The 55,520-nt window shown below is 64.2% G+C and carries 56 protein-coding genes and 2 pseudogenes (1 of these 58 running past the window's edge); 37 read left to right on the top strand and 21 right to left on the bottom strand.

The window, feature by feature from the left end; genetic code table 11:
• The first annotated feature begins 127 nt into the window (after positions 1–127).
• The 12 genes from CO675_RS12490 (at position 128) to surE (ending at position 12,830) form a co-directional block, all read left to right on the top strand.
• Positions 128–1,336 (top strand): deoxyguanosinetriphosphate triphosphohydrolase, encoded by a 1,209-nt coding sequence (locus tag CO675_RS12490; RefSeq protein ID WP_097672195.1) that lies wholly within the window; start codon positions 128–130, stop codon positions 1,334–1,336.
• 9 nt (positions 1,337–1,345) lie between these two features.
• Positions 1,346–3,142: an arginine--tRNA ligase gene (argS, locus tag CO675_RS12485; RefSeq protein ID WP_097672194.1), complete on the top strand. Its 1,797-nt coding sequence runs from the start codon at positions 1,346–1,348 to the stop codon at positions 3,140–3,142.
• 118 nt (positions 3,143–3,260) lie between these two features.
• Positions 3,261–4,727 carry an SPOR domain-containing protein gene (locus tag CO675_RS12480; protein ID WP_097672193.1) on the top strand — a complete coding sequence of 489 codons (1,467 nt, stop codon included), beginning with the start codon at positions 3,261–3,263 and terminating at the stop codon, positions 4,725–4,727.
• A gap of 46 nt (positions 4,728–4,773) precedes the next feature.
• Positions 4,774–5,796, top strand: coding sequence for a beta-N-acetylhexosaminidase (nagZ, locus tag CO675_RS12475; RefSeq protein ID WP_097672192.1), 1,023 nt, complete (start codon positions 4,774–4,776; stop codon positions 5,794–5,796).
• Complete coding sequence (locus CO675_RS12470; RefSeq protein ID WP_097672191.1) at positions 5,793–6,614, top strand: segregation and condensation protein A; 822 nt, start codon at positions 5,793–5,795, stop codon at positions 6,612–6,614. Before nagZ ends, CO675_RS12470 begins: the two co-directional genes overlap by 4 nt.
• A gap of 76 nt (positions 6,615–6,690) precedes the next feature.
• Positions 6,691–7,575: an SMC-Scp complex subunit ScpB gene (scpB, locus tag CO675_RS12465; RefSeq protein ID WP_097672190.1), complete on the top strand. Its 885-nt coding sequence runs from the start codon at positions 6,691–6,693 to the stop codon at positions 7,573–7,575.
• Positions 7,576–7,722: 147 nt separating this feature from the next.
• The gene (locus CO675_RS12460) at positions 7,723–7,956 is read left to right on the top strand and encodes a twin-arginine translocase TatA/TatE family subunit (protein WP_050400528.1); all 234 of its coding nucleotides are present in this window, start codon (positions 7,723–7,725) and stop codon (positions 7,954–7,956) included.
• Positions 7,957–8,116: 160 nt separating this feature from the next.
• A complete protein-coding gene (tatB, locus tag CO675_RS12455) occupies positions 8,117–8,659 on the top strand; it encodes a Sec-independent protein translocase protein TatB (RefSeq protein ID WP_097672189.1) in 543 nt (180 codons plus the stop codon).
• Positions 8,656–9,450, top strand: a complete 795-nt coding sequence (gene tatC, locus CO675_RS12450; RefSeq protein ID WP_097672188.1) for a twin-arginine translocase subunit TatC — start codon at positions 8,656–8,658, stop codon at positions 9,448–9,450. The genes tatB and tatC overlap by 4 nt, the downstream gene beginning before the upstream one ends.
• A 201-nt stretch (positions 9,451–9,651) precedes the next feature.
• Positions 9,652–10,983 (top strand): serine--tRNA ligase, encoded by a 1,332-nt coding sequence (gene serS / locus CO675_RS12445; protein WP_097672187.1) that lies wholly within the window; start codon positions 9,652–9,654, stop codon positions 10,981–10,983.
• A gap of 16 nt (positions 10,984–10,999) precedes the next feature.
• Positions 11,000–11,983, top strand: a complete 984-nt coding sequence (locus CO675_RS12440) for a hypothetical protein (protein WP_097672186.1) — start codon at positions 11,000–11,002, stop codon at positions 11,981–11,983.
• 79 nt (positions 11,984–12,062) lie between these two features.
• On the top strand, positions 12,063–12,830 hold the full coding sequence (gene surE / locus CO675_RS12435; protein WP_097672185.1) for a 5'/3'-nucleotidase SurE: 768 nt from the start codon (positions 12,063–12,065) through the stop codon (positions 12,828–12,830).
• Between the two features lie 102 nt (positions 12,831–12,932).
• Here the strand turns inward: surE and CO675_RS12430 are convergent, their stop codons facing one another.
• Positions 12,933–13,310 carry a response regulator gene (locus CO675_RS12430; RefSeq protein WP_095734447.1) on the bottom strand — a complete coding sequence of 126 codons (378 nt, stop codon included), beginning with the start codon at positions 13,308–13,310 and terminating at the stop codon, positions 12,933–12,935.
• A 374-nt stretch (positions 13,311–13,684) separates the two neighbouring features.
• Between CO675_RS12430 and CO675_RS12425 the strand changes: the two genes are divergently transcribed.
• Entirely contained in the window at positions 13,685–14,341 is a 657-nt protein-coding gene (locus CO675_RS12425) for a protein-L-isoaspartate(D-aspartate) O-methyltransferase (RefSeq protein WP_198964574.1), read from the top strand.
• Between the two features lie 110 nt (positions 14,342–14,451).
• Positions 14,452–15,828, top strand: coding sequence for a LysM peptidoglycan-binding domain-containing M23 family metallopeptidase (locus CO675_RS12420; protein WP_097672184.1), 1,377 nt, complete (start codon positions 14,452–14,454; stop codon positions 15,826–15,828).
• Positions 15,829–16,001: 173 nt separating this feature from the next.
• Here the strand turns inward: CO675_RS12420 and CO675_RS12415 are convergent, their stop codons facing one another.
• The 3 genes from CO675_RS12415 to CO675_RS12405 all read right to left on the bottom strand — a co-directional run bounded on the left by CO675_RS12415 (position 16,002) and on the right by CO675_RS12405 (position 19,513).
• A complete protein-coding gene (locus CO675_RS12415; protein ID WP_097672183.1) occupies positions 16,002–17,627 on the bottom strand; it encodes a porin in 1,626 nt (541 codons plus the stop codon).
• Positions 17,628–17,983: 356 nt separating this feature from the next.
• On the bottom strand, positions 17,984–18,463 hold the full coding sequence (locus CO675_RS12410) for a CxxCxxCC domain-containing protein (protein ID WP_097672182.1): 480 nt from the start codon (positions 18,461–18,463) through the stop codon (positions 17,984–17,986).
• 66 nt (positions 18,464–18,529) lie between these two features.
• Positions 18,530–19,513 carry an ATP-binding protein gene (locus CO675_RS12405; protein ID WP_097672181.1) on the bottom strand — a complete coding sequence of 328 codons (984 nt, stop codon included), beginning with the start codon at positions 19,511–19,513 and terminating at the stop codon, positions 18,530–18,532.
• A gap of 190 nt (positions 19,514–19,703) precedes the next feature.
• Between CO675_RS12405 and yajC the strand changes: the two genes are divergently transcribed.
• The 5 genes from yajC to CO675_RS12380 are packed head-to-tail and all read left to right on the top strand — an operon-like array spanning position 19,704 to position 23,984.
• The gene (yajC, locus tag CO675_RS12400; RefSeq protein WP_050400518.1) at positions 19,704–20,060 is read left to right on the top strand and encodes a preprotein translocase subunit YajC; all 357 of its coding nucleotides are present in this window, start codon (positions 19,704–19,706) and stop codon (positions 20,058–20,060) included.
• 39 nt (positions 20,061–20,099) lie between these two features.
• The gene (gene secD, locus CO675_RS12395) at positions 20,100–21,695 is read left to right on the top strand and encodes a protein translocase subunit SecD (RefSeq protein WP_097672180.1); all 1,596 of its coding nucleotides are present in this window, start codon (positions 20,100–20,102) and stop codon (positions 21,693–21,695) included.
• A 10-nt stretch (positions 21,696–21,705) separates the two neighbouring features.
• On the top strand, positions 21,706–22,734 hold the full coding sequence (secF, locus tag CO675_RS12390) for a protein translocase subunit SecF (protein WP_097672179.1): 1,029 nt from the start codon (positions 21,706–21,708) through the stop codon (positions 22,732–22,734).
• A gap of 6 nt (positions 22,735–22,740) precedes the next feature.
• On the top strand, positions 22,741–23,124 hold the full coding sequence (locus CO675_RS12385; protein ID WP_097672178.1) for an Mth938-like domain-containing protein: 384 nt from the start codon (positions 22,741–22,743) through the stop codon (positions 23,122–23,124).
• On the top strand, positions 23,121–23,984 hold the full coding sequence (locus tag CO675_RS12380) for a phytoene/squalene synthase family protein (protein ID WP_097672177.1): 864 nt from the start codon (positions 23,121–23,123) through the stop codon (positions 23,982–23,984). The genes CO675_RS12385 and CO675_RS12380 overlap by 4 nt, the downstream gene beginning before the upstream one ends.
• Positions 23,985–23,986: 2 nt before the next feature.
• On the opposite strand, the gene CO675_RS12375 is transcribed toward CO675_RS12380, so the two are convergent.
• The 4 genes from CO675_RS12375 to CO675_RS12360 all read right to left on the bottom strand — a co-directional run bounded on the left by CO675_RS12375 (position 23,987) and on the right by CO675_RS12360 (position 27,255).
• Positions 23,987–24,268, bottom strand: coding sequence for a DUF1488 family protein (locus CO675_RS12375; RefSeq protein WP_097672176.1), 282 nt, complete (start codon positions 24,266–24,268; stop codon positions 23,987–23,989).
• 75 nt (positions 24,269–24,343) lie between these two features.
• On the bottom strand, positions 24,344–25,447 hold the full coding sequence (locus CO675_RS12370; protein WP_097672175.1) for a serine/threonine protein kinase: 1,104 nt from the start codon (positions 25,445–25,447) through the stop codon (positions 24,344–24,346).
• A 5-nt stretch (positions 25,448–25,452) separates the two neighbouring features.
• The gene (trmFO, locus tag CO675_RS12365; protein ID WP_097672174.1) at positions 25,453–26,886 is read right to left on the bottom strand and encodes a methylenetetrahydrofolate--tRNA-(uracil(54)-C(5))-methyltransferase (FADH(2)-oxidizing) TrmFO; all 1,434 of its coding nucleotides are present in this window, start codon (positions 26,884–26,886) and stop codon (positions 25,453–25,455) included.
• A 216-nt stretch (positions 26,887–27,102) separates the two neighbouring features.
• The gene (locus CO675_RS12360) at positions 27,103–27,255 is read right to left on the bottom strand and encodes a DUF1127 domain-containing protein (RefSeq protein ID WP_016846063.1); all 153 of its coding nucleotides are present in this window, start codon (positions 27,253–27,255) and stop codon (positions 27,103–27,105) included.
• A gap of 735 nt (positions 27,256–27,990) precedes the next feature.
• Between CO675_RS12360 and CO675_RS12355 the strand changes: the two genes are divergently transcribed.
• Positions 27,991–28,278, top strand: coding sequence for a hypothetical protein (locus CO675_RS12355; protein WP_092114028.1), 288 nt, complete (start codon positions 27,991–27,993; stop codon positions 28,276–28,278).
• 309 nt (positions 28,279–28,587) lie between these two features.
• Here the strand turns inward: CO675_RS12355 and CO675_RS12350 are convergent, their stop codons facing one another.
• A complete protein-coding gene (locus tag CO675_RS12350; protein ID WP_245452736.1) occupies positions 28,588–29,703 on the bottom strand; it encodes an AraC family transcriptional regulator in 1,116 nt (371 codons plus the stop codon).
• 292 nt (positions 29,704–29,995) lie between these two features.
• Here CO675_RS12350 and CO675_RS12345 point away from each other — a divergent pair, with 292 nt between their 5' ends.
• The 3 genes from CO675_RS12345 (at position 29,996) to CO675_RS12335 (ending at position 31,764) form a co-directional block, all read left to right on the top strand.
• Positions 29,996–30,178, top strand: coding sequence for a hypothetical protein (locus CO675_RS12345; protein WP_097672172.1), 183 nt, complete (start codon positions 29,996–29,998; stop codon positions 30,176–30,178).
• On the top strand, positions 30,166–30,591 hold the full coding sequence (locus CO675_RS12340) for a DUF3574 domain-containing protein (protein WP_097672171.1): 426 nt from the start codon (positions 30,166–30,168) through the stop codon (positions 30,589–30,591). The genes CO675_RS12345 and CO675_RS12340 overlap by 13 nt, the downstream gene beginning before the upstream one ends.
• Positions 30,592–30,786: 195 nt before the next feature.
• Positions 30,787–31,764, top strand: a complete 978-nt coding sequence (locus CO675_RS12335; RefSeq protein WP_158231231.1) for an AraC family transcriptional regulator — start codon at positions 30,787–30,789, stop codon at positions 31,762–31,764.
• 178 nt (positions 31,765–31,942) lie between these two features.
• Here the strand turns inward: CO675_RS12335 and CO675_RS12330 are convergent, their stop codons facing one another.
• Positions 31,943–32,758 (bottom strand): lytic murein transglycosylase, encoded by an 816-nt coding sequence (locus CO675_RS12330; RefSeq protein WP_097672169.1) that lies wholly within the window; start codon positions 32,756–32,758, stop codon positions 31,943–31,945.
• Between the two features lie 233 nt (positions 32,759–32,991).
• Entirely contained in the window at positions 32,992–33,903 is a 912-nt protein-coding gene (locus tag CO675_RS12325; protein ID WP_097672168.1) for a DUF2189 domain-containing protein, read from the bottom strand.
• Between the two features lie 288 nt (positions 33,904–34,191).
• Here CO675_RS12325 and CO675_RS12320 point away from each other — a divergent pair, with 288 nt between their 5' ends.
• Together CO675_RS12320 and CO675_RS12315 are read left to right on the top strand one after the other, a co-directional pair.
• Complete coding sequence (locus CO675_RS12320; protein ID WP_097672167.1) at positions 34,192–34,605, top strand: DUF3597 domain-containing protein; 414 nt, start codon at positions 34,192–34,194, stop codon at positions 34,603–34,605.
• Positions 34,606–34,755: 150 nt separating this feature from the next.
• Entirely contained in the window at positions 34,756–35,547 is a 792-nt protein-coding gene (locus CO675_RS12315) for a fumarylacetoacetate hydrolase family protein (RefSeq protein ID WP_198964587.1), read from the top strand.
• 14 nt (positions 35,548–35,561) lie between these two features.
• Here the strand turns inward: CO675_RS12315 and CO675_RS12310 are convergent, their stop codons facing one another.
• Entirely contained in the window at positions 35,562–35,834 is a 273-nt protein-coding gene (locus tag CO675_RS12310) for a GNAT family N-acetyltransferase (protein ID WP_097672165.1), read from the bottom strand.
• A 100-nt stretch (positions 35,835–35,934) separates the two neighbouring features.
• Between CO675_RS12310 and CO675_RS12305 the strand changes: the two genes are divergently transcribed.
• From CO675_RS12305 to CO675_RS12290, 4 genes and pseudogenes are all read left to right on the top strand, one after another.
• Positions 35,935–36,873, top strand: coding sequence for a tetratricopeptide repeat protein (locus CO675_RS12305; RefSeq protein ID WP_097672164.1), 939 nt, complete (start codon positions 35,935–35,937; stop codon positions 36,871–36,873).
• Between the two features lie 184 nt (positions 36,874–37,057).
• A complete protein-coding gene (locus CO675_RS12300) occupies positions 37,058–37,459 on the top strand; it encodes an SPW repeat protein (RefSeq protein ID WP_097672163.1) in 402 nt (133 codons plus the stop codon).
• 245 nt (positions 37,460–37,704) lie between these two features.
• Positions 37,705–39,324: pseudogene (locus CO675_RS12295) on the top strand (acyl-CoA synthetase); the annotation flags it as partial.
• 4 nt (positions 39,325–39,328) lie between these two features.
• A complete protein-coding gene (locus CO675_RS12290; RefSeq protein WP_097672161.1) occupies positions 39,329–40,204 on the top strand; it encodes a PCC domain-containing protein in 876 nt (291 codons plus the stop codon).
• Positions 40,205–40,317: 113 nt separating this feature from the next.
• Here CO675_RS12290 and CO675_RS12285 read toward each other — a convergent pair whose 3' ends face one another.
• Positions 40,318–40,641: a hypothetical protein gene (locus CO675_RS12285; protein ID WP_143278991.1), complete on the bottom strand. Its 324-nt coding sequence runs from the start codon at positions 40,639–40,641 to the stop codon at positions 40,318–40,320.
• Between the two features lie 4 nt (positions 40,642–40,645).
• Entirely contained in the window at positions 40,646–41,053 is a 408-nt protein-coding gene (locus tag CO675_RS12280; protein ID WP_097672159.1) for a PaaI family thioesterase, read from the bottom strand.
• 177 nt (positions 41,054–41,230) lie between these two features.
• Between CO675_RS12280 and CO675_RS12275 the strand changes: the two genes are divergently transcribed.
• The 3 genes from CO675_RS12275 to CO675_RS12265 all read left to right on the top strand — a co-directional run bounded on the left by CO675_RS12275 (position 41,231) and on the right by CO675_RS12265 (position 43,853).
• Positions 41,231–41,998 (top strand): AAA family ATPase, encoded by a 768-nt coding sequence (locus CO675_RS12275; RefSeq protein ID WP_097672158.1) that lies wholly within the window; start codon positions 41,231–41,233, stop codon positions 41,996–41,998.
• A gap of 157 nt (positions 41,999–42,155) precedes the next feature.
• Positions 42,156–42,695, top strand: coding sequence for an SRPBCC family protein (locus CO675_RS12270; protein WP_097672157.1), 540 nt, complete (start codon positions 42,156–42,158; stop codon positions 42,693–42,695).
• A 219-nt stretch (positions 42,696–42,914) separates the two neighbouring features.
• Positions 42,915–43,853: a YVTN family beta-propeller repeat protein gene (locus CO675_RS12265; protein WP_097672288.1), complete on the top strand. Its 939-nt coding sequence runs from the start codon at positions 42,915–42,917 to the stop codon at positions 43,851–43,853.
• Between the two features lie 66 nt (positions 43,854–43,919).
• On the opposite strand, the gene CO675_RS12260 is transcribed toward CO675_RS12265, so the two are convergent.
• The 3 genes and pseudogenes from CO675_RS12260 to CO675_RS41405 form a co-directional block, all read right to left on the bottom strand.
• Positions 43,920–44,324: a c-type cytochrome gene (locus tag CO675_RS12260; RefSeq protein ID WP_245452728.1), complete on the bottom strand. Its 405-nt coding sequence runs from the start codon at positions 44,322–44,324 to the stop codon at positions 43,920–43,922.
• A 77-nt stretch (positions 44,325–44,401) separates the two neighbouring features.
• Entirely contained in the window at positions 44,402–44,590 is a 189-nt protein-coding gene (locus CO675_RS41410; RefSeq protein WP_245452738.1) for a hypothetical protein, read from the bottom strand.
• Positions 44,591–44,617: 27 nt separating this feature from the next.
• Positions 44,618–44,965, bottom strand: a pseudogene (locus CO675_RS41405) (hemerythrin domain-containing protein); the annotation flags it as partial.
• A gap of 277 nt (positions 44,966–45,242) precedes the next feature.
• Between CO675_RS41405 and CO675_RS12250 the strand changes: the two are divergent.
• Positions 45,243–45,575 (top strand): PRC-barrel domain-containing protein, encoded by a 333-nt coding sequence (locus CO675_RS12250; protein WP_097672154.1) that lies wholly within the window; start codon positions 45,243–45,245, stop codon positions 45,573–45,575.
• 158 nt (positions 45,576–45,733) lie between these two features.
• Complete coding sequence (locus CO675_RS12245) at positions 45,734–46,102, top strand: VOC family protein (protein ID WP_097672153.1); 369 nt, start codon at positions 45,734–45,736, stop codon at positions 46,100–46,102.
• A gap of 145 nt (positions 46,103–46,247) precedes the next feature.
• On the opposite strand, the gene uvrA is transcribed toward CO675_RS12245, so the two are convergent.
• The 4 genes from uvrA to CO675_RS12225 all read right to left on the bottom strand — a co-directional run bounded on the left by uvrA (position 46,248) and on the right by CO675_RS12225 (position 52,109).
• Complete coding sequence (gene uvrA / locus CO675_RS12240; protein WP_097672152.1) at positions 46,248–49,226, bottom strand: excinuclease ABC subunit UvrA; 2,979 nt, start codon at positions 49,224–49,226, stop codon at positions 46,248–46,250.
• Positions 49,227–49,471: 245 nt separating this feature from the next.
• Complete coding sequence (locus tag CO675_RS12235) at positions 49,472–50,101, bottom strand: outer membrane protein (RefSeq protein ID WP_502693376.1); 630 nt, start codon at positions 50,099–50,101, stop codon at positions 49,472–49,474.
• Positions 50,102–50,351: 250 nt separating this feature from the next.
• Positions 50,352–51,113, bottom strand: coding sequence for an outer membrane protein (locus CO675_RS12230; protein WP_097672151.1), 762 nt, complete (start codon positions 51,111–51,113; stop codon positions 50,352–50,354).
• 252 nt (positions 51,114–51,365) lie between these two features.
• Positions 51,366–52,109: an outer membrane protein gene (locus CO675_RS12225; RefSeq protein ID WP_097672150.1), complete on the bottom strand. Its 744-nt coding sequence runs from the start codon at positions 52,107–52,109 to the stop codon at positions 51,366–51,368.
• Between the two features lie 447 nt (positions 52,110–52,556).
• Here CO675_RS12225 and CO675_RS12220 point away from each other — a divergent pair, with 447 nt between their 5' ends.
• The 3 genes from CO675_RS12220 to gyrA form a co-directional block, all read left to right on the top strand.
• The gene (locus tag CO675_RS12220; RefSeq protein ID WP_097672149.1) at positions 52,557–53,051 is read left to right on the top strand and encodes a single-stranded DNA-binding protein; all 495 of its coding nucleotides are present in this window, start codon (positions 52,557–52,559) and stop codon (positions 53,049–53,051) included.
• A 256-nt stretch (positions 53,052–53,307) separates the two neighbouring features.
• A complete protein-coding gene (locus tag CO675_RS12215; protein WP_097672148.1) occupies positions 53,308–53,706 on the top strand; it encodes a DUF2306 domain-containing protein in 399 nt (132 codons plus the stop codon).
• Between the two features lie 234 nt (positions 53,707–53,940).
• A protein-coding gene (gene gyrA, locus CO675_RS12210) for a DNA gyrase subunit A (RefSeq protein WP_097672147.1) crosses the window boundary here: on the top strand, positions 53,941–55,520 show its 5' portion. It continues 1,147 nt past the right edge of the window; only the first 1,580 of its 2,727 coding nucleotides appear in the window; the start codon lies at positions 53,941–53,943; the stop codon falls past the right edge of the window.

Raw genomic sequence — 55,520 nt, 5'->3', positions numbered from 1 at the left:
GAAACCCAATCTGGGCGCGATCTGATCGGATCATGCCCGGCGTCATGCCCAATTCATTTGGTCAGCCGCTTCAGTCATAGTTAAGTGCGTCGGACCGTGGAATCAAATGGATAAGGACTAAAATACCGTGTCGGTCGGAATGGCTGCCCCCCGCGCGCCTTATGCCTGCGACCCCGATCGCAGCCGCGGCCGGCTTGTCATGGAGCCGCCGAGCCGGACCCGCAGCCCGTTCCGGCGCGACTGCGACCGGGTGATCCATTCCACCGCGTTTCGCCGCCTCAAGCACAAGACCCAGGTCTTCGTCTTCCACGAGGGCGATCACTACCGCACCCGGCTGACCCATTCGCTGGAGGTCGCGCAGATCGCCCGCGCGCTGGCGCGCCAGCTCGGCGTCGACGAGGATCTGACCGAGACGCTGGCGCTTGCGCACGATCTCGGCCACCCGCCGTTCGGGCATGCCGGGGAGCGGGCGCTCGACGAATGCCTCAAGGATGATGGCGGCTTCGACCACAATGCGCAGGCGCTGCGGGTCGTCACCTCGCTGGAGCATCGCTACCCCGAATTCGGCGGGCTGAACCTGACCTGGGAATCGCTCGAGGGCATCGTCAAGCACAACGGCCCGCTGACCGAACGCAACGGCGCACCTAGCGGCCGCTACCTCGACAGCGGACTTCCGATCGGAATCGCCGACTACAACCAGACTTACGACCTCGAGCTCTGGAGCTATGCCTCGCTCGAGGCGCAGATCGCGGCCTTCGCCGACGACATCGCCTATGATGCGCACGATATCGACGACGGCCTGCGCGCCGGCCTGTTTGCGGTCGACGACCTCAAGGAGATGCCGCTGACATCAGAGATCATCGCCGAGATCGATCGCCACTATCCCGGGCTCGACGAGGTCCGGCGCGGCGCCGAACTGGTGCGTGAACTGATCTCGCATTTCATCAATGCAGTGTTCAACGAGGCCACCCGGCGGCTCGCGGCCGCGCAGCCGCAATCGGCCCAGGACGTGCGCCACCACAACGCGCCGCTGATCGCGTTTCCGCCCGAGGTGGCCGAGCAGGAGGCGGCGATCAAGGCATTCCTGTTCCGGCGGATGTATCGCCACCGGCGGGTGATGCTGGTGATGCGGGAGGCCGAGCAGGTGGTGCGCAATCTGTATGAGCGTTACCGGCAATCGCCGGGCGACCTGCCGGCGGAATGGATCGAGGGCAGCGTGCAGGAGACCGGCAGCGCGCGGAACAGGCGGATCGGCAATTTCATTGCCGGGATGACCGACCGTTTTGCCCTGATCGAACACCAAAGGCTTTTTGACTCGACCCCGGATTTGCGTTAGCGCCCTGCCATGGCCGACACCACTGCACCATCACACCTTTTTGCCGACATGCTGGCGCGCGTGCACGCGATCTGTGCCGCTGTCGCTGCCGAGGACAACTGGCCCGCGGGCATCGATCTCACACGCGTCGTGGTCGAGCCGCCGCGCGATGCCAGCCATGGCGACATGGCGACCAATGCCGCGATGGTGCTCGCCAAGGAGGCCAAGGCAAAGCCGCGCGAACTCGCCGACAAGATCGCCGAGCGGCTGCGGGCCGATGCGCTGGTGGCGTCCGTTGAAGTCGCCGGGCCCGGCTTCATCAACCTGACCTTGAAGCCGCAGGTCTGGGCGGATGCGCTGCGCGCCGTGCTGGCCGCTGGCTCGGCCTACGGGCGCAGCGACATCGGCAAGGCCGAGAAGGTCAATGTCGAATACGTCTCGGCCAATCCGACCGGTCCGATGCATGTCGGGCATTGCCGCGGCGCCGTGTTCGGCGACGCGCTGTGCAGCCTGCTGCAATTCGCGGGCTTCGATGTCTGCCGCGAATATTACATCAACGACGCCGGCGCCCAGGTCGACGTGCTCGCGCGCTCGGCGTTCCTGCGTTACCGCGAGGCGCTCGGTGAGGACATCGGCGCTATCCCGGAGGGGCTCTATCCCGGCGATTACCTCGTACCGGTCGGCGCCGCGCTCGCCAAGGAATACGGCGAGAAGCTGCTCGACATGAGCGAAGCTGCATGGCTGCCGATCGTGCGCGACAAGGCGATCGCCATGATGATGGAGATGATCAAGGGGGATCTCGCCGCGCTCAACATCCATCACGATGTGTTCTTCTCCGAGCGCTCGCTAATTACGTCAGGCAACAACAAGGTCGCCGAGACGATCGATTTCCTGCGCGCCAAGGGCGACATCTACGAAGGCCGCCTGCCGCCGCCGAAGGGCAAACCGGTCGAGGATTATGAGGACCGCGAGCAGTCGCTGTTCCGCGCCACAGACTACGGCGACGACGTCGATCGTCCGCTGATCAAATCGGATGGCTCGTACACCTATTTCGCGTCCGACATCGCCAACCACCGCAACAAGTTCGAGCGCGGCTTCAGCAACCTGATCGACGTGTTCGGCGCCGATCACGGCGGCTACATCAAGCGCATGCAGGCGGCGGTGAAGGCGGTGACTGCCGGCAAGGCCACGCTCGACGTCAAGATCGTGCAGCTCGTCAAGCTGCTGCGCGACGGCGAGCCGGTGAAGATGTCGAAACGCTCCGGCGAATTCGTCACGCTGCGCGAAGTGGTCGACGAGGTCGGCTCGGACGCGGTCCGGTTCATGATGCTGTTCCGCAAGAACGACGCGGTGCTCGATTTCGACCTCGCCAAGGTGATCGAGCAGTCGAAGGACAACGCGGTCTTCTACGTCCAGTACGGCCACGCCCGCGGCCATTCGATCTTCCGCAATGCGCGGGAGGAGGCGGTTCCCGATCTGCCCGAGACCGACGAGGCCCGCCTGGCCTATCTGGGGAACGCTGCGGTCGAACTGCTGACCGATCCGGCCGAGCTCGACCTGCTCAAGCGGCTTGCGCTCTATCCCCGGATGATCGAAGCTGCCGCGGTGGCACACGAGCCGCACCGAATCGCTTTTTATCTATATGATTTGGCCAGTGAATTTCATGCGCTGTGGACCAAGGGGCGCGATTTGCCCTATTTACGCTTCATTATCAATAATGATGCAGAGATCACGAGGGCGCGACTGGCAATGGTTCAGGGCGTCGTCTCGGTTCTGGCATCGGGCTTAGCTGTTCTAGGCGTCCACGCTCCGACCGAGATGCGGTAGGCAGGGGCATTAGGCCCTCACGAGTGGGGATTTGTGAGGGCATCTGGCAGGGGCCAACTCGTTCGGACCGGCTGTGCCGGCGATCTTGGCGCTGTCCCGAAGGGGATGCATCATCACGATGGCTGATCGATATCAGGACCGACTTTTTTCCACCGACGCGGCACCCAAGGCCGAGAGCGATCCGCTCGCCGAACTGGCCCGGCTGATCGGACAGACGGATCCGTTCGGCTCCGCGAACAAGCCGCCGCCGCGTCCGCTGCAGTCACGCGCCAATGCGCGGCCGCAACAATATGATCCGCAGGCCGAGGACGAGGATGTGCCGCCCGCGGGCCCGCCGCCGTGGATGCAGCGCGCGCGGCAGGAGGCAGTCGTTCCGCCGCCCGTGCAGCGCACCGAATACGAAGAGCCCGAGCAGGACTACCAGCCGAAGCCGGTGCATCCGCTGCACCGCTATGCAGCCCAGCACGCGCAGCCGCCGGCGCCCGAACCGGTCGCAACCTATCGGCCGGTCGAGCCGCCGCGACAGCCCGAGGCATTTGACGACGAGCCGCACTATCAGAGCGGCGACCAGGGCCACGATCCGTCGCGCTATGACGATGCGCTCTACGGTCAGTTGGAAGCTGGCGAACAGGACCTGCAACGCGATCCGTCCTATCCGGACGATCCCTATGCGTATGAGGCCGACGAGGAAGAGCCTGAACCGCGCCGGCGGAGCAGTGGCCTGATGACGGTCGCCGCGGTGCTGGCGCTTGGCGTGTTCGGCGTCGGTGGCGCGTACGCCTACCGGACCTATGTCGGCTCGCCCCGCAGCGGTGAGCCGCCGATCATCAAGGCCGACAACACGCCGACCAAGGTGATCCCGGCCCAGGCCGACGCGCCGGCGAAGACGCCGGACCGCATGGCGACGGGCGATGGCACCGAGAAGATCGTGTCGCGTGAAGAGACGCCGGTCGACGTCAATTCGAAGACCGCCGGACCGCGCGTCGTGTTTCCTGCGCTGAACGCCAATGCGAATCCGCCGCCAGTGGCCAGTGTGCAAACGGCGCAGCCCGCGCCGGCGCCGATCACCGCGAACGGGACGCTGCCGAACAATGAGCCGCGCAAGATCCGCACGCTCGCCGTCAAGGGCGATTCGCCGGATGGTGCGCAGGCCGCGGCTGCCGCGCCGGCGGCCAAGCCTGCCGCCGCGAAACCTCCGGTGTCGCGCGGCAATCCGTCAGCGGCCAATGCCAGCGTGAACGCGCCAATGTCGCTGGTCCCCGGGCAGGCGGAAGCAGCCCCGGCCGCGCCCCCGACCCGGGTGGCGTCGACCACGACGGCGTCGGTCGGCAGTGGTGGCTATCTGGTCCAGGTATCGTCGCAGAAGAACGAGGCGGATGCGCAGTCGTCCTACCGGACGCTGCAGGGCAAGTATCGCAGCGTGCTCGGTTCGCAGCCTTTGGTGGTCAAACGCGTCGATCTCGGCGAGAAGGGCGTCTACTACCGCGCCTTTGCCGGCCCGTTCGCGTCGTCGGAAGAGGCGAACCAGCTGTGCCGGAGCCTGATGTCGGCCGGCGGGCCGCAGTGCCTCATCCAAAGAAATTAAAGGCCGTTTCCTTGACCCGTGAGCTGCATACGGCCTAATCGGCCGAATGGCGAACCGCGCATTCATCACGGGCATATCCGGGCTGGTCCTCAGCGACGCTGAACGCGAATTCGTTCGCGCCGAGCGGCCATGGGGCTTCATCCTGTTCAAACGCAACATTGAGAGTCCTGCTCAAGTGGCAGCTCTTGTTGGGGAACTCAGGTCGGCGGTTGGTGTGGCCGACGCGCCGGTCCTGATCGACCAGGAGGGCGGGCGGGTGCAGCGGCTCGGGCCGCCGCATTGGCCGGCCTATCCGCCCGGCGCGAGCTTCAGCGCGCTCTACGACATCGATCCGAAGCTCGGCCTGACAGCGGCCCGGCTCAGCGCACGACTGATTGCGGCCGACCTGATCGATCTTGGGATTACCGTCGATTGCCTGCCATTGGCCGATGTTCCAGTGGTCGGCGCAGATGCTGTGATCGGCAACCGGGCCTATGGAACCGAGCCCGGCAAGGTCGCGGCGATCGCGCGGGCGGTCACGGACGGGCTGGAACAGGGCGGCGTGCTGCCCGTTCTCAAACACATTCCCGGCCATGGCCGGGCCACCGCGGACAGCCACTTCCGGCTTCCGACGGTCGATACCGCCGCAGACGAGCTGGAACGGACCGATTTTGCCGCGTTCCAGCCGCTGGCGGACCTGCCGATGGCGATGACTGCACATGTTGTGTTTAGCGCGCTGGACCCCGTCCATCCGGCGACGACTTCTGCGACAATCATCGAACAGGTGATTCGCGGCCTGATCGGGTTCCAGGGTTTGTTGATGAGTGATGACGTGTCGATGAATGCGCTGGCCGGATCAATTGCCGTGCGGACCCGCGCCATCGTCAACGCCGGTTGCGACATGGTTCTGCACTGCAACGGCAATATCGACGAAATGCGCGAGGTCGCGCGGGAGACGCCGGAACTGGCCGGCAGGGCGCTTGAGCGGGCCAACGCTGTGCTCGCCGCGCGGAAGCAGCCTGAGCCGCTCGACCGGCAGGCGGCACGGGCTGAACTGGATGCGTTGTTGGATCGGGTAGGGACGGCATGACCGCTGAAATTCTATCGTTTGAGACCGGGCGGCCGGCCGACCTCGCCGACGGCGAACCGGCGCTGGTGGTCGACGTCGAGGGCTATGAGGGCCCGCTCGACCTGCTGTTGACGCTGGCGCGGCAGCAGAAGGTCGACCTGTCGAAGATCTCGATCCTTGCGCTCGCCGACCAATATCTGTCGTTCATCGAGGCCGCGCGCAAAATCCGCCTCGAGCTTGCGGCCGACTATCTGGTGATGGCGGCCTGGCTGGCGTTCCTGAAGTCGCGGCTGCTGCTGCCCGAACCGCCGACTGCGGAGGGGCCGAGCGCCGAGGAAATGGCGACCGCGCTAGCCAACCAGCTGCGCCGCCTGGAGGCGATCCGCGAGGCGGCGAACCGGCTGATGAACCGGCCGCAGTTCCAGCGCGATATCTTTCCGCGCGGCAATCCGGAATCGATCGCCGAGATCAAGCATCCGAAGTTCACGGCGACCTTGTACGATCTGCTGTCGGCCTATGCCACGCAGCGCGCCTCACGCGTGCTGACCTCGGTGCATTTGGCCAAGCGGACGGTGTGGTCGCTGGCCGAAGCGCGCGCCTCGCTGGAGCGGTTGGTCGGCCTCGCCGAGGACTGGAGCTGCCTCGACGAGTACCTGATGAACTACGTCGCCGATCCCAAGCAGAAGGCGACGGTGTTCGCATCGAGCTTCGCTGCTGCCCTCGAACTGGTTCGCGAGGGCGAGATGGAAATCAACCAGAAGCAGGCGTTCGCGCCGATCTATTTCCGGAAGCGTCAAGCGCAGGCCGCAATGGCTGCGCCGGACCTGTCGGTTGAGTAAGTGGAAGAAGGAGAGCAAGCCCATGGCAAGCTTGGCGGAAGTGCGCAGAGACGAGCCCGAGGAGGAGGTTTCTCCTATGGATCATCCGGTAGCGCGTCCTGAGGAATTGCGGCTCCTGGAAGCCCTGTTGTTTGCATCGGCCGAGCCGATCGATCAGGCAACGCTGGCCAAGCGGATGCCCGACGGCGTCGATATCAAGGCGGCGCTCGCGCAGTTGCAGGCGGAATATGCGCCGCGCGGCGTCAACCTGGTTCGGGTCGCCAACAAATGGACGTTCCGTACCGCCGGCGATCTGTCGTGGCTGATGACGCGCGAGAGCACCGAGACGCGGAAGCTGTCGCGTGCAGCGATCGAGGTGCTGTCGATCATCGCCTATCACCAGCCGGTGACCCGTGCCGAGATCGAGGAGATTCGCGGCGTGGTGACGTCGAAGGGAACGATCGACGTGCTGCTGGAGACCGGTTGGATTCGCCCGCGCGGCCGCCGCAAGACGCCGGGCCGTCCGTTGACCTTCGGAACCACCGATGCGTTCCTGTCACAGTTCAGCCTGGAAGCGCTCGGCGACCTGCCGGGGCTGGAGGAACTGAAGGGTACCGGCCTGCTCGACTCGCGCCTGCCGACCGGCTTTTCCGTTCCCTCGCCATCGGATGATGCGACGCTGCGGGACGACGAGGAGCCGCTCGAGCCCGGCGACACACTGGAACTGCTGCTCGCGCCGGCCGTCGAGCTGGAAGCCGAGGAACCGAAGGCCGAGAGCGAAGCGGTTGCCGAGGTTGAGGCTGCCGAGATTGGGACTGCCGAGCTCGAAACGACCGCCGAGGCCGAAACCGAACTCGAGGCGGAAGTTGCCGCCGAGGTGGACACGGCCGAACCTGATGCGTCCGAGCCTGACGCCGATGAGCCGGAAGCGGACATCGACCACGCGGGCGATGAGGACGGCGCCGAGGAGAAGGGCGAATAGCCCGAAATATTCCCGGTTAAGCCTAGCAATATTACGTAGCCGCGACAGCGATTTGCCGCGGCCGAGGTCCTTGTTTTTGACACCCCGCGGGCCTAACTTCCGGCAAAGTTCAGGCCGGTCCGCCGGCCATTTCTGGAGGGTTGCAGGATGGGTTCGCTGAGCATTTGGCACTGGATCGTCGTGATCGCAGTGGTCCTGCTGCTGTTCGGACGCGGCAAGATTTCGGACCTGATGGGTGACGTCGCCCAAGGCATCAAGGCCTTCAAGAAGGGCATGCAGGACGACGACAAGGTCGCGGACAAGCCGGAGTCCACCAAGGCGATCGATCACAATGCGGCGCCGTCGGCCGCACGCCAGGATGTCGGCAGCAAGGCCGTCTAACGCGCTTGTACTGACGCATATTTCGACGTTTTTCCTTGCGCGAAACGGTGACGCCGTCGCACAGACGCGCTATGGACGCCGATTGAGAAAAGGCGCCGCCAGCCCCAGATCCTGTCAGGACCGATGGGGCCGATGGCGGCGCGCTTAGGCGGAAGAATTCATGTTCGACATCGGGTGGAGTGAACTGGTCGTCATCGCGGTCGTCGCGCTGATCGCCATCGGCCCGAAAGAGCTACCGGGCGTGCTGCGCATGGTCGGGCAATGGATGGGCAAGGCCCGCAAGATGGCCTCCGAATTCCAGGGCCAGTTCCAGGAAGCCATGCGCGAGGCCGAGATGGCCGACCTCAAGAAGAGTTTTGACGAGGTCAGGGAAGCCGCAACCGGCATCACCAGCGGCAATATCATGACCTCGCTGCACAAGGACGTCAGCGACGCCCTGCAGATCGACAAGCCGGTCGATGCGCAGGTTGCGTCTGCAACCGATGTGCCGGTGACCTCAAGCGACGCACCGGTGACGTCAAGCGCACCGGCGACCCCAACAACACCCGCACCACCGACACCGGAAACCTTCGTCGAGGCCGAGAGGCACGCCGCCGCCGGCGAGCCGCTCGCGATCACCAGCGAGGCGAAGCCCGAGCCGGCGCCCGCGCAGGACGTGACGCCGGCGCAGCCTGACGTGCTCAAGGACGCGAGGGCGTCATGAGCGCCGAAGACATCGAGGCCAGCAAGGCCCCCTTGATGGATCATCTGATCGAGCTGCGCTCGCGGCTGATCAAGGCACTGCTCGGCTTCGGCGTGGCCTTCATCATCTGCTTCTTCTTCGCCAAGCAGATCTTCAACGTCCTGGTCTGGCCCTTCATCTGGGTGGCGGGGCCGGAGAATTCCAAATTCATCTATACCGCGCTGCTCGAATATTTTCTGACGCAGCTCAAGCTCGCGTTGTTCGGCGCCGGCTTCATCTCGTTTCCGATCGTCGCGACGCAGATCTACAAGTTCGTGGCGCCCGGTCTCTACAAGCACGAGCGCAACGCGTTCCTGCCTTATCTGATCGCGACGCCGGTGTTCTTCGTGCTCGGTGCGATGATGGTCTATTTCGTGGTCTTCCCGATGCTGACCCGCTTTTCGCTCGGCATGCAGCAGGCAGCGGGCTCGGAGACGGCGCAAATCCAGTTGCTGCCCAAGGTCGGCGAGTATCTCTCGCTGATGATGTCGCTGATCTTCGCCTTCGGCATCGCATTCCAGCTGCCGGTGATCCTGACGCTGCTCGGCCGCATCGGCATCGTCACCTCGAAGATGCTGAAGGAGAAGCGGCGCTACTTCATCGTGATCGCCTTCATCATCGCCGCCGTGCTGACGCCGCCCGATGTGCTGAGCCAGGCCTCGCTCGCGATCCCGCTGCTCCTGCTCTATGAGGGGGCGATCATCTCGGTCGGGATCGTGGAGAAGAAGGCCGCGCCCTCGTCCGCGCCGTCGGCGACCAATCCGGCCGAGTAGGGTGATTTCGTCACAGATCCGGAGGTCATAGCCCGCGAAGGCAGGATATCCGGTACGCCGGGGCTTCCCGGCAATACACTGACGTCTCTGGAATACTGGATCGCCCGCCTTCGCGGGCGATGACACTTGTGCTAGTTGAGGCACGCCGCAAAACGTTGACATGCAACGTTATCTTGAAGAGCGACGTTAGGACTCCCCGCCATGCACGACATCAGAGCGATCCGCGACAACCCGACAGCCTTCGACGCCGGCCTGAAACGCCGCGGACTTCGGCCGCTGTCGCCGTCGCTGCTGGCGATCGACGAGAAGCGGCGCGCGGCGATCCTGGCTTCGGAGCAGGCCCAGGCGCGGCGCAATGCGGCCTCCAAGGAGATCGGCGACGCCAAGAAGGCAAAGGACGAGGCGCGTGCGGCCAAGCTGATGGCCGAGGTCGCCGAGTTGAAGACCACGATGCCGCAGCTCGAGACTGCGGCGAAGTCTTTTGACGACGAGCTGACGAAAGAGCTGTCGTCAATTCCGAACTTGCCTCTCGACGAGGTGCCCGACGGCACCGACGAGCACGGCAACGTCCAGCACCATGTGTTCGGCATGAAGCGCGACTACGGCTTTGCGCCGAAGCTGCACGACGATCTCGGCACCGCGCTCGGCTATATGGATTTCGAGGCGGCGGCGAAATTGTCCGGCGCGCGCTTCGTCGTGCTGAAGAAGGGCCTGGCGCGGCTCGAGCGAGCGATCGGGCAGTTCATGCTCGATCTGCACACCGGCGAGCACGGCTACACCGAGATCAATCCGCCGCTGCTGGTGCGCGACGCCGTGATGTTCGGCACCGGCCAGTTGCCGAAATTCGAGGACGATCAGTTCTGGGCGTTCAAGGGCGAATTGCTCGCGGCGCCGAATGCCGATCTGCGCAGCGAGCGCCTCGGCTTGATTCCGACTGCCGAAGTCTCGCTGACCAACCTCGCGCGCGAATCCATCCTCGACGAAAAAGAGCTGCCGATGCGGCTCACCGCGCTGACGCCGTGCTTCCGCGCCGAAGCCGGTGCGGCAGGACGCGATACCCGCGGCATGATCCGGCAGCACCAGTTCACGAAGGTCGAATTGGTGTCGATCACGACGCCGGAAGCCAGCAAGGATGAGCTCGAACGCATGCTGTCCTGCGCCGAGCAGGTGCTACAGAAGCTCGATTTGCATTATCGCGTGATGACGCTATGCGCCGGCGACATGGGCTTCTCCGCGCAGAAGACCTACGACATCGAGGTATGGATGCCGGGGCAGGGCGATGGCGGCGCCTATCGCGAGATTTCGAGCTGCTCGGTATGCGGTGATTTTCAGGCACGTCGCATGGACGCGCGCTATCGCGGCCCCGACGGCAAGCCGCGTTTCGTGCATACGCTGAACGGTTCCGGCACGGCGGTCGGGCGCGCGTTGATCGCCGTCATGGAGACCTATCAGCAGCAGGACGGCTCGATCGCGGTGCCCGATGTGCTGCAGCCCTATATGGGCGGGCTCAAGGTCATCGAGCACGGCATGTAAGGCGAGGGCCAGTGTGATGCCGCTCCACCGTGACATCCACTGGCTTGGTCGACAATGGGCCGTCACGGGCCACGGTCTGCAGCTGATCAATCAGAAGCAGATGGGCTATTACGACATCGAGGCCGTGCGCTTGTGGGAGGCGCGCGTGACCGAGGTGCAAACGAAAGCCTGGATCGACAGGCCGGACTTCGACAAGGCGCTGGAGATCGCGCGCGGCAAGTTCACTCATCTGGCGCCGGCCGATCTGCCCGCGCCTGCAGCCGTCGCGCCGGCTCCGGTCCGGGCCACACCGCCGGCCGCGCCGCGTGCTCCGCGCGACGCGGAATCGGTACCCTCGATCGAGGAGCTGCTGGCGAGGCTGAAATCGAAATCGGCTACGGCGCCGCTCAGTACAAGCCCGACCGAGACGCCAGTGCCAGCGCCGCCCAAATCCGAACCGCGCAGTCCTGAGCCGCAGACTTCTGAGCTTCGGAATTCCGAGGCGCCGAAGGTTGAGCCCGCCAAGTCGGCGTCTCGCGGGGGAGAGCGGTTCTTGGCCGGCAAGGTCGAGCCCTCCGTGCCCCCCAAATCGGAGCTTCCGAAGGCTCCCAAGCCCGAACTTCTCCAAACTGCTGCAGTCGCTCCCGAGCCGCCGCGGCCTGGATCTCGAGTGGTTGAACCACCCAGGGCTGAACCGGCGAAGCCGCCGCTTGCCAAGCCTGATCTTGTCAAACGCGAGGCTCCCAACTCTGAGCCCCAAAAGCCTGAACCGCTCAGGCCCGAAGCTCACGAGCCCGAACCTCGCAGGCCTGAAGCTCTCAAGGTCGAAGTGCGCAACGTCGCGCCGGCCAAGAAGCTGGAGGCGCCTATGCCGACGCCTGTTGTCGTGGTCAATCGGCGGCCAGCCCGACCGGCCTGGCCGGTGTTCGACCGCAAGATCGCCGGCAGCGGCAGATTCGTGCAGCCATGGCGCGTCACGTCGGCGCGATGGCACGGGCCGGGTTTGCCTCCGCGGCCCTAGCCGGTTAAGACGGCAATCAGCTCAAGGAACCGCAATTCAAGAAACCCGCGTCGAATCGGAACAAGAGGCACTTTGACGGATGCGAATTCTCTGCACCAATGATGACGGCATCCACGCCCCCGGCCTGCAGGTCGTCGAGCAGATCGCACGCGCATTGTCCGACGACGTCTGGATCGTCGCCCCCGAACTCGACCAGTCCGGCGTCTCGCATTCACTGTCGCTCAACGATCCGCTGCGTCTGCGCGAAGTCAGCCCGCGTCACTTCGCGGTGCGCGGCACGCCGACCGATTGCGTCATCATGGGCGCGCGCCACATTCTCGGAGACAAGCTGCCGGATCTCGTGCTGAGCGGCGTCAACAAGGGCCGCAACGTCGCCGAGGACGTGGTCTATTCCGGCACCATCGCCGGCGCGCTGGAAGGCACCATCCTGGGCTTTCCATCGTTTGCGCTGTCGCAGGAGTTCTCGATCGAGACGCGCAACGCGCCGCTGTGGGACACCGCGCTGAAATTCGGACCCGACATCATCCGCAAAGTGATCGGCGCAGGCGTTCCCCGCAACACCGTCATCAATGTCAACTTTCCGTCCTGCATGCCCGACGACGTCAAGGGCATCCGGATCACGCGGCAGGGCAAGCGCAATCAGGGTTTTCTGAAGATCGATCGTCGTCATGACGGACGCGGCAATCCGTATTTCTGGATCGGCTTCGAGCGCGCGGCGATGATGGATACGCCGGCCGAAGGCACCGATCTCGCCGCGCTTGCCGCGCGCTACGTGTCGGTGACGCCGCTGCGGCTCGACCGCACCGATGAAGCGTTTTCGGAATCGCTGACCGCGACGTTGAAGTGATGTTCGCGTAGCCCGAATGAGCGCAGCGATATCCGGGGTGGGTCTGAGTTTTGAATCCCGGATGTCGCTGCGCTCATCCGGGCTACCGATCGTTGCGCTCGGTTAAACCGGCGCGCTCCGCATCGCGCTGGAGATCACTTGGGCCAACGTTTCCAGCTGGAAGGGCTTTTGCAGCGCCGGACGATCGCGATACTCCGGGGGCAGGCCGGACGAGCCATAGCCGGTCGCGAAGATGAAGGGCCGGTTCCGGGCGTTGATCAGCTCGGCGACCGGGGTGATCACCTTGCCATTGACGTTGACGTCGAGGATCGCGAGGTCGAATTCGGTCGATTGCGCGAGCTTGACCGCTTCGCCGATCTCGCCGGCCTCAGCCGCGACGCTATGGCCGAGCTCTTCCAGCATATCGGCGACCATCATCCGGATCATGACCTCGTCCTCCACGAGGAAAACTGAACAGCCCGCCGGCCGTATCGCTGTCATGATGGAATCCTTGCCCGTCCCTGAAATAGGCTCGCAAATAACACTACAAGGCGCAATGCAAACGTTTGGGAATTAGTCGCTTTCCAGCGCGCGACGCTGCGTCGCCGGATCATCCTGACTGACTTGTTGCACAGGATTCGTCCAGACTCTGACGGGGGTGCAAACCGCACAACCAGAGCTCCGCGTGCCTGGGCGTTAACCGCGCATCGCTGGCAATTATATGGGAAGCTGCCGTGCTGGCGCCAACCCGAAATCGGGCTGCCGGTTCCTGGCCGGGAACAAATGGTGAGGGGAAATTTTTCCTTAACGCGGTATTTCGGATTTCAATGGCATCAAGCTTGCGGAAGATTCCGCGCTGCTGCCCAGAGACGCTGATGAACATGGCCGTGAAGCCCGATCCGACCGAGAAGATGATGTTTCAGCTCACGCTGCGGCGGCGAGGGGTGAGCGACCAGGCGGTGCTGCGCACCATGGAGGAGGTGCCGCGCGAGGTGTTCGTCGATCCGCGCGATCGTAACGAGGCCTATCGCGACAGCGCGCTTGGGATCGCCTGCGGGCAGACCATCAGCCAGCCCTTCGTCGTGGCCTACATGACCGAGCAGCTGCAGTTGCAGAAGGACCACCGCGTGCTCGAGATCGGCACCGGCTCAGGCTATCAGGCCGCCGTGCTGTCCCGGCTGTGCAAGCAGGTTCTGACCATCGAGCGCTACCGGACGCTGGCTGACGGCGCCCGCAAGCGCCTCGAGAAGCTGGGCTATTACAACATCGAGGTGCTGCTCGGCGACGGCTTCGACGTCCCGGCGGGGGCCGGCGATTTCGACCGTATCATCGTTACCGCGGCGATGGAGCGGATCCCGGAGAAGTTGCTGGAGAGGCTCGATCCCGGCGGCATCCTGATCGCCCCGGTCGGGCCGCATCAGGGGACCCAGACCCTGGTCCGCGTGGTGCGCACGGAGAACGGCTTCGACCGCAAGGAATTGGTCGACGTCCGCTTTGTGCCGGCGCTGCCGGGAATCGCGCGCGAATTGTAAATTCGGCGATTTGCTGCTTGGCACCAACGCCTTATTCGCAGGGTTAAGCGGTTATTTACTCGCGACGTGTTTACTCAAAACAGTCTTTTGTTGCGTACGAGTGAGTAACCATGTCTGGGGTTGTTGAGTTGCTTCGCTCGCGTCGCGTACCGCAGGTTGCGGTGCTGACGCTGATGTCCATGGCTTTTGCCGGTTGCAGCGCCGACATGTCGTCGCGCTTCTCGCAAAATTCCTACTCGCAAAATCCGTTTGCGTTCGATCCGCAGCCGACCGGTACCGTGCAGGCACAGCCGCCGCGCGAACTGCCGCAATACGCGCGGCCGCGAACGCAACCGCAATATTCACAGTACCAGTCACAGCCGTTGCCGCCGCCGGTTGCAGCGCCGCAGTCCTACCCGGTCGCCAATGCCGGCGTCTCCGGAGGAGGGCGCGGGCTCTCGTCCTACACGCCGCCGCCTGCGCAGCCGCAGATCGAGGCCACCGGCACCGTTCCGCGGTCGGTCGCTGCCGCGCATGCCGGACATAGCGGCACTACCATCATCGTCGGCACCAGCGATACGCTCGAAGTGCTGGCGCGCCGCTACAACGTCTCGACCGCCGAGATCCTGCGCGCCAACGGCTACAAGGGACCACGCGCGTTGTCGCCCGGTCAACAGCTGGTCATTCCGCGCCCGATGGCCGCCGCAGCTGCACCGGCGATGGCCGCGCCTGCGACACGGCCTGTTGCCGTGGCAGCCGCGCCCTCCGGCGTACATTATGTCAATCGCGGCGACACGCTGCACAGCATCGCGCGCCAGCACCATATTCCCGTGGCGGAGCTTGCCCGCGCCAACAACCTCGATCAGTCGGCCCGGCTCAGCCTCGGCATGAAGCTGGTGGTGCCCGGCGCCAAGACCGCGATGGCGACGCCTGCGCCAGTCGCGCAAGGCGTTGCTGCCGCACCGGTTGCCGTTGCCCCGGCGCCGGCCATGGCGGCTCCGAAGGTCGTCGCCACGGCGCTGCCGCAGCAGAGCGCGCGGCTGGTTCAGCCGACCGCAACCGTCGAACAGCCGGTCGCCACCGCAGAAGCGCCGGTTGCCACCAAGTCCAGCGAAGCCACCGGCGCATTGCCGACGTTCCGCTGGCCGGTGCGCGGTAAGGTCATCACCGCCTACGGCTCGAAGACCAACGGCAAGGTCAATGACGGCATCAACGTCGCGGTGCCCGAAGGCACGCCGGTCAAGGCGGCCGAAGACGGCGTCGTCGCCTATTCGGGCAATGAGCTGAAGGGCTACGGCAATCTCGTGCTGGTTCGCCATTCCAACGGCTATGTCACCGCTTACGCGCACACCAGCGAAATCCTGGTGAAGCGCGGCGACACCATCAAGCGCGGCCAGGTCATCGCCAAGTCGGGCCAGTCGGGTGAGGCCGGCTCGCCGCAGCTCCACTTCGAAATTCGCAAGGGATCGTCTCCGGTCGATCCGCTCCAGTTCCTCAACGGCGCGTAAGTTGCGCGCCGGGACTTCCAAGTCTCACAACAAAGACAACGGGGGAGGCGCAAGCCTCCCCCGTTTTGTTTTGCGCTCGAGCTTCGGTCCTGATTGCAACAGAACCGAAGCTCTACCTTTTATTTTGGCGCGTTTTCTTCGCGCGAACTGGTGCCCATTTCGTTCGAAAGCGCTTAGAAGTCGAACGTCATGCCAGTTGTGACCGCCGAGGCCTTGTTGCCGGCGACCACGTTGTTGTTGGCATCGCGTCCGCATATGCCATAACCATGACCGCTGACACCGAGGCAGTAATGCGCGCCCGGACCGTTGCGCAGATAACTGCCGACGAGGTACCAGGTCGCGAACGGGCTGAAGTGGTACTTGACGCCGGCCGCATATTGATCGGCGCTGCTGTCGACCGAGTTGAGCGCAAAATCGGCTGACCCTGGTGCTGGAGTGACGGTGTAGTTGTTGAAGACGCCGGTGCCGGGCGAGCCGGGCGAGGCGTTGGCGTGAGCCCATGACGCGCTGACGTCCCAGGCGCCGACGCTTTGGGTGGCGCTCAGGAAGTAGCCGTCGCGCGACCGCTCGTTGAAGTCGGCCACGGTGTTCTCGCGCCGCATCACCTCGTAGATGCCGTAGAGCTGCAGCTTGCCGATGCCGTCGTCGAGGCGATATCCGGCGCCGACCTTCGCGGCCCATTCGTTGGCGATGCCGACGGCTCCCGGCGGAACGATCAGCACGCCGCCATTGCTCAAGGGCGTGACGGCTTCGTCGCCGGTACGGTTGGTGCCCTCATGCATCTCGTAGGCGGCGACCGCTGTGAACGGCCCCTGATTGTAGGTCAGCGAGGCGCTGTACAGGTTGCCATACGAACCGTCGGTGCAACCTTCCGGCGCCGACGTCAGCGGGAAGCCGCTGCCGCTGCCGCGCGAGGACGTGGCGGGGCAGTTGAAATCGCCGAGTGCGAAATCGCTGTTGTCCTTTGCCGTGTTCTGTCCGGGCGAGATCATCAGCGTGGTCTGGAAGCCGTTCCAGATCGGCGACTCGTACCAGAGCGCATGGGCCGCGCGCCAATCGAACTCGGCGCGCAGATCGCCGCCGGTGTTGCCCATGATCGAGTTGTAGTCGCCGAGCGTCGCCGAGAACGGATCGAACTTCGCCGTCGACTTCTTGTAGGGTGTGTCGGCCTTGCCGGCCTTGATGGCGCCCCATGGCGTCTCCATCCCGATGAAGCTGTCACGCGTGCCGAATGCGGCGCGCTCGGTCGGCACCGCTGCGACTTCCACCAGGGATTCGAATTGGGCCACTGCCGCCCACCCGGCAAAACCGTAGGGTTCGAGATTGTGACGCGCGCGAACGCCGAAATAAGTGAGGTTGCTCGCGATGCCGAACTTGGTGCCCTGATCGAACACGCCGGCGTTGAAGACGTCGCCGGACAAGTCCACGTGGCCGTAGAGGGTGACGGTGGTGTTGTCGACGAAGGCGTTGCCACCCGGCGCCTTGCTGTAGAGCGGCGCGCCTCCGATGCTGACGACGGTGTGCTCCGGGGCCGGTGCCGGGGAGGGCGCGACGCCGGCATGCTGCACCGGGTTTCCCTTTGGCGTTGAGGCTGCCGCAGGGGGCGCGGCGCTGCGGCTTGAGATGTGATTCACCCGATCCCGGAGCTGTGCATTCTCCTTCGCGAGCTTCGCGTTGTTTCGTTCGAGCGCATCCAGACGCGCCATCACGTCGTCGAGCGTTGCTGCCTGCACCGGCTGTTGCGTGAGCGCCAGGCCGATCGCCGCGAGTGCGGTTCCGGCGAGAAGTCCCTTCTTCATCTAACCCCCCCTTTGTCGGATCAGCTCAGCGGTGTGCTGAGGGTCACAAAGTGGAGGAACGGTAATGTATACCACACACCAGATACATGGATGCGGGCCAGATAGGGGAGATAAACCCGCGATGTGACTTAAATGGTACTATGATACTATTGCACTGCATCAATTTGTCGCATCTGCGTTTTTGGAATAAAATTTGACTTACGTATATGCCGTTGAATTCTTGATTAGAAATTCAACCTCAAAAGTCAGGCAGCAATGTTGACATAAAATATTGCAGCGCAAAAACAGAGGCTGTTTTGGAATAATGGATGCCAATTGCGGCCTCGTTCGAGGCGAGCTCACACCTGGCGCGAGGTCTAGATCGGCTGCCAGGGGTCTTGCGTATCTGCGAGACGCTCGACCATGTCGCTCAGGAATTGCGGCGGTCCAAACGCGTGCCAATCCCCATCCGATTGCAGCAGCAGGGGCCGCCGCGCGTCGCGGCTGAAGGCTTCCAGCCATGCGCGCGCCTTGGCTTTCGGATGAGCGCCGATGGCAACCGCGACGTCGACCGGAATGGTGCGCCAGATAAAGCTTGCCGGAAGAAAGATGACATCGGATTTGTCAGGACGCATCCAGTCGGGCAGCGGGCTTGTCGGCGTAAGCCAGCCGCAGACGAAATTCCGGCACGGATCGACCGGACGCTCCTCATAGATCGTGCATTGGCCCGCGCTGCTGAACGGGCACGGCTGTCCCGGATGGACGTCGTGGCCACGTATCCGGATCTTCAGCCAGCCATCGCAGCACGCGGTGCACTCGCCACATCGTCTCGCAGTCGTGCTGGGTTCGGCCGGCATGCGTCGAGTGTACCCATGCCGCACCGAATCCAGAAGGCCCGCGGCTTGCCGGAGGTGCGGGGCGTGCTAAGCCCCGCTCAACCGCACGCCGAGCCGGCCGGCGAGTTCCTGCGTGTACTGCCATGCGACGCGGCCCGAGCGTGAGCCGCGGGTGGTCGACCATTCGAGCGCCTCGCGCTCAAGCTCGTCCTCGGCGATCTTAATGCCGTAATGGTCGCAATAGCCCTTCACCATTGCAAGGTACTCATCCTGGCTGCAGCGGTGGAAGCCGAGCCAGAGACCGAAGCGATCCGACAGCGATACTTTCTCTTCGACCGCTTCGCCCGGATTGATCGCGGTCGAGCGCTCGTTCTCGATCATCTCGCGCGCCAGCAAATGTCGCCGGTTCGAGGTCGCATAGAGGATGACGTTCTCGGGGCGTCCCTCGATACCGCCTTCAAGCACCGCCTTGAGCGATTTGTACGAGGCGTCGTTGCCGTCGAAGGAGAGGTCGTCGCAGAACACGATGAAGCGGAAGGAGGAGCTGCGCAGAAGCTCCATCAGGCCGGGCAGGCTCTCGATGTCCTCGCGGTGGATCTCGATCAGCTTGAGCCGGTCGGCCGGCTTGCGATCGACATTGAGGCTGGCATGCGTCGCCTTGACCAGCGACGACTTGCCCATGCCGCGGGCGCCCCACAGCAGCGCATTGTTGGCCGGCAGTCCGTTGGCGAAGCGCTCGGTATTCTCCATCAGGATATCACGCATCCGGTCGACGCCCTTGAGCAGGCCGATCTCGACGCGGCTGACGCGTGGCACCGGGGCGAGGCGCCCGTCCGGATGCCAGACAAAGGCGTCGGCGGCACCGAACGACTCGGCCGGATCGGAGGCCGGGGAGGCGGCCGCGAGGCGGCTCGCAATGGTTTCCAGGGCGTTCGCAATCCGCTCGGCAGTGGCGCCATCGAGCGGCATCACCGGGCGTTTTGTCGCGGCGTTTGCGGCACGCTTGGCGGCGGCTTGAGGGGCGGATTTGCGGGCTGTTTTGCTGGTGGTTTTCTTGACTTTTTTCGGCATTTGTCCAGTTCCTGACGGCGCAGCCTTATCGGGCTGGCGGCGGTCCGGCAAGCGCCCTAAATGAAGGTCCGTTAACGTTGCAATTGGGACCGCGGCCGCTATAGTCCGCGCGAATTTGTCCGGACCGCCATACCGCCCCGACCCCGAGGGCGCTGCCGGTCCTTTCCCGTCTTATCCGAGGATCGTCTGAATGCTGATTACTCCTGCGTTTGCTCAGGCTGGAGCTGGCACTGATACCAACAGCATGTTGATGTCGCTGCTGCCATTCGCGCTGATCTTCGTCATCATGTACTTCCTGATTCTGCGCCCGCAGCAGCGGAAGGTGCGCGATCATGCGGATCTCGTGAAGAACATCCGCCGCGGCGACACCGTGGTGACCTCGGGCGGCCTCGTCGGCAAGGTGACCAAGGTGGTCGACGACGACCAGATCGAGTTCGAGATTTCTGACGGCGTTCGCGTGCGCCAGATGCGCCAGATGATTTCGGGCGTGCGGACCAAGGGTGAGCCGGCGAAGGGCGATGCCAAGGACGAGGCGTCCGCGAGCTGATCGCCGCGGAGCCCTTGCCGAATCTGACAGGTCAATTCGATGTTGTATTTCACGCGGTGGCGAGCGCTGGGGATTATCCTGACAGCGCTGGTGGTCTGCCTGTGCGCCGTGCCCAATTTCTTCCCCGAAGCGCAGGTCAAGACTTGGCCGGCCTGGGCGCAGCGGCGCCTCGTTCTCGGCCTCGATTTGCAGGGCGGCTCGTATCTGCTGCTCGAGGTCGACGCCAACTACGTGAAGAAGGAAAAGCTCGAACAGGTTCGCGACGACACAAGAAAGGCGCTGCGTGACGCTCGGATCCTCTTCAACGGGGGCGTGCAGATCCGCAACGACGGCGTCGAGGTCCGGATCACGAAGGAGGCCGATGTTCCGGCGGCGATGACCAAGCTTCGCGAGGTCGCGCAGCCGATCGGCGGCTTGCTCGGCTCCAGCGGCCAGCGCGATGTCGACGTGACCGACGCCGGGGGCGGCTTGATCCGCCTGACCGTGTCGCAGCCCGCAATGATCGAGCGGATGCGCAAGACCATCGAGCAGTCGATCCAGATCGTCGAGCGCCGCGTCAACGAGCTCGGCACCGTCGAGCCCCTGATCCAGCGTCAGGGCACCGACCGCATCCTGGTGCAGGTGCCGGGCCTGCAGGACCCGACCCATCTGAAGGAGTTGCTGGGCAAGACCGCGAAGATGGAATTCCGCATGGTCGACACCACGGCGTCGCCCGATCAGGCCACGGTGCCGGCGGATTCGGAGCGGCTCGTGAGCGCGTCGCCGCCACCGGTTCCGTACATCGTGAAGAAGCAGGTGCTGGTTTCCGGCAGCGAACTCTCCGATGCCCAGCCCGGCTTCGACCAGCGTACCGGCGAGGCGATCGTCAGCTTCAAGTTCAATACGTCGGGCGCGCGCAAATTCGCGCAGGCGACCGCCGACAATGTCGGCCAGCCGTTTGCGATCGTGCTCGACAACAAGGTGATCTCGGCACCCGTGATTCGCGAACCGATCACCGGCGGACAGGGCCAGATCTCCGGCAGCTTCACCGTGCAGTCGGCCAACGATCTGGCGATCCTGATGCGCGCCGGCGCGCTGCCGGCGCCGCTGACGGTGGTTGAGGAGCGCACCGTCGGTCCCGGCCTCGGCCAGGACTCGATCGAAAAGGGCGAACTGGCAGCCTATGTCGGCTCGATCCTGGTCATCGTGTTCATGCTGATCACCTACCGGCTGTTCGGGGTGTTCGCCAATATCGCCGTGGCCATCAACGTCGCCATGATCTTCGGGCTGCTGTCGCTGCTCAACGCCACGCTGACCTTGCCGGGCATCGCCGGCATCGTGCTGACGGTGGGTATCGCGGTCGACTCCAACGTGCTGATCTATGAGCGCATCCGCGAGGAATTGCGCGGCGGCCGCAACGCGATCTCGGCGATCGACGCCGGCTTCAAGCGGGCACTGGCGACCATCCTCGACTCCAACATCACCACCTTCATCGCTGCCGCCGTGCTGTTCTACATTGGCACCGGACCGGTGCGCGGCTTTGCCGTGACGCTCGGCATCGGCATCATCACCACGGTGTTCACCGCCTTTACCCTGACGCGCCTGATCGTCGCGGCATGGGTGCGGTGGAAGCGGCCGCAAACCGTGCCGATCTGAGAGGCCTATTGTGACTCATACCGTTCTCATTGGCCTTGGCATCCTGATTGCCGTGCTGACCGTGGTCGCGGCGCTCGGGCTGATGCCGTCGCTGCGCATCGTGCCCGACGACACGCATTTCGACTTCACGCGCTTTCGCCGCATCAGCTTCCCGATCTCGGCGCTGCTCTCGATCCTTGCGATCACGCTGTTCTTCACCCACGGCCTGAATTTCGGCATCGACTTCAAGGGTGGTACACTGCTCGAGGTGCGGGCCAAGTCCGGCACCGCCGATATTGCCGCAATGCGCACGACCCTGAACGGGCTCGGCCTCGGCGAGGTGCAGTTGCAGCAGTTCGGAGGTGCGGCTGAAGTTTTGATCCGCGTCGCGGAGCAGCCCGGCGGCGACCAGGCCCAGCAAGACGCGGTGACGAAGGTTCGCGGCGCGCTCGGCGATTCCGTCGACTACCGCCGGGTCGAAGTGGTGGGACCGCGCGTCTCCGGCGAATTGCTCGCCTACGGCATGCTCGGCCTGATGCTCGCGATCGTCGGCATCCTGATCTATCTCTGGTTCCGGTTCGAGTGGCAGTTCGCGCTCGGTGCCATGATCGCCAACGTCCACGACATCGTGCTGACGATCGGCTTCATGTCGATCACCCAGGTCGATTTCGATCTCACCAGCATCGCGGCGCTGCTGACGATTCTCGGCTATTCGCTCAACGATACCGTCGTCATCTACGACCGTATCCGCGAGATGCTGCGGCGCTACAAGAAGATGCCGATGCCGCAGCTGCTCAACGAATCGATCAACTCGACGCTGTCGCGCTCGATCATCACCCACGTCACCGTGACCCTGGCGCTGCTCGCGCTGCTGCTGTTCGGCGGCCAGGCGATCCATAGCTTCACCGCCGTGATGATGTTCGGCGTGGTGCTGGTCGGCACCTACACCTCGATCTTCATCGCGGCTCCGATCCTGATCTATCTCGGCGTCGGCACCACGCGGCGCGACGCCGCCGACGATCAATCAGAGAAGAAGCCGAACGCTGCGGCCAAGAAGTAGCGGGTCATGAGCAATTCCTCGGACGCTCCCCATCTTCCGAGGTCGGCGCCGATCGAGGCCTACGGCAAGGGCGGCTTCGCGTTTGCCGACATGTCGCACCGCGGCTCGCTGCTGTGCCTGCCGGACTCGATGTGGGCCTGGGCGGTGACCAGGCCGCAGGAGATCGACGAATATTCGCTGCAAAAGGTATTCGCGGCCGCCAATGCGATCGATACGCTGATCGTCGGCACCGGCACCGAGGTCTGGGTGCCGCCAAGGGGCCTGCGCGAGGCCCTGCGCGCGGTGCGGGTGGTGCTCGACCCGATGCAGACGGGCCCTGCGATCCGTACCTACAACATCATGCTGGGCGAGCGGCGTCGCGTCGCGGCGGCGCTGATCGCGGTGCCATGAGCGCGACGGGGGCGCCGACCGACGGCGCGGCGTTCTGCGCCGATCTGGTGCGGACCCATGACTTCGCGCGTTACGCGTCGACCTTGTTCCTGCCGGGTCCGGAGCGCCGGGCGCTGCTCGCGATCTACGCCTTCAACATCGAGGTCTCGCGCGTGCACGAGCAGGTCAGCCAGCCGCTGCCTGGCGAGATGCGGCTGCAATGGTGGACCGACATGCTGGCCGGCGCCGGGCACGGCGGTGTCGAGGGCAATCCGGTCGCGGCCGAGCTGCTCTATGCGATCCGCAACTACCGCCTGCCGGTCTCGCCGTTCTCGCTCCTGGTCGAGGAGCATCAGTTCGATCTCTACAACGACCCGATGCCGTCGCTGGCTGCACTCGAGGGCTACCTCGACGCCACGGTGTCAGCGCTGTTCGCGCAGGCCACGCGCGTGGTGGCGCGGCCGTCGGAGGCGATCGATCACCTGGCTCGACATGCCGGCCTCGCCCAGGGCATGGCGCTGGTCATCGCCGCGCTGGGCCGCGACGCCTCGCGGCAGCAGCTCTTTCTGCCACTGGAGCTGCTGCAGCGGCACGGCAGCAGCAAGGAGGAGGTGTTTGCCGGCAAGCCGACGCCGAACATCCGTGCTGCGATCGATCAGCTGGCGGAGGAGGCGCAGGCTCATCTCAAGACCGCATTCGGGCTGCTTGCGGACGTGCCGTCCGGCGTGAGGCCGATCTTCCTGCCGCTCGCTTACGTCAGGCGCGAACTGAACCGGGTGAGGCGGGCCGACTACGATCCGTTCCTGCCGAAGCCGGCGTCGCGCCTGCGCACGCTCTGGACGTTGTGGCGCGCCGCGCGCACCGAAGAGTTCGGTCGCTAGGTCTATTCTTTCGACAAGATATGCTTGGTGAAGATCCGGATCGTCGCGCCTTTGACCACCGGGCTGCTGTCATAGACGTCGGATGCGATTTGCTCGACGGCGTCGCGGAGCGCAACGAATTGCGCCTGCCGCGCCATGCTCGCCGTTCCACGTGTGCCGGCCAGCTCGTCCATTGCGGCGTCGCTGATCTGGCATTCAATTTCCTGATCGCCGTTCATCATGGTGAATCCGAACGCAAGGCGTTCGGAATCATATCCCCCGATACGGCCACGGGTGAGTGGCATTAGACTTGTCCCTTGAGCGCGCCAGCCCTCACAAGATTGGCGTGTCGAGCTGCGTTTGTCGAGAGTGCGCGCGCTTCAGCGCGCCGGCCGATCCATCTCGGCAACTTCGAAATTGAAGCGGTCGCGCAGATTCTTGCGTTGCTCAAGGATGTCCTTGAGGAACTCGCGATCGGCGTCGCTGCGCATCATCGGCTCGATCAGGTCGATCTGGTTCATGGCGACGAGCTGCAGGATTTCGGTGCGCGGCTTGCCGGTAGCATCGCGCGGCAATGCATGCACGATCTGGATGTGTTCCGGCGGCTTGACGCCCTTGGCGCCGGCAAGCTCGCTCCGCAGCGTCTTCTCCAGCGCGGACTGATCGGCCTCGACGAAGGCGTAGAGCCCGACGCCGACGCGCCGGTCGGCAAAGGCGACGATCGCGGTGTCGCGCACGTCGGGATTCCTGCGGATCAAATCGACCAGCACCGGCGCGTCGTTGACCAGCCGCCGGCCGCCGCCCTCGCGGTCGGTGAAATTGAAGATGCCGCGGGTGATCGCCTGATAGACCTTCTTGCCGGTCTTGAGCCAGACGCTGGCGACCGCGGACTTCTTCGCGAGCACCTTGCGCTCCTTCGGCGTCAACGCCTCCGGCGCGTAGCTGCGCTTGTGCTTCAACAGATGCCGCAGATCCTCATAGGCCGCGATGCGGAACAGCCGGCTTCGGGTCTTGAAGCAGGCGGCAAGCTGAAAGTCGGTGAGGTAGGCGCGACCGTCGCGACCGACCAGCCAGTTCTGCTCCTTGGCGAGGTCGTTGTGGCAGATACCGGCGCGATGCATCTTGCGCAGCGCGGCCTTGGCGGAACGGAAATAGGCGACGTCGCCATGCGGCTTCGCCAGATGCAGCGCCGCGCCGTCGATGAAGCCGCGCACCAGCGCGCGCCTGCCTGCCCACAACAGCTTGGGGCCGACGTCGAGATCGCGCGCCAGGGTGAGCGCGCGGCGTTCGCGCGAGAACAGATGCAGTGCCACGGCGAACGACCAGAACGGCACCTGATCGAGCCGGCGCAGCACGCCCTCGACCTCGCCGCCATCGATCCGGAAACGGCCGCGCTCGACCGTCGAGAACACGTCGCGCTTGAGCAGCACGCCCTGGCTCCATCGCGCCGACAGGGTGGCGTCGTCGTCTTTCGGCAAGCTCATGACGGTCAGGCCGCTGCCGCAACGCGCAGGTGCTCTGCGATCCAGTGGTCGAGGTCGGCGAGTGCCCGCGCGCTGATCGCCTGCTTCTTCGCAACCGTCTTCTCGTTACCGCGCAGCCGCGAGCCGTCCGGCTTCTTGGTCGGAGCGCTGGCCAGCGGCGGGAACAGACCGAAATTGACGTTCATCGGCTGGAACGAACGCGAACCGCCGTCGATCGTCTCGATATGGCCACCGGTGATATGGCCGAGCAGCGCGCCGAGCGCGGTGGTGGCGGGTGGCGGCGTCAGCGCCGTGCCACGCATGTCGGCGGCAGCGCAGAGGCCGGCAATCAGGCCGACGCTGGCCGACTCGACATAACCCTCGCAGCCCGTCATCTGGCCGGCGAAACGCAGCCGCGGCTGTGCGCGCAGGCGCAACTGGCTGTCCAGCAGCTTCGGTGAATTCAGGAAGGTATTGCGATGCAGGCCGCCGAGGCGGGCGAACTCCGCGTGCTCCAAGCCGGGGATGGTGCGGAACACGCGCTGCTGCGCCCCATGCTTCAGCTTGGTCTGGAAACCGACGATGTTGTAGAGCGTGCCCAGCTTGTTGTCCTGCCGCAGCTGGACGATCGCATAGGCCTTGACCGTCGGATTGTGCGGATTGGTCAATCCCACCGGCTTCATCGGCCCGTGGCGCAATGTCTCGGGACCGCGCTCGGCCATCACCTCGACCGGCAGGCAGCCGTCGAAATAGGGCGTGTTGGTCTCCCAATCCTTGAAGTCGACCTTCTCGCCGTCGAGCAGCGCCGCGACGAAGGCATCATATTGCTCCTTGGTCATCGGGCAGTTGATGTAATCGGCGCCGGTGCCGCCGGGACCGATCTTGTCGTAGCGCGACTGAAACCACGCCACCGACATGTCGATGGAATCCTTGTGCACGATCGGTGCGATTGCATCGAAGAAGGCCAGCGCGTTCTCGTCGGTAAGCTGCCTGATGGCGTCGGCGAGCGGTGCCGAGGTGAGGGGACCGGTGGCGACGATCACGTTGCTCCAGTCGGCCGGCGGCAGGCCGGCGACCTCCTCGCGGCTGATCTCGATCAGCGGATGTTCGTTCAGCGCTTTGGTGACGGCAGCGGAAAAGCCATCGCGGTCGACCGCCAGCGCGCCGCCGGCAGGCACCTGGTTGGCATCGGCCGAGCGCATGATCAGGGAGCCCAGCCGCCGCATCTCGGCGTGCAGCAGCCCGACCGCGTTGTTGGCGGCATCGTCGGAGCGGAAGGAATTCGAGCAGACCAGTTCGGCGCAGCCTTCGGTCCGATGCGCCTCGGTCATCCGGTGCGGGCGCATTTCATGCAGGACGGCACGGACGCCGGAATTGGCAACCTGCCAGGCGGCTTCCGAGCCGGCGAGCCCCGCGCCCACGATGTGCACGGGTTGGGAAGAGGATTGATGCGGTGTCATCGCGCAGCGTTAGCGCGTTTCGAGGCCATATGCATCTGAAACTGCAGCAGAGCGTTTTCAAGCGAAGCGGGTGCCGGTTCGCATGGAGAAAACGCGTCAAACCCAGCGATCAGAACCCATCCCGTTCCGACGGCATCGGAACGGGATGGGCTCTGAAAACGAGAACGCCCGCTGTGGAAGCGGGCGTTATCCGTTCATTAGATGGCTTGCGGCCGATTAGCCGTTGTAGGTACCGGCGGCAACGCGCGGAATGTCCGAGCGGTCGAGGCCGATATCGGCCAGTTCGCGATCGCTGAGCTGGGACAGTTCGCTGACATTGCGCTGATAATCCCGGAAAGCCTGGATCATGCGGATGAGCGAGAGCAACATGGTAGTCTCCTAGTAATTCAGATTCAGCTTTTCCAAAGCCTCATCGTTGAAGTGAATATAGATGATATGGTGCGGCGCGGTAGTTCCAATGGTGCGATGCAGCTAGACCCAAAACGCATGGCGACGATAAGTTTTGATTAACCGTTTGGCACTTGCGGAGCTGATCCAAAAACGGAGGTTCCGCCAATGCGTCACGTCTTAGAAAAGTTTGCTTGAAATCAATCCCTTGTCCGAATTTTAGCGGGCCAGATCAAGCTTCATATGTGGTAGCCAAAGACCGTCCCATCAAGCTTTTCGGCACCCTCATTGGCCGGATCACGTCGATGTGTTCTATGCGTGATTCGCATGCGACAAGATGCCGTAGAAATGATTATTTATTCATCTTATGATGCTGACGTCTTCTGAAGCGACAGGGGCGTCAATCGGTCGCATTGACGGTAGAGGTATTTTGGTCCCGCGCCGCCGCGCGGATCTCCGTCGTGTCCAGCGGGTCGCGCGGAATGTGCTGAGGATTATCGGAAGTACATTCGGTTGAAGTGAACGTTCGCAGCAAAGCTAATGCGGCGCCGCTTCCTTACCGACATGTAATCGAAACACTATGCAACGCATGCGCGATCCGCGTGCAGCGCCGATCACATTCGTATCGCGCGAAGTTCATTCTGAACGGCGCCGGGAACAGCGAATAATTGCGCTGCAGATTCCGCAATCACGCAGGGATCTGTCCAAGAACAAGAGATGGATCATCCCATGATTAAAACATTCATCGCCGCAGCCAGCATGGCTGCCGTTGCTTACGCCGTCGCTGCTCCTGCCCAGGCCGCTCATCGTCATCACATGGGCGTCGGCTGCAGCGGTGCCAATTTCGGCAAGACTGAAGCTGCGGTGGAAGCAATGGCCGACAATGAGGTCAAATTCGCGGCGGAGAAGGAAGTCTCGCTCGCGCAGGACGCAATGCTGAACAACAAGTGGGGCGCATGCGGCGCGCACCTCAGCAAGGCCGCCGAAGAGAGCATGGCGAAGTAAGCTTTTGATCATGGAATAAGGGCCGATTGCCTGGGGCAATCGGCCCTTTGGTTTGCGTACCCGCGTGATCGGTTCGGATTGAATCAGAAAGCCACTGCTCGCAATCACGCTTCGAAACCAATCGAAGCGCTCGTTACGCTCCGCTCCATGGCGCCTTGGCGAGTTGGGTAGCGAAATAGCCGACCTCGATGAGTGTGGTAGCGCCGTATTGGTCGGCCCGTTTGGGCAATCTGAAGGCCGGCCAGACCATGTTGCGGATTGCCGAAAGCGGCGGTGCCTCGCCCGCGACAAACGCTCGATGCAATCGTCCTATTCCGGCGGGCGGACGGGATCGCGCCGCGCGGGCGCCCCGATCGAATGCCCTTCTCTTGCTCTGGATAGAGTGCCGATGATCAGTCCTCTTCGCGCCGATTCCCGCACATCCGAGGGGGGCGCCCCGTATTGCCGGCGAAAGGTGCGGTTGAAATAGGACACGTCGCCGAAACCGACCTCAAAGGCGACCGCGCTCACAGGCCGATCGGCGTAGCGCGGATTGACGAGCAATCGATGCGCGCGTGCGAGACGGCGCCCAAGCACGAATTGTGAAAATGTGGTCCCGTCGGCTTCAAACATTCGTTGCACTTGGCGCGGAGTGACGCCGTGCCGCCGCGCTACAGTCGCAACCGTGAGACTGCCATGATTGAGATGGTCGATGATGTCGGCCTTGATGGCACGCAGCCGCGCTGCGCGGATGCCCCGCCCATGGGCAAGAGCCGCGGCATCTCTCGTTGCGCCGAGCGCCACAGCGATCAGATCGTGCACATGCGAGGCCACGTGGTGCCGTAGCTGAGGCGTGGCAAGCGCATAATCCTCCTGCAGGGCTCCAACATAGTTCATCAACAATTTCAACGCTTCTGTGGAGCACGCAATAGGCTGCATCACGGAGGAATCGACGCTGCTCACCAGTGGCGCCAGCGCCTGCCGTGGAACGTGAAGGCACAGGATCTTCGCCGGGGCAGGGCAGACCATCGCGGCCGGATCCGCCGAGCTGACCAACAGCGCATCGCCGGCGCTCCACGTGACCTCGCGTCCACGCTGCACCATCATGGCATCGTGCGAACCCATCACCAGAACAAGCCCGTCGTTGCCATCCGCCAGCTGTTCCGCACCTCGCTCGTAGCGAAATGCCGACATGCTGGCCGACGTGATGGACAGACTGGGCAGCATCCGCACAGTCACGTCCGCATGCAAGGAATGATCCGGCAGTGGAGTGAGGTCGGCATTCAGCACCAGCCGGCCGTACAGATCACGCCATGCGGCCATGCGGTCCTGCTCGGCAAAATCTTCCAGGGAAAACCGGGAAAGTGCAACGTCGTCGGCCGTCGAGGTCATCGGGAAGCTCAGGCTGTCGCAATAGGTGTCGCCGGATTGCCGCGTCAGGTTCACCAAGGCGACCCGGTCCGGCGGTAAAAACCGCACGCGACGCAGGGGGCTTCTAGCCAATGACTCGGCTGTGTCAAAGCGCCCTAGGTATGTTCCATCCGTGGTTCGCCCCTGCGGCAATTGCAGTCCGAGGTGGACCGCACGTCCCATTGGCCGAAACGTATACAAAACTTGGGAAATACCGACCCGCTAGGTCGCTTTCATCCAATGGGTTGTCGCGCCTGTCCAAGCCGGCGGGCGGACAAGTCGCTAAAACCCATAGCGCAAGATTGGTTCGCTCGCAGAAGGATATTAAGTGATTTTAGCACTACTTTTGCGTGTTGAAATCCCGCCCGGCGATGTCAGGCTTGCCATGGGTATCATCCGCGTCCTGGCTGTGTTCCTCGAAATGATCCTGTTTGCCTGGATCGCCCGGACCGCAAAACCCAAGCCGTTGCCGGTCGCAAAGCTCACAGTTCGAACTTCATGCGCGCAGTGATCCTGGCTGCGGCGTGGCTTGTCCTCGTTGCGGGAACTAACGCATCTTCTGCCGAAAGTGCAGCAACGTCCTGCCAGCTGATCAATGGCAAGTCGATGACGCAGGCCGAACTGCTGTTTGGACGTCGGATTGCCGGACATGGCCGCGTATCGGACGCCCAGTGGTCGGACTTCCTTCTGAAGGAGGTGACACCGCGCTTTCCGGATGGATTGACCCAGCTCAGGGCCTTCGGTCAGTGGCGCGACCCGGACACCGGCCGGATCACACGCGAGCCATCCTTTGTCGTGCGCATCATCGCTGCCGAGACCCCGGAGACCTTGGCACGCCTGACGCAGATCAGCACCGCGTACCGGCAGCGCTTTCATCAACAGTCGGTTGGCCTCACGCTCTCGACCACTTGCGCATCGTTCTGACCGCTCGCTGTAACCGCAACATCCATCCCGATCGAGCGGGCAAGGTTGGTCGCCGGCCAGATGACAGGAATTTGCGCCTATCTTGCAGAAGCAAACGTTCGTGCCTTGCGGCAGGAGAAAGGTGCTGTCGGGCTGCCACAAATCAGCCGCCCATACCCGGCCGCATCCCGCGTCCACGAGGATGAGCCGACGACAATGAAGCAGAAAGACGTCATCGAATTTCGGTTCTCGACCGCTGATTGGGGCGAACGAGATCGATTGGCGATCTTCCGGGAACAGGTCGGACGGCTGGTCATGAAGCTCGAGCCGGAGCCGCTGATCGAAGGTGCATTCCATGCCGAAGCAAGGTTGCGTGAGTTGCCCGGCCTTGGCACCGGCTCCTGGGCGTGCACCAACCTACGGGTCGTAAGGCCGCGCGAACTGCTCGACGGCACTGACGACCTCGTTCTGACGATCGCAACAAGCGGCAGCATGAACGCATCGCAACGTGGTCGCGAGGTCAAGATCGGCCCGGGTGAAGCCGTGCTGATGTCCAGCGCGGAAGTCGGCCGCATGGCCGTCCTCCCACAATTGCCAACCCGCTTCATCGGCCTCAGGCTACCCCGCAAGGCGCTCGCGCCGCTGGTCTCCAATCTCGACGACGTACTCATGCGCGGATTGCCACCGAACACGGAAGCACTGCGGTTGCTCGCGCTTTACCTTCGGAAACTGGACGAGGGATATCGTCTTTCGACACCCGGACTACTCGACGCAGTGGTCACCCATTTGGTCGACCTTGGGTCGCTGGTCGTCGGCGCGAATCCGGATGGGACGGCCGTCGCAGAAGATCGAGGGCTGGCGGCCGCGCGGTTCGCCGCGGTCAAGGCCGACATCTCTGAGAATCTCAGCTACGGCGATCTGACCTTGCTCGCCGTGGCGGCGCGCCTGCGGCTCGCGCCGCGCTATATCCAAAGACTGTTCGAAAGGGTGGACACGACGTTCTCGGAATTCGTGCTGGCTCAGCGCCTGGCGCACGCGCATCGCCTCTTGACGGACCCGGTCCGGAGCGACAGCACCATCGGCACGATCGCGTTTGAATCGGGATTCGGCGATCTATCCTACTTCAATCGGACGTTTCGCCGGTTTTATGGCGCAACGCCGTCGGACATCCGCGCCGCATCGCTGCGCAGCTGACGGCAAACGCTTCAACGGCATACCGTCACGATAGTGGCTGGGTCGGCGATGCTGAACGGCAAGATGGAGGCCTGCGGCACCCCTCTGGCAGGGGCCACTCGCGCCAGCATCGCGAAGGAAATCGTTGATCGCGGCGACAAAGGCCAATTGCCTGGGGCAATCGGCGCTTTGACGGACCTTATGGCGCTTTGGCAAGCTGGGTCGCGAAGTAGCCGATCGTCTTGGCGTACACCTCGCTCTTGTTCCACTGCTGGATGACCGCGAAATTCTCGCTGCCGGGCTCCCAGCCCTTGCCCTTCTTCCAGCCGTAGCTCTTCAGGAAGTTCGCCGTCGAGGCCAGCACGTCAGGCACGTTGTGCAAAAGGTCACGTTTGCCGTTGCCGTCGAAGTCGACCGCGAACTTGATGTAGGATGACGGCATGAACTGGGTCTGGCCGATCTCGCCGGCCCAGGCGCCGCGCATCTCCTGCGGCGAGAGGTCGCCACGCTCGACGATGCGCAACGCATCCATCAGCTCGGCCTTGAACATGTCGGAGCGGCGGCAATCATAGGCCAGCGTCGCCAGCGAGCGCATGGTGGGAAACTTGCCGGTGTTGACGCCGAAATCGGTCTCCAGCCCCCAGATCGCGACCAGGATTTCGCCGGGCACGCCGTAGGCTTCCTCGATCCGCGACAGCACCGAGCCGTAGCGCTTCATCATGTCGGAGCCGCGATTGAGCCGCGGCGGCACCATACGACCCGAGAACTGCTCGAAGGTCTGGCTGAACACCTGCTGCGAATGGTCGCGCGCCAGGATCGCCTTGTCCTGCGTGACGCCATTCAACCCGGCCTGGATCGCGTTCTGCGAAATGCCCTTGGTCACAGCCTCTTTCTTGAAGTCGTCGAGCCAGGACTCGAACGTGCCCGTGCCGCATTGGGCGGCGAGCACAGACGCGGTCGAGGTCAGGAGCCACGCCCCGACGGCGAGCGTGTGAAAGGAAAAGCGCGAGGTCATAGGCAATTGCACTCCGGCGTCTGCGATGTCATCGATTGGTCGCGAAACCCGGCGGGTATGTTCGCGGCAACAGCGGCCAAAACATGGCTCGTGATCGAGCTGTCTATCTCAGGCCGTGCTGCAAATGCCACGCCAACTTCACACCCATTTGACGATCCGGAACGACAAACCGCCGGCCGAATATAATCGGCCGGCGGTTGCTTTGGGGTTTACGAGTTCGGGTTAACGGTCGCTCATCCGCGATCGCTGCGCCGCCACGGGAACAGGTTGGCCGGGAAGTCGGCGGCGGGCTTGCGCTCGCGCGGCTCGGGGATCACCGGCCGTGCGTTCGGATCCTTGACGATGACCTCGCGATAGAGGTGCCAGGTGGCGTGACCGAGCAGGGGGATCACGACGGCAAGCCCGAGGAAGAACGGGATCGTGCCGAGCACCAGTAACACCGCGACGATCAGGCCCCAGGCCGCCATCGGCACCGGGTTCTGTGCGACAGCGCGCATCGACGTCACCATGGCTTCGCCGGCGCTTGCCTGGCGGTCGAGCATCATCGGGAAGGCGACCACGCTGATGCAAAGCGCGACGAGCGCGAACAGAAAGCCGACGCTGCAGCCGACCACGATCAACCACCAGCCTTGCGATGTGGTCAGCACGCGCGTGGCAAAATCGGGAATGTCGGCCGCAACCGCATAGCCGAACACCGCGGCGTAGATCGCCTGTGCGGTTGCGATCCAGGTCACGAACAGTGCGAACAACAACGTTCCGACCCCGAGCATCGCGCCGAATGACGGCGAGCGGAATACCTGCATGGCGTCCCACGCGGATGCCTCACCGCCGTCCTCGCGGCGGCGGCTCATCTCGTAGAGGCCGATCGCGGCGAACGGGCCGAGCAGGGCAAAGCCCGCGGCCAGCGGAAACAGCAGGGGCAGCACGGAATAGCCGTGCACGGTGCGCGCAAGCACGATGCCGAGCACCGGATAGATCAGACAGAGGATGATGGCGTGGCTTGGTACTGCCTTGAAGTCTTCCCAGCCGAGACGCAGCGCTTGGTGCAAATCGGACAGGCCGATGGTGCGGATGATCGGCGCAGATGCGGCGCCTTGTCCGCTCTGCGTCATCCCTGTGACATTGCCTTGGTATGGAGTGGCCATGGTCGTTGTCTCCCTCTGGGCGGGCGCATTCTGCGCCCGGTGCGCGGGCACAAACGTACCGCCTCTCGAAGCGATCACGAGCAAGCCAGACGCGAAAGACAAAGCAGGGAACTGGCCGTGTCGCGAACTGTGCAGCAAGGGTACTCCCAAACCGCGGCAAAAGCACTCACGCTTAGGTGAATGTCGCATTGGCAAGGTATTGAGGGGGCGATACACTTGAACTGCGACCTCGGTCAGCCGGCGCATTGCCGTGTGGCCTTCACATCTCAACTCTCTTGGGAGCGAACGATGAGCATTTTCGGAAAAATCATGGGCGCGATCTTCGGCAGCAGCGCCAGCGCCGCGCCCGCCGGCGGAACGGCCACGAGCGCAGCTCCCGCCGGTGTATCCGGTAGCGCATCGCCGTCTCCCGCCGCGGTACCCGCTGGCGCCGCGCCCGCGCAGTCCGTTGACGTTGCCCCGATCCTCGACAAGGCCGTTGCCGCAAAAGGCGAGAAGCTCGAGTGGCGGACCTCGATCGTCGACCTGATGAAGGCGCTCGACATCGACTCCAGCCTGTCGGCGCGCAAGGAGCTCGCCAAGGAGCTCGGCTACACCGGAGACACCAACGATTCCGCCAGCATGAACATCTGGCTGCACAAGCAGGTGATGACCAAGCTCGCGGCCAATGGCGGCAAGCTGCCCCCCGATATCAAGCACTGACGGGATCATCATCCCGCACGCGGCCGGGGCCCGCGCCAGCGCGGGCCCTTTTTCATGAACCGGCGAGCATCTATAGATCGGCGGACAAGAAGGAGAACGCCCATGAAAACTCCCAAGAAAACCCCCAAGACAACTCCCATGAAAACTCTCGTGACGGATCTCGATCGCCGGACGGTGCTTGCGACCGGCGCCCTCGCACTGGCCGGCGCAGCTGTGCAACCTCTTCCGGTCCACGCCGAGGCCGCGCCGAAGGCGCTGTTTCCGGTCCCGGCCGTGACGATCCCGATCATTGGCGCCGCCGAGGTGTTCCAGGTCCGCCGCATCTACTGCATCGGCCGCAACTACGCCGCGCACGCCATCGAGCGCGGCTCCGATCCGACCCGCGAGCCGCCGTTCTTCTTCCAGAAGCCGACCGATGCGATCCAGAACGTTGCGATCGGCACGGTCGCCGATCATCCCTATCCGTCGCTGACCAAGAACTATCACCATGAGGTCGAGCTGGTCGCCGCACTGAAGTCCGGCGGCACCAACATCCCCGCCGACAAGGCGCTCGATCACGTCTACGGCTACGCGCTCGGCCTCGACATGACGCGGCGCGATTTGCAGAACGGCATGGCCGCGGAGAAGAAGCCGTGGGAGATCGGCAAGAGCTTCGACCATGCGGCGGTGCTCGGGCCGATCCATCCGGCTGACAAGACCGGCCATTTCACCAAGGGCGCGATCTCGCTCGCGGTCAACGGCACGGTGCGGCAGAGCTCGGATCTGAAGAACATGATCTGGAGCGTCGCCGAGCAGATCGCAAAGCTCTCCGAGGCATTCGAGCTGAAGGCCGGCGACATCATCTATTCCGGAACGCCGGAAAACGTTGGCCCGGTGGTCAAGGGCGACGTGCTGCTGTGCAAGCTCGAGGGCTTGCCTGACATGTCGATCAAGATCGTTTGACGCCGGGCAGGGCGCTATCCGGCAAGGTCCGCAAATTCCGGATGCTTGTCGAGATAGTCCACCACAAAGCCGCAGCCGGCGATCACCTTGCGGCCGTCGGCGCGGATCAGCTCCAGCGCGCCCTTGACCAGCTCCGACGCGATGCCGCGGCCGCGCAGGGCGCGCGGTGTCTCGGTATGGGTGATGATGATGGCCGAGGGTGTCTGCCGGTAATTCGCAAAGGCTGTGCCGCCCGCGGTGTCGAGTTCGAAACGCCTTTCGGCCTTGTTGTCGCGGACGGCAGCCATCGCAAAATCCCGGTTGATTCACCTGCCCTGATCTAAGCCCGTGAACCCGCCGGTGCAAAGCCGCGACCAACCCGCAAATTGGCATTTGTGGATTGACGATATGCGCATTCTTGCCTGGTTGACCGCCGGATTGCTCGGCGCAGCGCTGACGCTGCCAAACCCTCCGCGAGCCGCCGCCGGGGACGATCCGAGCTGGCAGACCTGCATTGGCGCCACGACGGCCCCAAGCGACCGCGTCACCGCCTGCACGGTGGTGATCGACGGCAAGACCCAGAGCGGCAGGCGGCTGGCCGGGGCCTATTGCAACCGCGGCCACGGACTGACCGAAAAGCACGAATTCGACGCCGCGCTTGCCGACCTCAACGAGGCGATCAAGCTCGATCCCGCCTTTGCCTGCGCCTACACCAATCGCGGCCGCGTCTACGCCTTCAAGCAGGATCTCGATCATGCCATCGCCGACTACGACGAGGCGATCCGGATCGATCCGGCGTTTGCGATGGCCTACAACAATCGCGGCGACGCCTGGCTCAACAAGGGCGATCTCGACCGTGCGCTGGCCGATCTCAGCCTCGCCATCAAGTACAATCCAGAACTCTCCACCGCCTATGGCAATCGCGGCTTCGTCTACTACCGCAAGCGCGACGCGGCGCACGCGATCGCCGACTTCACCACCGAGATCAAGCTCGATCCCAACGTCCTCGCCTACATCAACCGCGGCAATGTCTACCGCGATGCCGAGCAGCTCGACCGCGCCGCCGCCGACTACGGCGAGGCCACGAAGCTTGCGCCGACCGATGCGCGCGGCTGGCGCAACCGCGGCCTGATGCGGCTGTTTCAGGGCGACAACAAGGGCGGGATCGCCGACTACGACAAGGCGCTGCAATACGATCCCGCCGACGTCAATTCCTGGAACAACCGCGGCCAGGCCAAGCTGCGGCTCGGCGACAAGAAGGGCGCCGCATCCGATCTTCGCAGGGCGCTCGAGCTGCAGCCGGACCTGAAGACCGCCAAGGAGGCACTGGCGCGGCTCGGCGGCTGACCCGCGACGCCCACGGCCATCGTAGCCTGCCGCATCGCACATACGCGGATCGGGCCTTGCGGGCCGATGCAATTCGATTAGGCTTGATCCCAGACATACGCCCCGGATGCGGCCCAATGGTCGTCTGGTACCGAGTGGTGAGGCCGGCCGCTGACGTATGCCCCTTGTCGCAAGGAGGTTCGTCATGTCGGACAATCGTTTCTTCGGCACACACCGCCCCTGGGAGGACTGGCTCGGCATGCTGCTCGGCGTGTTGATCATGGTCTCGCCCTGGTTTCCGATGCAGGTCAGCGACGTCGTCGACGTCGAGCGCAGTCACCTGGTGCTCAACAGCTTCGTGGTCGGCATGCTCGTGCTGGGCCTCGCCCAGCTCGAATATGTCGCGCTGCATCGCTGGGAGGAGGTGGCGAGCATCGCGCTCGGCCTCTGGCTGATCGCATCGCCCAACATCTTCGGCTATGCGGAAGACCAGACGCTGCAACTCTGGCACATCCTGCTCGGCGGGCTGGTCGCCATGATCGGCGCCTTGCAGCTCTGGCAGGACTGGAACCTGAGCGAGCAGGACCTGGCCAAGCATCCGCAATAGCGGTCTCGGGCCAAGTATTGTCGGGCCAAGCACCGTCGGGTTGGCAGCTGACGGCGCGGGATCGTCGCGCCGCGCCCGGCGGGCCTTGCCGAGGCGCGCTGCTTGGCGATAAACCGGGGGGCACCAATCCCTTGCGGCGCTTGAAGACGCCCGGTTCTGACCGAGGAAAAACCCGATGACCGTCCTGACCATGCCCTGTCTGTTGTGCGTATCGGCGGGGCGGCAAAAGCGGGACGGCTGCTGCCGCGCCGCGCGGCGGGATCGCGCGGGTGTCGCGCCGGGTGATGAACCTGGCCTACATCCTGACCCAGAACGCCCGCCGTCACGGCGATCGTCCTGGCTTCATCTGGAACGAGAAGGCCTGGTCGTGGCGCCACATCGACCAGAACGTCTCGGCGCTGGCGGCGGCGCTCGCCGCGCGCGGCATCGGCAAGGGCGACCGCATCCTGGTGCATTCCAAGAACTGCGACGAGATGTTCTGGTCGATGTTCGCGGCCTTCCGGCTCGGCGCGGTCTGGGTGCCGACCAATTTCCGCCTGATGCCGGACGAGGTCGCCTATCTGGCGGCAGCCTCCGGCGCCAAGGCGTTCCTGTGCCATGCCGACTTCCCCGAGCACGCCAAGGCGGCCGCCAATCCCGCGCTCGAATTCGTCTGGCGGATCGGCGAGGAGGGGACCTTCGGCGAGGCGACCGTTGGCGACGTCATCGCCAGGCACGCCGGGGCCGCGGTCGAGAACACCCCGGTCGAATACGACGATCCCTGCTGGTTCTTCTTCACCTCCGGCACCACCGGCCGCTCCAAGGCCGCGGTGTTGACTCACGGCCAGATGGCCTTCGTGATCACCAACCATCTCGCCGACTTGATGCCAGGCACCACCGAACAGGACGCCTCGCTGGTGGTGGCGCCGCTGTCGCATGGCGCCGGCGTGCATCAGCTGGTGCAGACCGCTCGCGGCGTGCCGACCATTCTGCTGCCGTCGGAGAAATTCGACATCGCGGAGGCGTACCGCCTGATTGCCAAATACCGCGTCAGCAACATGTTCACGGTGCCGACCATCCTGAAGATGATGGTCGAGCATCCCGCCGCCGACCAGCACGACTATTCCTCGCTGCGCTACATCATCTATGCCGGCGCGCCGATGTACCGCGAGGACCAGAAGGCGGCGCTGCACAAGCTCGGCGGCGTGCTGGTGCAGTATTTCGGCCTCGGCGAGGTCACAGGCAACATCACCGTGCTGCCGCCCGGCCTGCACGATCCTGAGGACGGTCCGCATGCGCGGATCGGCACCTGCGGCTTCGAGCGTACCGGCATGCAGGTCTCGATCCAGGGCGACGATGGACGCGAGCTGAAGGCGCACGAGACCGGCGAGATCTGCGTGATCGGCCCGGGCGTGTTCGCCGGCTACTACGACAACCCCGAGGCCAATGCGAAGGCGTTCCGCGACGGCTGGTTCCGCACCGGCGACCTCGGCCACATGGACGAGGAGGGCTTCGTCTACATCACCGGCCGCGCCTCCGACATGTACATCTCCGGCGGCTCCAACATCTATCCGCGCGAGATCGAGGAGAAGCTCCTGACCCATCCCGCGGTCGGCGAGGTCGCCGTGCTCGGGGTGCCCGACCCGTTCTGGGGCGAGGTCGGCATCGCCGTCTGCGTCGCGCGCGAGGGCGTGGACGCGGTCGGGGAGGCGGAGCTTGCGGCGTACCTCGCGCCGAAGGTGCCGCGCTACAAGATGCCAAAACGCTTCTTCTTCTGGGATGCCCTGCCGAAGTCCGGCTACGGCAAGGTGCCGAAGCGGCTGATCCGCGACGAGCTCGAGGCGCGCGGACTGCTCGAGGTAACAGCCAAATCGACGGGCACCTGAGGCGATGCGCAGCATCGCCCAGCCTGGCGCTCCCATACCCGAGCGCATCCAATGGGTCGCCGCGCGCGGCCGCGCGTTTTCCTTCGTGCTCGAGGCCGGCATTCCCCTGCTCGAAGCGGTGCGCCGCGGCTTTGCTGCGGAAGGATTTTCCGGCGGCGTACTGAACGCCACCGGCGGCGCGCTCGGGCCGTTCGCCTATGTGATGCCGGCGCTGTCGAAAGACGGCGTCAACGCCGCGTTCTACAGCGACACGTTTCGTCCCGATGGCGTGACGCGGCTCAAGCTCGCGGCGCTGACCTTCGGCGAACGCGACGGCGCGCCGTTCTTCCATTGCCACGGCCTGTGGACCGAGGCCGACGGCCGCTTCAACGGCGGACACATGCTGCCGGATGCAACCATCGTCGCCGAGCCGTTCGAGGTCAGCGCATTCGGCATCGACGGCGCGACGTTTGTGGCGGAGCCCGACAGCGAGACCAATTTCAAGCTGTTCGGCCCGGTTGCCAGCGCGCCGCGCGGGGCGAAGGCCACAAGCCATGCCTTTGCGCTGCGGCTTCGGCCGAACCAGGATTTCGCCTGCGCGCTGGAAGGCTTCTGCCGCCAGCACGGCATCTTGCGCGCGCGGCTGCATGGCGGCGTCGGCTCGACCATCGGCGCGGTCTTTCGCGAAGGCCACAGCGTGGTGCCGTTCGCGACCGAGCTTGCGGTGACCGCGGGGCAGATCGCGCCTGACGCCAATCGTCGGCTGCGTGCCAGCCTCGACATCGCGCTGGTCGACTATCTCGGCGGCATCGCCGAGGGACGCCTGGTGCGCGGCGACAATCCCGTGCTGATGACGATGGAGCTGGTGCTGGAAGTGCTGGAGGAGGCGGAGCGGCCGTAGGGGGCGTCCTCTGGTCTCTCCACGCGTCGTCCCGGCGAAGGCCGGGACGACATCGAATATGCTGCGCGGTCAGTGGGGCACACTTCTGCATTCTGGCGAGAGGTAAGGGCCGCTCACCGCCGTTTGCGGACATGGATGTTGATGTCGAGGTCGATCGCGTTGACGCACGTCTGCTCGGTGCGGTGCGAACCGCCCTCGTGCCAGGTGCCCTTGCGCAAGCCGCTCGCGGTGACCTGGGCAAGCCGCAGGCAGCGCCATTGCGGCAGCTTGCCCGAACTCTCGCCGGCGAACTGCCAGGCCAGCACGACCTCTTCGCCGCTCTTGTTGTGGCCGATGATATGCGGGCACAGTTCGCGCGGCCGGCCGTCGTAGATGCAGACCACTTGCTGCTCGGTGAGGATCGCCTCGCGGAAAAGCATGTAGGTGCGACTTGGCATCGGCTCAGTCGTCGAAGACGCGGAAGACGGCGGCGGCCGTCACCAGCAGCTTGTCGTCGGCGAAGGCTTCCGCATCGACGAAAGCGAAAGTCCGCGTCACCTTCTTCAAGGTCGTGCGGCCAATGATCCATGGACCCGGCGCGGCGCCGCCGACGAAGCGGGTGTCCAGCGAAACGGTCGCGCATTTGCGTTTGGTTGCCATGAACACGGCGCTGCCGAGGGCAGTATCGAGAAAGCCGAGGATCGCCCCGCCATGAATGTAGCCGTAGGGATTGCCGTGCCGGTCGTCGCTCTGAAAGCCCCATTCAGGCGCGGCGTCGCCGGTCTCGCGCCAGTAGTAGGGGCCATTATGGTCGATGAACCCTGGGCGGCTCGGCAGGAGCTTGAACCCTTCTGGAGGCGAGGTTGTCATTTCGGGGATCCCAACAAGGCTTGCTGATTCCGCGTCGCATGCGCGGGACGTTGAACCTAGCATTGTGCGCCGACATGCGCGCCAGACCAGTCCGTGCGTTCCCGTTGTGTTCTTGACGGGTTTGCCTCGATCTGGGATCGTGGTTGGCGCCGCCGCGGAGTACCGGAAGCAGGACGAATGGCCAGAGGACGACACCGCCCGATCAACATGCCCGCGCCGTATTTGAAGCGCGTCTGGCTCGATCCGGAGCGCATTCCCAATCGCAACGCATATCCGTTCGTGCTGCCGCTGCTGCGCGACGAATTCGAACTCAGTTTCGACAAGGCGATCACCATCATCGTCGGCGAGAACGGCACCGGCAAGTCGACGTTGCTGGAAGGTATCGCCGTGATGGCCGGCTATGACGACGCCGGCGGCGGCAAGGGCTATCGCGCGGTCGACCATGGTCGTGCGCTGGAGAAAATGGGCGGCTCGCTGGCGTCAGCGCTGCGCGCGAGCTGGTTGCCCAAGGTCACCAACGGCTGGTTCTTCCGCGCCGAAAGCTTCTTCTCGGTTGCACGATATCTGGACGAGGCAGCGCAGGACGTCGGCGCGTTGCCGCCGGACTTCCTGTCGCATTCGCACGGGGAGGGCTTCCTGCGCTTCTTCGAGGAGCGCTGCCAGCGGCAGGGCATCTTCATCTTCGACGAGCCGGAATCCGCGCTGTCGCCCTCGCGGCAGATCGAATTCCTCAAGCTGCTGCACCGGATGAACGGCACCGGCCACTGCCAGGTGATCATGGCCACGCATGCGCCGGTCCTGATGGCCTATCCCGACGCGACGCTGCTGCGGCTGAGCAAATACGGGCTCGAGCCGGTCAGCCTGCGGGATACCGATCACTACCGCCTGATGCGCGAGTTCTGCGATGACCCGAAGGGGTTCGTCGAGGCAGCGATCTCGGAGTGAGGCCGATCCCGGCAGGCTTGCCTCGCGGGGAAGCCGGCGGCCGCGACTTCGCTCTGGTGCAAGAAGCCGGCCCACGATCTAGTCTAGAACCTCGAACCATAAACTGCGGCATGCGCCAGGCGGCGCGGGGCCGACAGACATCGGGAGAGGAACAAGGATGAGGCTGACGATCGCGAAGGCTGGCGTGGTGGTGGCGGCATTGGCCGTATTGGGGGCCGCCTGGGCCCATGGGCCGACCCGCCAGAAGGTGCGGGAATCCATCGAGATCGACGCGCCGCAGGCCAAGGTGTGGGCGGTGATCGGCAATTTTCAGGATATGAGCTGGCTCGCCGGTGTCGCCAAGACCGAGGGCGAGAAGGGCAACGAGATCGGCGCCACGCGGCGGCTGACACTGGCGCCCGGCATTACCATCGACGAGGAGCTCTACAAATACGAGCCCGAGATGATGAGCTATTCGTACCGGATCACGGCTGTCGACGTGAAGGTGCTGCCGGTCACCAATTACTCCTCGACGCTCTCGGTGTCGCCGGCGCCGGGCGGCAAGGCGAAGCTGGAATGGGCCGGCGCGTTCTACCGCGGCTTTCCCAACAACGATCCGCCGCCGGAGTTGAACGACGAGGCCGCGGTGAAGGCGGTGAGCGAGCTGTACAGGGGCGGCCTGGCGGCGCTGAAGAAGAAGATCGAGAGCGGCAGCTGAGCATGTTGGGATCAAGTTTAATTCGCGGCATCGGAACTGCGTTCCCTCTCCCGCTTGCGGGGGAGGGTTAGGGTGGGGGTTCCCTCCGCGAGTCGCATCTTGGAGAGAGCCCCCACCCGGACCGCATCTATCGATGCGATCCGACCTCCCCGGCAAGCGGGAGAGGTGCAATGCACTCGTGGCGAGATTGCTTCAACCCCAACTCATCGCGCGTTCGTCCTGCCGAAGGTCGTTTTCATTGCGCTGCTGGCCAGCCTCAGTGGCGCGCAGGCCGAGGAAGCCTTCGTCACCAACCAGCTCAGCGACGATCTGACGGTGGTCGATCTTGCGACCCAAAAGCCGGTCGCGACGATCCCGATCGGCGGCAAGCCCGCGGGCATTGCCGTCAGCCATGACGGCCGCTTCGCCTATGTGACGAGCCCCGATGCCAAGGCGGTCACGCTGGTCGACGCGTCGGCGCGAAAAGTGGTCGGCCGGGTCGAGGTCGGCGGCGGGCCGCTCGGCATCGCGGTCGCGCCCGACGGCGCAACCGTCTATGTCGCCGACTGGTACGCCGCGGCGGTGCGGGTGATCGATGCCAGGGAGCAGCGGGTCGTCGCCAGTCTTGCGGTCGGCGCATCGCCGTCCGGGCTTGCCGTGACGCCGGACGGGCGGCTGCTGCTCTCGGCCGACCGCGACGACGACAGCGTGTCGATATCAGACATTTCCGCGCACGAGCGGCGAGGGGTCGTGAAGGTCGGGACCCGTCCGTTCGGCGTCACCATCGATGCCGAAGGCAAGCGCGCCTACACCGCCAATGTCGGCTCCAACGACGTCTCGGTGATCGACATCTTAACCGCCCACGAGATCGGCCGCGTCCATGTCGGCCTGCGCCCCTATGCGGTGGCGCTGGCGCAGGGCCGCGGCTTCGTCACCGACCAATATGACGGCAAGGTCAGCGTGTTCGATCTCGCGACATTGCAGCCGGTGAAGCGGATCACGGTCGGCGACTACCCCGAAGGCATCGAGGCGACTGCCGACGGCAAGCGCATCGTGGTCGCGAACTGGGAGAGCAACACGCTGACTATGATCGATGCCGCCGAGCTGAATGTGGTTGGTGAGGTCAAGGTCGGCGACGGCCCGCGCGCGTTCGGGGCGTTCCTGAGACGGACGGAGTAGCTGTGGCGGTAGCCCGCATGAGCGAAGCAACATGCCGGCTCCTTCATCGCACGCGCGCTGCGAGATTCAGCGCGCGGTCTTCAGATAGGCAATGACGTCGGCGCGATCGTGAGCGTCGGGCAGCCCCTTGAAGAACATCTTCACGCCGTGAACGTCGCCGCGAGGATCGGCGAGGTAGCTATCAAGCGCTGCTGCGTCCCAGGGGGTCTTGTTGCCGCGCATGGCGTCCGAATAGTCGAAGCCCTGGACCGACGCCGGCTGGCGGCCAACGATGTGCCACAGGCTCGGGCCGACCTTGTTCACGCCGACGTCGAGCGAATGGCAGTTCACGCAGGTGCGCTGGAAGATGGCCTGGCCCGCGATCGGGTCACCGTCCATCGCGCGGACGGGCGCGGCGGACGTTGCGAGCAAGGTGGCGGCGAGCGCAACGCTGCCGACAGAGCAGGCGGCGCCGAATTTCATTCCCATCATGAGAGTCTCCGGAAATGGATTGGATTGTAATCGGTGAGAATGTGGATCGATGTGCCGGCAGCCGCCCGGCATGGTGGCTAATGCCGCTCGGCTTCCGCCTCCTTCTCCAGCTCCATGATGTGGTTGCGCAGGACGTCGAACCGCGCTTCGGTCACATCGCTGAACAGCGGATCCTTGTGCGGGGAGAGGGCGGACGCGATTTCGGCCCAGTCCTGCGGCGTCAATACCTTGATCGCGGTCGGGAAGAAATCGCGGTCTTCCATCATGATATGCCGCCGTTCGTGGGCCAGGAAATCGCGGATGATGGCGTCGACATTCTCGCGCGGAATCTCGGCCCCCGCGCGCACATTGGCGACGGCGTGCGCGACGCGGTGCAGGCGATCGGAGCCCTTTTGATGTTCGTGCGCGAGATCGCCGATTTTCGCGGCGGCGACCGGATCGCGGAGCCGGAGCTTGGCGAAGATCAGATCTTCCTGGCGGTGATGGTAAAGTTCTGTGTAGACCTCGAAATAGGCGATGATGCTGCCGATCACCTCGTAGTCCGGCCGGCCGGCGTGATCGAAGATATCCAGCTCGTGCTCAAGTACGGTAAGCAGCCGCTCGATATTGCGGTGTTCCCGGGACAGAATGTCGATGATCATGGCAGTGATCCACGCAGAAGGCTGAATAAATCAGTAGACGAAAAGACCGTCCCGGAGTTTGCGCTGGATCAAGGCGCAGCCGAATTTGCTTGGCGGCTCAAGGTCGGGTATCGCCGCGAAGGCATCGGGGCGACCGCTACCGGGATTGGGCTGCGGCGGGTGAAGTCGCGGCGGTGAGCAGGCGGGTTTGGCGCGCCGGGGTGGATGCGATCTCTGCACATCGGGCGTGCTCTGGTGCTATAATGTCGGTTGAACCAGGGAAAACAGGGAGGATGCCATGCATCATACCTTGGTGCCCAGCGACCGCGTCGAGCATGTCTGCGTGTTCGGGCGCGATGGCTCAAAGCTCGGATCGATCGAGCGGCTGATGCTCGACAAGGTGAGCGGAACGGTGGCGTACGCCGTGATCAAAACTGGTGGCGTGCTCAGCAGCCACCACCATTATCCGGTCAAGTGGAGTGCCTTGAAATTCGATCCTGCGCGCCAGGCCTTCGAGGCCGAGGTGACGCTGGACGATCTGCGGACCGGCCCATCCGAGTTCGACGGCGACGAATTCGACTGGGGCGACCGCTCGCACGCCTATACGCACCCGAATTATTGGGCCGTGTAGGGCGGAGGTGAGGGGACGGTTGTTGTAGCCCGCACGAGCGTAGCGACATGCGGGACAGAGGTCGACGGCTACGAGAAGGCCCCCGGATGTCGCTTCACTCATCCGGGCTACCGTTCTAATCGACGACGCGTCGTCGTGGCTCAGGCAAAAACAGACCCATGCCCCAGTTCAAGCCCGCCGGCTGGCCTTCCGTCATACCGCGAATTGTCACGCGCGACCTCACCGGCTTGGCCGGATTCCTTCGAGACGTTTTCGGTGCGGAGGGCGACGTTCGATCCGGAGCGCCAACGGAAATTCGGATCGGAGACTCGATCATCCTGATCAGCGACGGCGGAGGCGTCCGCGAGGCGATGCCGGCCTTTCTCTATGTCTACGTTGAGAACGCGGACGAGACCTATCGGCGTGCGATTGCGGCCGGCGCTGAATCGATCGAGATGCCTGCGGATACGCCTTACGGTGACAGACGAGCGATGGTCCGGGATTCCTGGGCCAACGTCTGGCAGATTGCTACCCACCGCGGAAGCTGACTCGGATTCCGCAGGATGTGTGGAGCGAAGCGACACCCATCACTCGAGCCGAGAGTAGGGTTGATGGGTTTCGCTTCGCTCGACCGATCCTACGCACTCACCCGAGAAGACCCGCAAGCAGCGTTACCGTCCGTACGCGATGCGGCTACTCCGCCGCTTCACTCGCGCTGCTGCTCTTCCTCGGCTTGCTGTTGGCCTTCTTCAGCACCGGCGCCAGGAACTTGCCGGTATAGCTCCTCGGCGCTTTCACGATGTCTTCGGGCGGGCCCCAGGCGACGATCTCGCCGCCGCCATCGCCGCCTTCGGGACCGAGGTCGATCACCCAGTCGGCGGTCTTGATGACCTCGAGATTGTGCTCGATCACCACGACCGTGTTGCCCTGGGCGACCAGCTCGTGCAGCACCTCGAGCAGTTTTGCGACGTCGTGGAAGTGCAGGCCGGTGGTCGGCTCGTCCAGGATGTAGAGCGTGCGGCCGGTGGCGCGCTTTGACAGCTCCTTCGCCAGCTTGACGCGCTGGGCCTCGCCACCGGACAGCGTGGTGGCCTGCTGGCCGACATGGATGTAGTCGAGGCCCACACGATGCAGGGTCTGGAACGTCTCGCGCACGCGCGGCACCGCCTTGAAGAACTCGGCGGCTTCCTCGACCGTCATGTCGAGCACGTCGGCGATGCTCTTGCCCTTGAACAGCACCTCCAGCGTCTCGCGGTTGTAACGCTTGCCCTTGCAGGTGTCGCACGTGACGTAGACGTCGGGCAGGAAGTGCATCTCGATCTTGATGACGCCGTCGCCCTGGCAGGCCTCGCAGCGGCCGCCCTTGACGTTGAAGGAGAACCGGCCGGGCTCGTAGCCGCGCGCTTTCGCCTCGGGCAGGCCGGCGAACCATTCGCGGATCGGCGTGAAGGCGCCGGTATAGGTTGCGGGGTTGGAACGTGGCGTGCGGCCGATCGGCGACTGGTCGATGTCGATGATCTTGTCGATGTGCTCGAGGCCCTCGATGCGGTCGTGCGGGGCGGCGCCCTCGCTGGCATTGTTCAGCTTGCGCGCGATCGATTTGTAGAGCGTGTCGATCAGCAAGGTCGACTTGCCGCCGCCGGAGACGCCGGTGACGCAGGTGAACAGGCCGAGCGGAATCTCGGCCGAGACGTTCTTCAGATTGTTGCCGCGGGCATTGATCACCTTGATGGTGCGCCGGTGGTTCGGCGGCCGCCGGTCGGGCACGGGGACCGAAAGCTCGCCGGTGAGATATTTGCCGGTCAGCGATTTCGGGTTGCGCATGATCTGGTCGGGCGTGCCTTCGGCCACGATGTGGCCGCCATGCATGCCGGCGCCGGGCCCGATGTCGAGCACATAGTCGGCGAGGCGGATCGCGTCCTCGTCATGCTCGACCACGACCACGGTATTGCCGAGGTCGCGCAGCCGCTTCAGCGTCTCGAGCAGGCGGGCATTGTCGCGCTGGTGCAGGCCGATCGACGGCTCGTCGAGCACGTAGAGCACGCCGGTCAGGCCTGAGCCGATCTGCGAGGCCAGGCGGATGCGCTGGCTCTCGCCGCCGGACAGCGTGCCTGAGGAGCGCGACAGCGTCAGGTAGTTGAGGCCGACGTCGAGCAGGAAGGTCAGGCGCTCGCGGATCTCCTTCAGGATGCGCGTCGCGATCTCGTTCTGCTGCGCATTGAGCGCCTCCGGCACGGTCTCGAACCATTCGCCGGCGCGCTTCACGGAGAGCTCGGAGATCTCGCCGATGTGCTTGCCGCCGATCTTGACGCACAGCGCCTCCGGCTTCAGCCGATAACCGTTGCAGCCGGCGCAGGGCACGTCGGAGAAATACTTGCCGAGCTCCTCGCGCGCCCACTCGCTTTCGGTCTCGCGGTAGCGGCGGTTGATGTTGGTGACGACGCCCTCGAACGGCTTCTTGGTGTCGTAGGAGCGGACGCCGTCCTCATAGGAGAACTTGATCTCGTCGTCGCCGGAGCCGTGCAGCAGCGCGGCCTGCACCTTCTTGGTCAGGTCCTTCCACTTGGTGTCGAGCGTGAACTTGTAGTGCTTGCCGAGCGCGGTCAGGGTCTGGATGTAATAGGGCGAGGACGATTTCGCCCACGGCGCGATCGCGCCCTTGCGCAAGGTCAGCTCCTTGTCGGGGATGACCAGGTCCTCGTCGATATGCTGCTCGACGCCGAGGCCGCCGCAGGCCGGGCAGGCGCCGTAGGGGTTGTTGAAGGAAAAGAGTCTGGGCTCGATCTCGGGGATGGTGAAGCCGGAGACCGGGCAGGCGAACTTCTCCGAGAACAGGATGCGCTCGGGCCCGCTCTTGTCATGGATCTTCGCCGTCTTCTTCTTGTCTTCGCTGGCGGCCGCCGCCGGCGCATCGGCGTATTCGATCACGGCGAGGCCCTCGGCGAGCTTCAGCGCGGTCTCGAAGCTTTCGGCAAGGCGCTGGGAGAGGTCGGGGCGCACCACGATGCGGTCGACCACGACGTCGATGTCGTGCGGGAATTTCTTGTCGAGCGCCGGCGCCTCCGACAGCTCATGGAAGGTGCCGTCGATCTTGACGCGCTGAAAGCCCTTCTTGAGGTACTCGGCGAGCTCCTTCTTGTACTCGCCCTTGCGGCCGCGCACGACCGGCGCCAGCAGATAGAGGCGGGTGCCCTCGGGGAGCGCCAGCACGCGGTCGACCATCTGCGAGACGATCTGGCTTTCGATCGGCAGGCCCGTAGCCGGTGAATAGGGCACGCCGACCCGCGCCCACAGCAGGCGCATGTAGTCGTAGATCTCGGTGACGGTGCCGACGGTGGAGCGCGGGTTCTTCGACGTCGTCTTCTGCTCGATCGAGATTGCCGGCGACAGGCCGTCGATCTGGTCGACGTCAGGCTTCTGCATCATCTCCAAAAATTGCCGCGCATAGGCCGACAGCGACTCGACGTAGCGGCGCTGGCCCTCGGCGTAGATGGTGTCGAACGCGAGCGACGACTTGCCGGAGCCGGACAGGCCGGTGAACACCACGAGCTTGTCGCGCGGAATCTCGACGTCGATGTTCTTCAGATTGTGTTCGCGCGCGCCGCGGATCGTGATGGCGCGCGATGAGGAGCCGGCGTTCTGTTGGCGCTTCGCCTTGAGCACTTCATCCATAGCGACAGTTCCGGGCGCATGATCGGGCGCCTTTTGGGCGCGCATCGCCGGTGCTGCCGGGACCTTGCGCCGATGGGTGAGAAGACTGGAACGTAGGAAGAACGGCCGACAATTTCCAGTGCTGAGTCGCGTCCATCAACGGATAGTTTGCCTGTTGGCAGCAGCCGTCAGCAGGATGCGGTTCCCAGACGCAAAAAGGCCGGCGCGAGGCCGGCCTTTCCGAGACCCTGAGGTCTGCTTTTCGCTCAGTACTTGGCGACGATCGGGCCGCCGAAGTGATAGTTCACGCCGAACTGCACGGTGTGCAGGTTGATGTCGGCAGACGGAATGCCGAAGTAGGTCTCGCCGCCGAGGCTGCGATACAGGTACTCGCCCTTGATCGACCACTGCGGCGCAATGAACGCCTCGATGCCGGCGCCGACCGTCCAGCCGGAGTGGAAGTTGCTCTGCGAGACGCTCACGCCGCCAGCGCTGAGGGTGAGCTTGTTGTCGGCCCAGGCGTAGCCGCCGGTGCCGTAGAACAGCACCTTGTCGACGGCGAAGCCGATGCGGCCGCGCGCGGTGCCGAGCGAGTCGATCTTGCTCGTCGCGGTGATGCCGAAAGCGGTAGCGGACGCATTGACGTCAGCCCAGGCGCCGTCAGCCTCGAGGCCGTACACGATGTTGCCGGCCTGCCAGTTATAGCCGATGGTGCCGCCGCCGAAGCCGCCTTCCATCTTCGGGTTGCCGGAGTCCTCGCTGGCATAGCCACCGAAGCCGCCGATGTAGAAGCCGGTCCAGTTGTAGATCGCGGCCGGCGGCGGAGCCTTCACGTAAGGCGCGCGAGCCGCCATGTCGGCGGCCATCGCCGGTGCAATTGCGCTGAAGGCAAACATGCTGGCCGATGCCAGCAAAACATTCCTGATTTTCAAAGTCCCAGTCCCATTTTCTTGTTGCCCCTCCAAACTTGAAGGGAGCGTCACAGCCCTGTCGTGTGACGCTCGTGTGTTTCTACATAGAAATCTTGGAAGTTGTGTATCCGTGAAACCACAATGCGCGGAAAACGGTCCAGGCGAAGTGCGCTTGCGCGCAAAAAAGCCGGCGCGGGGCCGGCTCTTGTCTCCATGCAAAGCGATCGCTGGTAACTCAGTATTTCGCTGATACGACCGGGCTCGGCGTGTTGAAGTGGTAATTGATGCCGAGCTTGACGGTGTGGAACGTGTCCTTCCACTCCGACCGATCGTTGATCGCCGGCGTGTACTGGATCGGCGCGACCTTGCCGAGATCGATGTAATTGTACTCGAGCTTGGCCGACCAGTTGGCGGCGAACATGTATTCGACGCCGGCGCCGACGGTCCAGCCCCAGCGGGTGTCGCTGGCCGAGGCCGAGGGCGGCGCGAGCCCGGCATTGTAGCGGTGCAGGATGTCGCCGACCGCGGCGCCGCCGTTGACGAACCACAGCGTGGCAGCGTCGGCGTATCCGAGCCGGCCCTTGACGTCGCCGAAGCTGCGCAGCTCGGTATAGTAGCTGTCGAGCACGCTGGGCGGTCCGACATTGATCACGCCGGAGCGGCCGGTGACGGCGGACCAGTGGTAGTCGCCCTCGATGCCGAACACGACGGGGCCGGCTTGGAAATTGTAGCCGATCACGCCGCCGACAAAGCCGCCGCTGGTGTTGTAGGTTTGGGTGCCGACGAACGCTGCGTCGTTCGGTGCGCCGAGATAGGTCTCGCTGCTGGTGCCCCAGCCGCCGCCGCCCTGGGCGCCGAGGTAGAAGCCGTTCCAGCTGGTCGCGGGCGTCACAACCTGCGGCACCGGCGTTGGGGTATGCGCGGCGAGGTCAGCCGCCGATACGGACGAAACACTCAGCGCGGCGAGGCCGGCTGCGGCAACACAAAGCTGCTTCATGGAATCCAACCCGCTTCGAATCGATCAAGTGCGGAACAAGGCTACCATTCCAGGTTGCAATCGAGCGTGTTGCCCTCGCAACACCTATAACATTTTGATTTTATTGTATAATTTACGATTTATTAAGATTTAACCATGTTTGATTCGTGGCGGCGGTCCAGCGCGCTCGGCTTGCGCAAGCAAGCCGGCCGCGCCAACAAAAAGGCCGGCGCGAGGCCGGCCTTTCGTCTGGATCAAATCCGTGCCGCGCGATCAGTAGCGCGCAACCACCGGGCCGCCCCACTTGTAGTTCACGCGCACGGTGACGAGGTCGACGTCCTGGCGATCACGGATGCTGCTGAACAGCGCGCCGGTCGGCGTGGTGAGGTTGTAGGTCTTGTCCTGCATGAACAGATGGTCGTACTCGACACCAGCGGTCCAGTTCGGTGCGAAGCCGACTTCGATGCCGGCGCCGATGGTGCCGCCCCAGCGGGTGTCGGTCGCGCGGCCGGCAAGCACGCCGGTCGGCGTGAAGAACGTGCTGAAGCGGTTGTCGGTCAGCGCCGCACCGCCCTTGGCGTACAGCAGCACGTTGTTGACGGCGTAGCCGATCTGGCCGGTGAACAGGCCGAACGCGTCGATCTTGCTCTGGTTGGTGAACAGGCCCGGGAAGATAGCGCTGTTGTTGCTGCCCTTCAGGTCAGCCCAGTCGCCCTGCGCTTCGAGGCCGAACACCCAGGTGCCGGCCTGCCAGCGATAGCCGATCTGGCCGCCGGCAACGCCGCCGGTCGCATCATGGCAACCATCCGATCCGATGAAGGTGCCACCCGGGATCTGGTCCCAGCAATTGTGGCTCGAGCCCCAGCCGCCGTTGGCGCCGATGTAGAAGCCGCTCCAGTCATAGACGGCGGCAATCATCGGCGGCGCCTTGGTGTAGGGGCGTGCAGCGAGATCCGCGGCTGCGGCCGGCGCAGCGAATGCAATCAGGGCAACCGTAGCGAGCAAAAACTTCTTCATAATAAAACCCCCAGCTTCCCAATCGGCTTCCAAGGTCCCGAAGCGCGACTTCAGACGCGAGCGCCCGCCTGATGGTTGGTAGCTATACGCTGATTCAACCGGAAACGCCGTCTCCCAAAAGCCACACTCGCGGAAGAAGTGTGGTCATTGCAAGGCATTGATCTATTGCTTGTTTTTCGTTCTCGCGGAACGGAGCATCCGGCCCGGATCCAAATCGGACGCCACTCGATCGGTATCGGCCGCCTCTACGGCTGGTTGTGGCGAACAAAACTGGAACATTCCCGGCAGCGATGCTATATCTCGATATCCGTGGATAAACCGCGCAACGGCGACGGCAGCGAGCCGGCGCCGTCGTATAGGGTCATCCACGACGCCTGCAAAGTAAGTGGCGAAGGTTGAGAGTGGCGGCCGATGTCCGGCGCCCGGTTTTTGAGCGGAGATGATGCGATGGCGGGAAGCGTGAACAAGGTGATCCTGGTTGGAAACCTCGGCAAGGATCCGGAAATCCGGCGAACGCAGGACGGTCGTCCGATCGCCAACCTTTCTATCGCGACCTCGGAAACCTGGCGCGACAAGGGCACCGGCGAGCGCAAGGAAAAGACCGAGTGGCACCGCGTTGTGATCTTCAACGAAGGCCTCTGCAAGGTCGCCGAGCAGTATCTGAAGAAGGGTGCCAAGGTGTACATCGAGGGTCAGCTGCAGACCCGCAAATGGACCGACCAGAGCGGCGTCGAGAAGTATTCGACCGAGGTCGTGCTGCAGGGCTTCAACTCCAACCTCACCATGCTTGACGGGCGGGGCGGCGGAGGCGGCAGCTTCGCCGATGATGGCGGCGGCAGCGATTTCGGCTCGTCCGGTCCGGTCAGTTCGGCGCCGCGCCGTGCGGTCGCCGCCGGCGGCGGCAGCCGCAACAGCGACATGGACGACGACATCCCGTTCTGACGACGGGGCGCGCTTCGCACGGCTCACTTGGACGCCGCTCCGTGAAGATTATTTCGCGGAACGGCGTTGCAATTTATCGTGGCAGGCTCCTCGTGTGGATTATGAGGATAGCACCCTAAACGCCTGCAGTATCTTGCTCAGCTGAAAGCAATTAGCGCCGGTTCCCCGGACTTTGACACAGGTCAATGTGAATGATATTTACATTGGCCTGCGGCGAGTGACGTCTGGCCGCGCGCTTCACTCGAGGGCTGCCATCATGAGCCTCGCGCCATTGCTCGACGCTGCGCCTGCGATCCCGCTCCACGCCTTTGCCGCGATGGCCGCCTTCGTGCTCGGCTCCATCCAGCTCGCCGCACCGAAGGGGACGCTGCCGCACCGGACGCTGGGCTGGATCTGGGTGATCCTGATGCTGGTGGTCGCCGGGAGCTCGTTCTGGATCCATCAGATCCGGCTGGTGGGCCCATGGAGCCCGATCCATCTGCTGTCGATCTTCTCGCTGATCATGCTGGTGCTCGGCGTGACGGCCGCGCGGAGCCACAACGTTCGCCGCCACAAGTTTACGATGATGGGCATTTTCTTCGGTGCGTTGGTCATTGCCGGCCTGTTCACCTTCGTGCCCGGTCGGATCATGCACGCGGTGGTGTTCGGGCATTAAGCGACGCGAAATCGCGAGGGCCAGCGGCGAATAACGCAAGGGGAACCGGCGTTCCGTCGGCAATTCGCCGCGCGCCATTCGCTTCCCGGCCCAGGCCGCGACCGAAGCCACAAACAAGCCCGTAAGTGCATGAAAAAACGAAGGGAAAAACGGCTTGCCGGAGCCGTGCAAGGGTGGTTATCAGGCCTCCGATGGTCTATATGATTCCCCAGCAGAACTGATCGGATTTCCCCTTTGTCCGAACCCGAAGACGACAAGCCCGGCGAGCCGCCGGTGCCCTCAGATATTCGTCCCGTTTCCATTCTCGACGAGATGAAGAAGTCCTACCTCGATTACGCGATGAGCGTGATCGTGTCGCGTGCGCTGCCCGATGCGCGCGACGGGCTCAAGCCGGTGCACCGGCGCATCCTCTATTCGATGCATGAGCAGGGACACACGCCGGACAAGAAATACGTCAAGTCCGCGCGCGTCGTCGGCGACGTGATCGGTAAATATCATCCACATGGCGACCAGTCGATTTACGACGCGATGGTCCGCATGGCGCAGGACTTCTCGCTGCGCGTGCCGTTGATCGACGGCCAGGGCAATTTCGGTTCGGTCGACGGCGATCCGCCGGCGGCCTATCGATATACGGAAGCGCGGCTGACCAAAGCGGCGCTTGCCGTTCTGGCCGACATCGACATGGACACCGTCGATTTCCAGCCGAACTACGACAACTCGGAGAAAGAGCCGGCGGTTCTGCCAGCCCGGTTCCCGAACCTCCTGGTCAACGGCGCCGGCGGCATCGCCGTCGGCATGGCGACCAACATCCCGCCGCACAACCTCGGCGAGGTCGTCGACGCCTGCGTGGCGCTGATCGACAATCCGGCGCTCACGATCGACGAGTTGATCGACATCATTCCCGGACCGGACTTCCCGACCGGCGGCATCATCCTGGGCCGCCAGGGCATCCGCTCGGCCTACCATCTTGGCCGCGGCTCGATCGTGATGCGCGGCAAGGTGGCGATCGACACGATCAGGAAGGATCGCGAAGCGATCATCATCACCGAGATCCCCTATCAGGTGAACAAGGCGACGATGGTCGAGCGCATCGCCGATCTGGTCAAAGAGAAGAAGATCGAGGGCATCGGCGACCTGCGCGACGAGTCCGATCGTGACGGCTATCGCGTCGTCATCGAGCTGAAGCGCGAAGCGGTGCCCGACGTGGTGCTGAACCAGCTCTACCGGTTCACGCCGCTGCAGACGAATTTCCCGGCCAACATCCTGGCGCTGGATTCCGGCCGTCCGCAGACGATGAATCTGAAGGACCTGCTCACCATCTTCGTCGCGTTCCGCGAGCAGGTGGTGACCCGGCGGACCAAGTTCCTGCTCGGCAAGGCCCGTGATCGCGCCCACATCTTGGTCGGCCTCGCGATCGCCGTCGCCAACATCGATGAGATGATCCGTGTCATTCGAACCTCGCCCGATCCGAACACCGCGCGCGAGGCGCTGATGTCGCGCGACTGGCCGGCACGCGACGTCGAGGCGATGATCACGCTGATCGACGATCCCCGGCATCGCATCAACGATGACGGCACGCTCCGGCTGTCGATGGAGCAGGCCAGGGCCATCCTCGATCTCCGGCTGCAGCGCCTGACCGCACTGGGGCGGGACGAAATATCCGAGGAGCTCGACAAGCTCGCCGCCGAGATCGCCGACTATCTCGACATCCTGCGCTCGCGTGCACGCGTGCAGGGCATCGTCAAGACCGAGCTCGCCGAGGTGAAGCAGCAGTTCGCCACCCCGCGCAAGACCGTGATCATCGAGCATGAAGG

Origin of the sequence: Bradyrhizobium sp. C9 (assembly GCF_002532045.1) — a bacterium.
Lineage (GTDB): Bacteria > Pseudomonadota > Alphaproteobacteria > Rhizobiales > Xanthobacteraceae > Bradyrhizobium.
Note: the sequence above shows the minus strand (reverse complement) of the source record. Positions and strands in the feature narration are given on the sequence as shown.

Bases quoted from the DNA above. Each gene is read 5' to 3' on its own strand.
- argS (WP_097672194.1), top strand. From the start codon at position 1,346: ATGGCCGACACCACTGCACCATCACACCTTTTTGCCGACATGCTGGCG.
- CO675_RS12480 (WP_097672193.1), top strand. From the start codon at position 3,261: ATGGCTGATCGATATCAGGACCGACTTTTTTCCACCGACGCGGCACCC.
- nagZ (WP_097672192.1), top strand. From the start codon at position 4,774: ATGGCGAACCGCGCATTCATCACGGGCATATCCGGGCTGGTCCTCAGC.
- CO675_RS12470 (WP_097672191.1), top strand. From the start codon at position 5,793: ATGACCGCTGAAATTCTATCGTTTGAGACCGGGCGGCCGGCCGACCTC.
- scpB (WP_097672190.1), top strand. From the start codon at position 6,691: ATGGATCATCCGGTAGCGCGTCCTGAGGAATTGCGGCTCCTGGAAGCC.
- CO675_RS12460 (WP_050400528.1), top strand. From the start codon at position 7,723: ATGGGTTCGCTGAGCATTTGGCACTGGATCGTCGTGATCGCAGTGGTC.
- tatB (WP_097672189.1), top strand. From the start codon at position 8,117: ATGTTCGACATCGGGTGGAGTGAACTGGTCGTCATCGCGGTCGTCGCG.
- tatC (WP_097672188.1), top strand. From the start codon at position 8,656: ATGAGCGCCGAAGACATCGAGGCCAGCAAGGCCCCCTTGATGGATCAT.
- serS (WP_097672187.1), top strand. From the start codon at position 9,652: ATGCACGACATCAGAGCGATCCGCGACAACCCGACAGCCTTCGACGCC.
- CO675_RS12440 (WP_097672186.1), top strand. From the start codon at position 11,000: ATGCCGCTCCACCGTGACATCCACTGGCTTGGTCGACAATGGGCCGTC.
- surE (WP_097672185.1), top strand. From the start codon at position 12,063: ATGCGAATTCTCTGCACCAATGATGACGGCATCCACGCCCCCGGCCTG.
- CO675_RS12430 (WP_095734447.1), bottom strand. From the start codon at position 13,310: ATGACAGCGATACGGCCGGCGGGCTGTTCAGTTTTCCTCGTGGAGGAC.
- CO675_RS12425 (WP_198964574.1), top strand. From the start codon at position 13,685: ATGAACATGGCCGTGAAGCCCGATCCGACCGAGAAGATGATGTTTCAG.
- CO675_RS12420 (WP_097672184.1), top strand. From the start codon at position 14,452: ATGTCTGGGGTTGTTGAGTTGCTTCGCTCGCGTCGCGTACCGCAGGTT.
- CO675_RS12415 (WP_097672183.1), bottom strand. From the start codon at position 17,627: ATGAAGAAGGGACTTCTCGCCGGAACCGCACTCGCGGCGATCGGCCTG.
- CO675_RS12410 (WP_097672182.1), bottom strand. From the start codon at position 18,463: ATGCCGGCCGAACCCAGCACGACTGCGAGACGATGTGGCGAGTGCACC.
- CO675_RS12405 (WP_097672181.1), bottom strand. From the start codon at position 19,513: ATGCCGAAAAAAGTCAAGAAAACCACCAGCAAAACAGCCCGCAAATCC.
- yajC (WP_050400518.1), top strand. From the start codon at position 19,704: ATGCTGATTACTCCTGCGTTTGCTCAGGCTGGAGCTGGCACTGATACC.
- secD (WP_097672180.1), top strand. From the start codon at position 20,100: ATGTTGTATTTCACGCGGTGGCGAGCGCTGGGGATTATCCTGACAGCG.
- CO675_RS12385 (WP_097672178.1), top strand. From the start codon at position 22,741: ATGAGCAATTCCTCGGACGCTCCCCATCTTCCGAGGTCGGCGCCGATC.
- CO675_RS12380 (WP_097672177.1), top strand. From the start codon at position 23,121: ATGAGCGCGACGGGGGCGCCGACCGACGGCGCGGCGTTCTGCGCCGAT.
- CO675_RS12375 (WP_097672176.1), bottom strand. From the start codon at position 24,268: ATGCCACTCACCCGTGGCCGTATCGGGGGATATGATTCCGAACGCCTT.
- CO675_RS12370 (WP_097672175.1), bottom strand. From the start codon at position 25,447: ATGAGCTTGCCGAAAGACGACGACGCCACCCTGTCGGCGCGATGGAGC.
- trmFO (WP_097672174.1), bottom strand. From the start codon at position 26,886: ATGACACCGCATCAATCCTCTTCCCAACCCGTGCACATCGTGGGCGCG.
- CO675_RS12360 (WP_016846063.1), bottom strand. From the start codon at position 27,255: ATGTTGCTCTCGCTCATCCGCATGATCCAGGCTTTCCGGGATTATCAG.
- CO675_RS12355 (WP_092114028.1), top strand. From the start codon at position 27,991: ATGGATCATCCCATGATTAAAACATTCATCGCCGCAGCCAGCATGGCT.
- CO675_RS12340 (WP_097672171.1), top strand. From the start codon at position 30,166: ATGCGCGCAGTGATCCTGGCTGCGGCGTGGCTTGTCCTCGTTGCGGGA.
- CO675_RS12335 (WP_158231231.1), top strand. From the start codon at position 30,787: ATGAAGCAGAAAGACGTCATCGAATTTCGGTTCTCGACCGCTGATTGG.
- CO675_RS12330 (WP_097672169.1), bottom strand. From the start codon at position 32,758: ATGACCTCGCGCTTTTCCTTTCACACGCTCGCCGTCGGGGCGTGGCTC.
- CO675_RS12325 (WP_097672168.1), bottom strand. From the start codon at position 33,903: ATGGCCACTCCATACCAAGGCAATGTCACAGGGATGACGCAGAGCGGA.
- CO675_RS12320 (WP_097672167.1), top strand. From the start codon at position 34,192: ATGAGCATTTTCGGAAAAATCATGGGCGCGATCTTCGGCAGCAGCGCC.
- CO675_RS12310 (WP_097672165.1), bottom strand. From the start codon at position 35,834: ATGGCTGCCGTCCGCGACAACAAGGCCGAAAGGCGTTTCGAACTCGAC.
- CO675_RS12305 (WP_097672164.1), top strand. From the start codon at position 35,935: ATGCGCATTCTTGCCTGGTTGACCGCCGGATTGCTCGGCGCAGCGCTG.
- CO675_RS12300 (WP_097672163.1), top strand. From the start codon at position 37,058: ATGTCGGACAATCGTTTCTTCGGCACACACCGCCCCTGGGAGGACTGG.
- CO675_RS12290 (WP_097672161.1), top strand. From the start codon at position 39,329: ATGCGCAGCATCGCCCAGCCTGGCGCTCCCATACCCGAGCGCATCCAA.
- CO675_RS12285 (WP_143278991.1), bottom strand. From the start codon at position 40,641: ATGCCAAGTCGCACCTACATGCTTTTCCGCGAGGCGATCCTCACCGAG.
- CO675_RS12280 (WP_097672159.1), bottom strand. From the start codon at position 41,053: ATGACAACCTCGCCTCCAGAAGGGTTCAAGCTCCTGCCGAGCCGCCCA.
- CO675_RS12275 (WP_097672158.1), top strand. From the start codon at position 41,231: ATGGCCAGAGGACGACACCGCCCGATCAACATGCCCGCGCCGTATTTG.
- CO675_RS12270 (WP_097672157.1), top strand. From the start codon at position 42,156: ATGAGGCTGACGATCGCGAAGGCTGGCGTGGTGGTGGCGGCATTGGCC.
- CO675_RS12260 (WP_245452728.1), bottom strand. From the start codon at position 44,324: ATGATGGGAATGAAATTCGGCGCCGCCTGCTCTGTCGGCAGCGTTGCG.
- CO675_RS41410 (WP_245452738.1), bottom strand. From the start codon at position 44,590: ATGATGGAAGACCGCGATTTCTTCCCGACCGCGATCAAGGTATTGACG.
- CO675_RS12250 (WP_097672154.1), top strand. From the start codon at position 45,243: ATGCATCATACCTTGGTGCCCAGCGACCGCGTCGAGCATGTCTGCGTG.
- CO675_RS12245 (WP_097672153.1), top strand. From the start codon at position 45,734: ATGCCCCAGTTCAAGCCCGCCGGCTGGCCTTCCGTCATACCGCGAATT.
- uvrA (WP_097672152.1), bottom strand. From the start codon at position 49,226: ATGGATGAAGTGCTCAAGGCGAAGCGCCAACAGAACGCCGGCTCCTCA.
- CO675_RS12235 (WP_502693376.1), bottom strand. From the start codon at position 50,101: ATGTTTGCCTTCAGCGCAATTGCACCGGCGATGGCCGCCGACATGGCG.
- CO675_RS12230 (WP_097672151.1), bottom strand. From the start codon at position 51,113: ATGAAGCAGCTTTGTGTTGCCGCAGCCGGCCTCGCCGCGCTGAGTGTT.
- CO675_RS12225 (WP_097672150.1), bottom strand. From the start codon at position 52,109: ATGAAGAAGTTTTTGCTCGCTACGGTTGCCCTGATTGCATTCGCTGCG.
- CO675_RS12220 (WP_097672149.1), top strand. From the start codon at position 52,557: ATGGCGGGAAGCGTGAACAAGGTGATCCTGGTTGGAAACCTCGGCAAG.
- CO675_RS12215 (WP_097672148.1), top strand. From the start codon at position 53,308: ATGAGCCTCGCGCCATTGCTCGACGCTGCGCCTGCGATCCCGCTCCAC.